This window comes from Salipaludibacillus sp. CUR1 (assembly GCF_021028955.1).
Lineage (GTDB): Bacteria > Bacillota > Bacilli > Bacillales > Salisediminibacteriaceae > Salipaludibacillus.
This window is the reverse complement of record NZ_JAIWPE010000025.1, coordinates 1-57,671: the sequence shown is the minus strand read 5'-3', so window position 1 is coordinate 57,671 and position 57,671 is coordinate 1. Positions and strand designations below refer to the sequence as shown.

Here is a 57,671-nt window from a genome sequence, read left to right as displayed (position 1 = left end):
GTTCGCGGGTGCTTTTATCCAGAATTTTTTTCCGAAGGCGGATCGATTCCGGGGTCACTTCACAATATTCATCTTCATTTAAAAACTCTAACGCTTCTTCAAGTGTTAAAATTCTTGGCTTTTTCATTGTGACGGTCTGTTCTTTTGTGGCCGAGCGGATGTTTGTCTGCTGTTTCATTTTAGTAATATTGACAGTCAGGTCATTATCACGATTGTGTTCGCCGACAATCATGCCTTCATAAATTTCGGTTCCGGGTTCCAAGAAAAGGATGCCCCGGTCTTCAAGCTGAAGCATTCCATAAGGAGTAGCTTTTCCTTTTTCCATAGAGACGAGCACACCTTGTCTGCGTCCGCCGACATAACCTTCTGCGACAGGCTGATAACTGTCAAATGAATGGTTCAGAATCCCGTAACCTTTAGTTTGAGCCATAAATTCTGTCGTGTAGCCGATCAGGCCGCGGGAAGGGACTAAGAAATCCATTCTGACCTGTCCGTCTCCTTTATTAGCCATATTTACAAGTTCACCTTTACGCTCACCCAAGGATTCCATAACCGCTCCGGTGTATTCTTCAGGCACATCTACTTGGGCAGCTTCAAATGGTTCGCATCTTTGGCCGTCGATTTCACGGATAATTACTTCAGGCTTTGAGACTTGAAGTTCATACCCTTCGCGCCTTAAATTCTCAATTAAGATAGACAGGTGGAGTTCACCGCGCCCGGAAACTGTCCAAACATCCGGGGAACTGGTATTTTCCACGCGCAGGCTGACATCTGTTTCTACTTGTGTTAACAGTCGGGCTTCAATTTTCCGGCTGGTGACATGATCGCCTTCACGGCCTGCGAAAGGACTGTTGTTAACTAAAAATGTCATTTGAAGAGTAGGTTCATCAATCCGGACAAGTTCCATTGGTTCAGGATGATCGGCGGGGCAAATGGTTTCCCCGACCATAATGTCTTCAATTCCTGCGATGGCGATCAGATCGCCTGCTTTTGCCTCTTTTATTTCTAAACGTTTTAACCCTAAGAAACCGAACAGCTTGGATATTCTGAACTTCTTAATTGAACCGTCTCGCTGCACAAGGGCAGCCTGGTCGCCTACCCGGATCGTCCCGCGGAATACCCGTCCGACACCGATCCGTCCGAGATAATCGTTGTAATCAAGCATAGTGACCTGGAATTGGAATGGTTCATCCGAATTGTCAACCGGGGCAGGTACACTGTCTATTACTGTATCAAACACTATTTTCATGTCGCCGTCCTGGTTGTCAGGGTCAAGGCTGGCTGTCCCGTTAATAGCAGAGGCGTAGACAACAGGGAAATCAAGCTGGTCTTCATCAGCTCCCAGTTCAATAAACAGGTCCAGTACTTCATCAATTACTTCTTCAGGGCGGGCCATCGGGCGGTCGATTTTATTAACTACGACAACAGGGATCAATTTCTGCTCTAAGGCTTTTTTTAGTACGAAACGTGTCTGCGGCATACAGCCCTCAAACGCATCAACGACTAAAAGCACACCGTCAACCATTTTTAAAATCCGTTCCACTTCGCCGCCAAAATCAGCGTGTCCTGGTGTATCAAGAATATTTACGCGTTTATTCTCATAATCAACTGCTGTATTTTTGGCAAGAATAGTAATTCCACGCTCTTTTTCAATATCGTTATTGTCCATTGCCCGTTCATTAACTTGTTCATTTTCACGGAATGTGCCGGACTGTTTTAACAGTTCATCCACTAAAGTTGTTTTCCCATGATCCACGTGGGCAATAATCGCAATGTTTCTGATGTCCGCTCGTCTTGTCATTATTAAAACGCTCCTGTCCAGTCTTAAAATTGTTCAACTATACTATAGTACCACAAATTAAAAGTCATTTCATTAAATAAGAAATAAGAGGATCGTCCGGCAAATATAATGACCGTTCTTAAAAAATCTTTTATACTGAAATTAGCTGTTCCGGCGGATGATGTAGACACAAGGAGGGAGGAGAGGAGGAAAATGGTGAAGGACTCACTTATATCCATAAATGAATTATATATAGGATTGATGCTGAAAGATGATATTTTTGACCGTTTTGATCGCCTTCTTCTTAAAAAGGGGACAATTATTACGCCGGAACATCTGAAAAATTTAACCTCTTTGAAGCAGTCATATTTTCTTTACAGAAGCACTGGGGAAGAGGGGCTTTTGATGGTTTACCCGGTGATCAGCAACCTGAACGCGTTTTTAAGGACTTTCACTTTCGTTGAAGAGAAAGGGCTTAGCTTAAACGAAATCAAAAGAAATTATTACCCGGTGAAGGCTCATTTCAGTGAAGAGAAGTGGGAATATCTTGTGGGTTTGGATTATATAAAAGAAGTTAATTATAAGTATTTGGAAATATTCAGACGGTCACATACTGATTTATACGGGGAAGTACCTCATCATATATTTGTTCGGGTGTGTGAACAGATCGCTTTCTGGCTTAATAAAACATACTGGAGCGGTTCCATTCAGCCGCTGGCTTTTTATGAGATGTGCCTCTGCTGGGTAAAAAAACATGCGGGCTACCTTCTCCCTTTTTTGGAAAACTTACTCGTTCCATTACCGGAAGGAGCTACAGTTCTTCTGGAGGACGGTGAGGAATACGAAGTCATGCAAACGAATGCTGAAGAGCCATTTAAACCCCTTTTAAGGAAAAAATATTCTGACGGGACTTTTTATTTCGTGGAAGATATATTTACGGAAATACACTCCGTTCCGCCGGTTTCTACATTTAAACATAAATCAATCCGGCATTCAGACCGCTGGGAATCTTAAATGCCGGAAATCCCTATCACACTACTTTATTTGGCCTGTCCCGTATACTTGGTATTTTACAGTCGTCAACGCCTCAAGTCCCATTGGCCCCCGGGCGTGAAGTTTCTGGGTGCTGATTCCGATTTCTGCTCCAAAACCAAATTCAAACCCGTCTGTAAACCGGGTGGAAGCGTTGTGGTAAACAACTGACGCATCGACAAGTGTAAAAAACTTATCGACATTCACGCTGCTCTCTGAAACGATAGCTTCTGAATGTTTAGTGCCAAATAACTCAATGTGTTTTATAGCGTTGTCGAGCGAAGGAACGATTCTTACAGCAACAATTAAATCAAGGAACTCTTCTTCCCAGTCTGTTTGGGAAGCAGCCTGAATACCCGGCTGGATAGCTGCAGCTTGCTCATCCCCCCTGATTACCACGTGTTTTTCTTGCAAAGCCTCAATCAAATTTCCCAGATGTTTCTGCGCCCAATCTTCATGAATAATGATCGTTTCACACGCGTTACATACTGATGGCCGCTGAGTTTTAGAATTAACCACGATTGAAATTGCCATCTCCGGGTCTGCCTCAGCGTCAATATATACGTGGCAGTTGCCGGCGCCGGTTTCAAGCACAGGAACACGTGAATTTTCAACGACAGTATTAATCAGCTCTTTTCCGCCGCGAGGTATTAACACATCAACCAGCCCTTTGGCATTGTATAAACTTTTCAGCAGCTCCCGGTCCGGGTTCTCAATCAGCTGGACAGCTTCAGGCGGAAGCGAGGTCTTGGATAAAGCGTCATGAATAAGAGAAAGGATTGCTTTATTAGAATGGATGGTCGAGCTGCTTCCTCTTAATAAGATGGCATTGCCGGTTTTAAGTGCTAAAGTAGCGGCGTCAATCGTTACATTCGGCCGGGCTTCGTAAATCATCCCAATTACTCCGATTGGAACTGCTGTCTTTTTAATAAGTAGCCCATTTGGCCGTCTTGATTCCGATAACGTTTTTCCAGAAGGATCTTCAAGTTCCTTTAAGAGACGGATGGAGTCAACCATGCCGGTTATCCGGTCTTCCGTTAAAGTCAGCCGGTCAATCAAAGCTTTTGATACGCTCTTGTTCTGCGCAGCCGTCACATCTTTACGGTTGGCATCCAAGATGATGTCGCTGTTTTTTTCCAATTTGGCGGCTATCAGGAGCAATGCCTCGTTTTTTTCTGTTGTCGTAACACCCGCCAGCGTAAGAGAGTGCCTTCTTGCTATTTCTGCTTTTCTTACCACTTCATTCATGTTCATTTCTCCTTTCGTTTATTTCATTCCACTGAGATCCACTGATCACGATGAATGGCTTCACAGCGTTTTCCGTTTAGCCTGTTTCTTCTATTAATTAGTTCTTTTAATTTATCTGCGTCAAAATTTATTTTTCCTCTGCCGATTAAACGGCCCTGTAAATTATAAACGTCCACCACATCCCTGGAATTAAAGGCGCCCTCCACAGACGTAATTCCTACGGGCAGAATACTTTTTCCTTTTGTTAAAACGGCAGCCTCGGCGCCCTGGTCAATATAAATTTTTCCCTTGGCCAGAGAGTGAAAAGCGATCCACTGTTTTGTGTTTTTCATCATTTTACTGCCGGGAGGGGAGAGGTAAGTGCCTGATCCATCACCGGATATAATGTTAACGAGCTGATTTTCTTTCTGCGCTTTTCCTATAAATACAGGGACACCCATGGAGTGGGCAGTACGGGCTGCTTCAAGCTTGGATTTCATTCCTCCGGTCCCGACTTTACTGGAACTGCCTTCAGCTTGTTTAATCACTTCATCCGGCACACCTGAGAGAGAATCATATTTTTCTGCTCCTGGATTCGTGTTCGGGTTTTCCTTATAAATTCCATCGATATCCGTGAGAATAATTAACTGATCAGCGTGGAGGCAGCCGCTCACAAGGGCTGACAGCATATCATTATCGCCAAAAGTGAGCTCTTCCACAGCTGTAGAATCATTTTCATTAATAACAGGAATGACGCCGCGTTTGATGAGCTCATCCATCGTATTGTAAGCATTCTTATAGTGCTCTTCCTGCATAAAATCCTGCCTGGTGAGGAGAAGCTGGGCAGTTACAAGGCCGTGGTGCGAAAACGCTTCAGCATAGGCCTGCATGAGAAGATTCTGTCCGACAGCGGCTGCGGCCTGTTTTCCGGCAGTCGTAACCGGACGCACAGGATAGCCCATCTTCGTAAAACCTGCTGCAACGGCTCCGGACGATATTAAAATCACCTCGTGTCCTTCATTTTTTAACGCGGCTGCCGCTTTTGCATACTGGCTGATACTGTCATAAGACAATTCGCCGTTTTTTTCTGTTAGAGAACTGCTTCCAATCTTAATAACCAGTCTTTTTTTCGGCATGAGTGATCATCCTTTCGAGACGGGATAATGAATAATTTAATACAGTGTTGCTTTTTTACTTTAGTGCACCATAGTTAAAGAAAATGAAAATGCCCCCGCCCTTTAATTATTAAAGGACGGAGACATTGGATCCGCGGTACCACCTTCATTGACACGATGTGTCCACTTAATGACTCGTATCGTGAGCAGACGTGCTTCTGTAATAATGAGCAGGTTCAATAATGGTTGCTATGGAATCTTTCAGCCGGCGAATTCCATTCTCTGAGAGCACTGCATTATTTACTAATCTCATAGAAGCTCCTGTTTCATTCATGTATAAACTCCAATAAGTTTTTACAATTATCTGATAATATACCGGATATGTCAATAGTTTTTTATTTAAACGCTTTATATATATAATGCCTGTATTATAAGTTTTATTCATAAAATGAAAAAAATTCCATAATTATCCGGATTATGAAACTTTTCTAAAATGAGTGCGTAATAAACTGTAGGTAATTTAAAAAAGAAAAGATAGAGGTAGTCATTCTGAATGGGCAAAAGAGTGAACTGATAAAATTCATTTTTAAATATGTAAAATGAAAGAGGGGAGAGCATGAAACTGAGAATTAAAAAGGCTGACCAGGACGACGTTGATAAAATAATAATCGTCAGCAGTGCCATTTTACTTACTTTGTCCTTTTTCGCCCCCGTGGTATTAATTCAATTCGTTCAGGAGATCCTTCATTTTTCATATGATCACTGGTTATTCACTGCACCGAGGCGTGCGTTTCAGACAGTTATGGGAGCGATGATTTTACTGCCTGCTTTAGCAGTAGCTTATTTCATTGTCAGGCATATGCTTTATAAGAAAAACAGCAGCTTCAAGGCAGGGGGGATCTTTCTCGCGGGAGCTTTATTTTCTTTGCCAATGGTGCTCGCGGGTTTAAATCATTACTATTATTTTGATGACACAGGCCTTCATTATAATAGTCTTTCATCTATTAATGAAACGGTGTATTCCTGGGACGATATCTCAGCAATTGAGCCAGTCAGCATAAATAATGGGGGACGGCTGACATTTCAATATATTTTCATTTTCAAAACAGGGGATGAGGTAATAATAGAAGGGACTGATGACTTTCTAAGGTACCGGGAAAAAATTTACGAGCGGGTAAAAGATAATGGAGGCGACATTTTAGAACGGAGAGAAATCAGCGGGTAAAAATAAAGGCTTCCAAATGTCATCTTTGGAAAACCAGTTTTAAAAGCATAAGGGATTGAAGCAGAAGCTGAGGAGACTTCCAGGTAATTCTCAATATAGAGGCTGAGACAAAACTAAAGACAAGTTTGTAAAGCACGAACACCTTATAAGGTGGGGTACTTTTAGGTTTACCAATTTTTAAATAGCCTCTGCTTTTCTGATTGAAGGACAGAAGGCGGCGACGCCACAGGGAATAAGCGCAGTCTGAAGATCCAATTCAACAAAGCTCAGGCTGAGTTGAAGACAAGCCCTCGGGTAAAGAAAACACAGCGAACTTCCACACGGATGTGGTGACTTCGGCGTTTTCACAGGACGTGAAGGGGTTAGCCGAAGATCCTAATGACCTATGTTGCACTTATGCCTGTGGTGTAAGCCTTCGCCGGAAGTGAACCGACAGATTAAAAAGACAAGCCCCTGGACAAGCGTCCGCCTGGCGGACTGAAATCACTTAATTACTATTTATCAGAGTTAGTTTTTATTAAGTACAAAAGCGAAAAACCGAACAAAAATCATAAGGTTTGTCCGGCTTTCTTTATGATTACTATTCTTTTGTCCCAGCCTTTTTTGAAACGGGCCAGCAAGACCCTGCAGGATGTTTTTCCGTAAGGAGACTTGGCGGCTCGCCCAGTGATTCAACTTTACAGGCTTTCTGAAATGGTTAATTAATCAGGGCCTGGAGCGGGGCAGGGACACGCCCGCCTCTTGATATAAACTTGTCTGAACTGTACGGGTTGATTCCCATCACTGGTGCCCGTCCAAGCAGTCCGCCGAATTCCACCATGTCTCCCTCTTTTTTCCCGGGGACAGGAATTACGCGCACGGCTGTGGTTTTTTTGTTAATCATGCCGATGGCCATTTCATCTGCAATCAATCCGGAAAGTGACGAAGGCGAGGCGTCTCCTGAAAGAGCAATCATGTCCAGTCCGACCGAGCAGACACATGTCATAGCTTCTAATTTAGGGAGAGTCAATGCCTTATCTTCAATCCCTTTAATCATTCCGTTATCTTCACTGACCGGAATAAATGCTCCACTGAGTCCCCCCACATAGGAACTGGCCATAGCGCCGCCTTTTTTCACGGCGTCATTCATAAGTGCGAGAGCAGCAATGGTACCATGAGTTCCTACACGTTCAAGACCAATTTCTTCAAGGATCTCAGCCACACTGTCATTCATCGCATTAGTAGGAGCGAGAGATAAATCCATAATGCCGAAAGGGATATTCAATCTGTCGGCTACAACTCTACCGATTAATTCCCCGGCACGGGTGATCTTAAAGGCCGTTTTCTTAATCACGTCCGAGACTTCGCCAAGATCTGCGTCAGGATATTTTTTAAGAGCGTTTAAAACGACTCCCGGGCCGCTTACCCCTACATTAATAACCGCTTCGCCTTCGCCTGTTCCGTGAAAAGCTCCGGCCATAAACGGATTATCTTCTACAGGGTTACAGAAAACAACTAATTTTGCGCAGGCTAATCCATCCTGTTCTTTCGTAAGATTGGAAGCTTCTTTGATAATCTCGCCCATCTGTTTGACGGCATCCATATTAATACCTGTCCGGGTCGTTGCCACAGACACCGAACCGCAAACGCGTTCTGTTTTGCTTAACGCTTCAGGCAGAGCATCAAGGAGCGTTTGTTCCCCTTTAGTAATGCCTTTATGCACAAGTGCTGAATAGCCTCCGATAAAATCCACTCCAAGAGTGCGGGCGGCTTTATCAAGAGTGACAGCAAGCTGAACGGCCTGCTCTTTCGTAGCGTTGCCGAGCAGTTCAGCAGCAGGGGTAATAGAAATTCGTTTGTTAATAATAGGGATGCCGTATTCTTTTTCCACTTGTTCTGCCACACTTGTTAACTGTCCGGCATAGCTGGTGATTTTATTAAATACTTTTTCGTTCATTTGATCAAAATCTGCATCGATACAATCTTTAAGGCTAATTCCCATTGTAACCGTACGTATATCGAGGCTTTCCATCTGAACCATACGGATGGTTTCCTGTATTTCCGCAAATGCTATGTTCATACTCATTCTCTCCTTATAAAAACCTGATTAAATCCGGTGCATAGATTGGAAAATGTCTTCGAGCTGTATATTTATTTTTAATCCCATCTCTTCACTGACCTGATCGAATTCTTTTTGCAGTTTATCGAGATTTTCAGCTTCTGATACATCGACCAGCATCATCATCGTAAAGAAATCCTGAAGAATCGTCTGGCTGATATCGAGCACATTCATCTGATTATCGGCTAAGATGGCAGTGACTTTAGCGATAATTCCTACTTGATCCTTTCCTACAACACTGACTATTGCTCTTTTTTGTTCCATTTTGTTCACCTCGGTTCTAAATATTAAAAAAAAGATTGGATATAAGCTCCAATCTCGTAAAAAGTAAGGGTGTACACATCTTGCCTGTGATGTGTGCTCCTGTCCTTTTGCCTGAGATTGTGAATCCTTCGGCGCCGCAGTAGACGGACTCTCCAGAAGTGGCTCCAGCTATAGTGTGACCCATAACCCTCATTGCCGCTATATGTTTTATGAATAACGAAATCCTAACAGTTTTTAAGCAGAGAGTCAATGTTTTTGTGAAAAATATAACATACCCCTTGAAGTTAAGAACGTGGTGATCGGGGGTATAAGCATGTTATATTAGTGCTGACCGGAAGAAAACAAAAGGATGATCCGTCTTGTTTAATAAAGTCATTACAGGTTTAATTATAATTATAATCCTTCTTATTGGGATGTTCATATATGTATATTTTTCCATAGAATCGGACAAAACGACAACGTGGGAGTATCATGAAGACATAGAAGAAGCAGGATGGAATCCGGAAGCTCTTGAACAGGCGAGAAGGTATTATGAATCGATCAACTCTACAGCCGCCATGGCCATATACCAGGGAAAAGTATTATTTTCCTGGGGGGATACCACCAAAAGCACAAACGCTCATTCTGTAAGGAAAAGTTTTCTGAGCGCTTTGATAGGAATTGAGCGGGAAAACAACGGCACCTTTCACCTTAATCATACGTTAGAGGACTATAATATTGATGATCATCCTCCATTAAATGCCATAGAGAAACAGGCTCAGTTCTCTCATTTAATGACTTCAACTTCAGGTGTTTATCTGCCTGCAGGGGAGGAGTCGTGGGGGATGAGAAGAGCCAGGCCGAACAGGGGAGCTAATTTACCTGGCGAATTTTATTATTACAACAACTGGGATTTTAATGTACTCGGGACAATCTACAACGAAAAGACTGAACGGGATCTTTTTGAAGATTTTAAGGAAAAAATAGCGGAACCAACCGGGATGGAAGACTTTGAGATGAGCCATACTCATTATTCCTACGAAAACCGGCGTTCGCGGCATCCGTCATATTTATTCCGAATGTCGGCAAGGGATTTTGCCAGGTTCGGTCAGTTGTATCTTCAGGAAGGAAAATGGGAAGGCAGACAGGTCGTTCCCGAAAACTGGGTGAAAAACAGCACCACGGCCCATGCAGGCGTCCCTTCAAATAATATATTTGATTATGGCTATTTATGGTGGGTAGCTACTGAACCGCCTTTCAGCGATCTTGGCATGTACTCTGCTGTAGGCCGCTATGGCCAGTCAATTGATGTTATACCTGAGCTTGATTTAGTTTTTGTGCACAGGGTTGATTCAAACCGTTTCACATTCAACTTTACGCGCAGCAGTGTTAATGATTTGCAGAGACTGCAGCTTCTGCAGCTGATTATCGATGCTAAACGGTCAAGTTAAACTTCCACGCCAGCTGTCACTGCCTTACTAAGCATAAAACCAGTGATTTCAGTCCGGCAGGCGGACGCCTGCATTAGGTCTTTTCCATCCGAGTACATTTATGAACTTATTGTTCAAGAACAAAGCGAAAAGCCGGAGAAATATCGTAAGGAGATATTTCTCCGGCTTTCTTTATGGTTACTATTCTTTTGTCCCGTCCTCAGCTCTTTATAATGAGGTGCTTTTATGTTCGTTCCCGCCAGAAGCGGGAGGTACATAAGGAGCGCCTATTTTCCCTATAAGGAGATAACCATGTTTCCATTTATTTAATAAATAGATCGTGCCTATAGAACTTAACAGGCTGAAAATGAACAGCAGAAGAATATAAGTGACGCCTATATTAAGAGGGTACTGCCTGAAAATAAAATCTGCCAGGAAAATATAAAAATAATGCAGCAGATAAATACCGAAAGAGTAACGGCTGATAAATTCAAGTACTTTCGGCGGGTATTTCAAGTGCGACGTCACGTAAAATAAAAACAGACTGAAAACTGCTGTATGAATAATAATATCGGTCCTTTTTGAGCTGTGGACAGTCAGAAAACCTGAGTGATAGAAATATAATAATAAAATACTTGTTAATAGGGGGCCGGCTACGATAATATAACGGTATTTTTTTAATGACTTTATAAAAGATTCATAATATAAACCTGAATAATAACCTAACATAAAGTAAAAAATCCAGCCGAATAACGGAACCCAGTAAAACCGTTCCCAGATATAAGTTGAATAAGGCAGGGTAGCGGGCGGCTCTGTAAAGTTAAAAGTCGTTAAGTAAGCCATATTTATGAGAAAGGCAGCCGGCAGCATAATTTTCGGCGAAGCCTTCTTTAAATAAGAATGAAAAAGAAGGTGGAACAGATAAAACTGAAAAATAATTAATATAAAGTAACCGTGGTAATCTCCTATGAGCAAATTCATAGATACTTTTATAAACCAGCTGTTCACCCCTTCAAGCATGTAGGGAAGGGAGTAGAAAACAGCCATAACAATAAATGGGATCATAATAAATTTAAATCTTTTTCTCAGAAAATTATCAGGGAGCGTCCGGTTCCTGTAGGAGTAGGAGATGAGAAATTCAGATATAAAAATAAACATCGGCGTCCCATAATATAAAATCATCTGCACCGAGTCAAACGTAATCGCCGCGAGTTCTCCCATTTCTCTTATAGGAACGGTGGTAAGGGCTATATGGATACTGTGCAACAGCACAATTCCTAAGCAGCCTATACTCCTTAATATGAAAATTTCTTTAATCATTATATTCCACCTGTTTCTGTAGGATATTTATAATTTAGTGGACGACGGTACTATTTCACATATGGATATGTTTCAGATAAAAATTTTAGCATGATCATCACCTAAAATCGACTATTTAAAGTAACATCATTTTGTAAAAATGTGATAAGATCATCTCATTGATTTGAATTATAGACAATATAACGAGAGAAGGGAAACACGTGAATCGTCTAACTACATATTCTCTGCTGATGATGGTGATGGTGATATGGGGACTGAATGTCGTTGCTGTCAAATATTTAGTCGAACATTTGCCGCCCATTATGATGCAAGGGACAAGAATCGGTTTAGCCGGCATATGCGCGCTGGCCGTTTTATATTTCTTAAAAGATTTGAGGAAATTAACGAAAAAAGAATGGGCTCTAACCTCTTTAGCAGCACTTTTCGGCCAGATTGGCCACCACTCCTTACTCGCTGTAGGCTTAGTTGACACCACAGCCTCAAATGCTTCACTTATCCTTGGTCTTATTCCATTAACTACAGCTGTTTTTGCGATTATTTTTCTTGGGGATCAATTGACGAAACTGAGGTTTATCGGTATTGTGTCCGGTTTTACAGGTGTATCTTTTGTTGTTATTAACCCGGGGCAGGGCATGGGCGGAATATCGCCAGGAGATCTGTTTGTCTTTCTGTCAATGCTGTCACAAGCTGTTTCATTTATCATCATTAAAAAAGCGACAGCGACACTATCTTCAAAACAAATGACCGGAATGATGCTGCTGATCGGATCAGTAAGCCTTATTGTTATAAGTTTTATAATTGAGCCGGGAAGTGCTGACAATATGGTAATTTCTGATCATTTAGTCTGGATTGTCTTCTTATCATCAGCCATTCTTGCAACAGGGCTGGGCCATATTTTATTTAATGCAGCGATTCAGAATATTGGAGCCGGACAGACGGCTATATTTAATAATTTTGTACCGTTCTTTGCCTTAATCGGTTCGTTTTTCCTGCTTGGAGAGGCGGTATATGTCACCCAACTGGCAGGTTTTATTTTTATAGTTGCAGGGGTTCTGTTAGGAACAGGCTATATTGAGCAGGTATGGCTGAACAGAAAAAGAAAGGCTCATCTGAAATCAAAAGTCAACTAGTAAGCAGGCGGCAAAAACCGCCTGTTTTTTTACGTTTTTTGGAAAACGCTTTCATCAATTAGTGCGTTATATTATCTGACAAGTTCGTTGTTTCAGAATTTTCTGTCTGTATACTGAGGTTTATGATCAGTTGGCAAATAAACTGACACTAAATGATTTCAGGGAGAGTGAGTAAAGATGGATGAGATTTTTTTAATGAATAATGTGTGGATTATTGTGTGTTTTGCTTTAGTCTTGCTGATGCAAGGCGGATTCATTCTTCTTGAAGCAGGATCGACAAGAATGAAGAATGCCGGACACATAGCTGGAAAAACGATATTTACAGTAGGGATAGCATCGCTTGTGTTCTGGGCAGTAGGTTACGGATTTATTTATGGGGAAGGAAACGCATTTATAGGATTATCTGATTTCTTCTACGGCGACTTTAATTCTGTAGTAGACGGCCTTGCAGGGTCGGTTGATTTTATGTTTCAGCTTGCCTTTGCCGCTATTGCTTTAACGATCGCATTTGGCGGATTTGCCGAAAGAGCGAAATTATCAGCGTATATTATATTTGCTATTTTATTTTCAGCATTTATTTATCCTGTTGTCGCTCACTGGATTTGGGGAGACGGATGGCTTGCAGGTCTTGGGAAACAGGATTTCGCTGGTTCAACGGTCGTTCATTTGACTGGTGCGATGGCTGCACTTGCTGCGACGATTATCTTAAAACCGCGGATCGGGAAATACAATAAAGACGGTTCTTCCAATGATTTAGCCGGTCATAACCAGGTGTACACTGCTTTAGGAGTATTAATCTTATGGGTCGGCTGGTTTGGTTTTAACGGCGGAAGCACACTTGAGGTTGACGGAGCATTCTTTGGATATGTGGCCTTAACAACCCAGCTTGCCGCTGCCGCAGGGGCCGTTGCAGCTATGTTGATCGTGTCACTGGTGACCGGGAAAGCAGATGTGCCAACGATGTTAAACGGGGCATTAGCCGGACTGGTAGCCATTACAGCATCTACTGCATTTGTAGCACCGTGGGCGGCCGTTATTATAGGACTTATCGCCGGATTTATTGTCCACTTCAGCATGGTGTTCTTTGACAGAGCCAAAATAGATGATCCAATCTTTGCTTTATCTGTTCATGGTGTGGCTGGTATTTGGGGGACGTTATCAACCGGCTTTTTTGCTACAACTGCTTTGGCAGAGATGAATGGAGGATCCGCAGGACTCTTTTACGGCGGAGGTTTCACTCAATTGGGTGTTCAATTTATCGGGGTCACTGTATCAGGTCTTTACGCTTTTGCGGCGGCCTTTATCATCTTAAAAGTAATGGATAAAGTCATGGGCGGCATCCGTGTTACTGAAGAAGAAGAAATCATCGGTCTGGATCTGAGTGAACACGGAAGTTACGGCTACCCTGAGAATATTCGCAGCTTAGATGAGCAGAAAGAAAAACCGAGTGCGTAATGGCTATTTCCATCATCGATGACTCGGTCACGTCCTATAAAGATATTAAGCGTTGGAAAGACGAAAATATTCTTAAATACCGTTTCAGCCATCAGCTGTTAAACGAGTTTCATGATGAGATTATGTGCGCTGTCGTTAAGCTAGCTGTCAAGAGGCAGGAAAGTGAGCGGGGAAAAGCCCCTGCTCACTTTAGTTTCTTTGTCATGGGCAGTGGGGGAAGGAGCGAACAGTTATACTTGAGCGACCAGGACCACGGAATCGTATTTAGCACTTCAGGAAACCATCAGTCTTATTTTCTTGAATTAGGTGAAGAAATTGTCCGTGGATTAGCGCTTTGCGGCTATGAAAAATGTGAAGGGAAAGTCATGTCGGATAATCCGGTGTGGAATCGTTCTGAAGATGATTGGAAAAGGCAGATTTCTGATTGGCTTGACGAGGAAGACTGGGATAGTTTAAGACATGTATCTATCTTCTTTGACGCCCGAGTGGTCTTCGGCGACCCGGAGCTGCTTAAAGCGTTAAAACAGCACTTGTTTAACAGCCTTTCTGCTAACCCCGGTCTAATAACAAGATTAACGGATAATGTACAGTATATAAAAAAAGGAGTGGGGATGCTCGGTAACATTTTACCCTCACAAGCGGGAAAAGAGAAAGGGCTGCTGGATTTTAAAGAAACTGTGCTCTTTCCCTTTGTAAACGGTGCCAGGTTACTCGCCTTTTCAGAACATCGGCTGGAAACGTCAACGATTTCACGCCTGCAATCTCTTCCGGCACACTTACAGCAGTTTAAATCTGTGCAGCCATTAGTCGAAAAAATGCTTAATTACCGTATGAGAAAAGCAGACCTTTCAAAAGGGTACAGCCATATCCATTTAATAGACCAAACTGAACTTTCTAAAGAGGAAAAAAGAGAAATAAAACTCTGGATGAAAGAAGGGACGGCTTTTATGAAAGACGTAACAGCAGCGTTGAAAAGAAGGCATCGCAAATGAATACTATGGGATCATGGATAAAACAGCTGTCAGGCATGATGACACAAAACAGGTATACTGACGGATTGAGCGAGAGAGACCCGGCCAAAATAGCTTATATTAGGAGGCTGCAAAAAGCTCTTAAACAAAAAGACCATCTGTCTATCCCTTTTTCAGAGCTGCCTGTCACTGTCTTCGATATAGAAACTACCGGGTTTTATCCGCAAAAAGGGGATACCGTTTTATCCATAGGGGCGCTTAAGGTGAGAGGTACTCACGTGTTGGAACATGAAACCTTTTATTCGCTCATTAAAACTGACCAGCCTCCGTCAGAGGAGGTGCAAAAGATTACGCGGCTTTCACACAAAGAATTAAGTAAGGCCCCTTCTCCTGAAGAAGTGCTGCATGCCTTCTTCCATTTCGCCGGAAAAGATACGCTGGTCGCACACCACGCCGGTCATGAAGCAAAGTTTATGCAGCATATGATGTGGTCCTTATTTAAAACTCGCTTCGAACACCGCATACTTGATACGTCTTTTTTAACTAAATTGATCAAGCCCATGGAAAAGTTAACTACCTTGGAGGAATGCTGTACTCATTACGGAATCGATTTAGCGAATCGGCACCATGCCTTACATGATGCGGTGATGGCTGCAAATATATGGTCGCGGTGTATCCCGAAAGTTGAAGAGCAAGGTTTTACATGCCTGAAAGATGTATACAGCCACTTGGCCAGTCTGCGATAAAACCCGTGACCTGAGATCACGGGTTTTTTATGATTTCTTTCAGCAACTGATCGGTTTCAAGCAAGTCACAAGCTTTATCGCGGTATTTCTTTTCATGAAGGTAAGTATAACGCTTCGGTTTGATAGACGGAGCCATTTCAATCGCCTTCCTAAATTCCTTCCTGCTGAAAGGAAGTTGTTTAACGTAGTCGAAAAAACCAGTCCGGCTGAAAACTTTAACCATTCTTTCCACCCGGTGGTCATGGACAAGAGCCATTAAATAAGTGCATACGCCGACCTGCAGACCGTGCATCTGCGGGTCTCGCGATGTTTTATCGAGCGCGTGGGAGATCATATGCTCGGCTCCGCTTATTGGCGCACTGTTACCGCTGATGACAGTTGATACGCCGCCCATCGTCAACGAACTGACCAGTTCCTTTAGAAAGACCGGCTGCTTTAAATCGGTCATCGGCGTCCGTATAAAGCTGTTAACCGCTTTTTTGCTCAGCATCGCTGAAAACGCATTGACCTGACTGTACCCGTGTGCTTCTTCAAATCCCCAGTCATAGAGGGCAGTAATGTTGGACATTAAATCCCCGGTTCCTGCCAGAATAAAGGGTTCCGGAGCACTTTCTATAACAGTTAAATCCGCAATAATTCCAAACGGCACCTGGGCCGGAACGGTCGTTTTTTTACCGTTTACTTCGAGCGAGCAGTTGCTGCTCGCAAAGCCGTCATTAGAAGGAGAAAGAGGGATGCTGATAAACGGGCTGCGTCTTGAAAAAGCGATATATTTCCCAAAATCAATGATGGAACCGCCACCCATGGCAAGCACAGCATCGTATCTTTCCATCTCGAAGGCGCGGGTAATCAGATTATGAATATCAGACGACAGATCAAACGTAAACGCGTCGGCATGAATATCCGTCAGGGAACCGATGATTGACCGTTCATAATGTTTTGAGCTGTACTCATCAAATAAAATGGCGACTTTGCGAAAGCCATGTTTTACTAAAATCGTTTCAAGATTAACCAGGACGCCATGATCGATTTCCAAAATATCTGGAATTGGAATGCTCATACCTTGTTTAGCCATCGGTTAACCAGCCCTCTTCCTTCAAATACCGCTCAACATCTTTGAAATCCCTCACAGGAATACAAGGGATATTTTTTTCTCTTAATATGCTTATAAGCACATCTTTTGCAAAAGTGATGTCTGCAAATTCAGCGGGATGGGAATCCGGCTCGCTGTCCCCGTAGTAAAACACAAAATCATAATTTTCCTTAATCCGCCTCAGCACGATTGATTTATCGATACCATAACGCTTAGAATAATGCCACTCTTCAGGATCAATATCCATAAACACATTTTTTTCTTTAAAATAGCCTTTATTCGAAAATACGCGGACGTCAGCCACTCCGTACTTTGAAAGAATCTCATTTATATAAAAGTCCGTCCCGGCGCTTAAAATATAAAAGTCCGCACCGTTTTCCTGGACTTTATTAATAAAAGGCACCGCATGTTCGTCAATAGGAATCTCGTGAATGTCTTTGAGCGTCTGTTCTTCGTCCTGATGAATCGAAGAGAACACTTTTGAAAGAAACTCGATATCTTTCAATTCCCCGTCTTTCCAGCGCCGGAAAAGATCCTTTCCTTCCGGATAATACTTCTCAATAATAACCCAGTAAAAGTCTTTTTTAGAAATTGTGCCGTCAAAGTCTGATATAAAAGCCCATTTTGTCATATGCCAATCCTCCGGATCAATTATTTTATCTGTAACGTCAGCATACCCGAGAAAGAATCACCTGAAAAGCTTAATTGATAATTTTTGATAATTTTCCCCTTTGCAGGCAAGAATACCAGTTAAGTGAGTTGAAAGGAGGCGGCATAATTGGGTCATGACAAAATAACTCGGTTTTATTTAATTTTAATTCTGATTGCGGGAGCGGGTTTAAGAACCCATGTGACCGTTCTTCCTCCTCTTTATGAGACAGCCGGAAGAGATGGATGGATTTCCGTTTTGTTCTCCGTTGGGGTTCATGCCTTCTGGCTTCTGCTAATTTGGCGTGTCATGCATACTATGAACGGAAAATCTTTAAATGACTGGCTGGAAGAACGGGTCGGGAAAACTGTTTCAATCCTATTTGGCATCTCTATTACAGTCGTTCTTGTTTTTCTTTCCGCTGTTACCCTTATTGAAGTTGGTCAATGGACAAGAATTACTTATCTCCCCTTAACTCCGGCATGGGTCATAGTCGGTTCAATCGCTTTACTTTGTCTCCTTACCAGCTTAAGCAGTTTGAGAACGATCGCTTTAATTACCGGCGTTCTTTTACCCGTTATTATTTTTTTAGGGCTGTTTGTAGCGTTGGCAAATATTCCAAATAAGGACTATTCGTTAATGCGCCCAGTGCTTGAGTTCGGTTTTCCCCGCGTAATCCAGGGGATGGTGTTCCCAAGTTCCGGGTTTGGTGAACTGGTCGTTGTTCTGTTTGTTCAGCACCAAATAAAAAACCGCCTGAAATACTGGCATCTGCTGCTTCTCACGATGTTTCTCGGCTTCCTTACAATTGGTCCGTACATAGCTGGAATTGCCGAATTCGGAACAGATGAGGCGGCCCGGCTTCGCTTTCCGGCTTACGAACAGTGGGCGCTTATTACTTTAGGACGATTTATCGAGAATGTGGATTTTCTTGCTATTTACCAGTGGGTTTCCGGAACATTTATAAGAGTCTCTTTTCTCATGTATTTAGTTACTCAGGTTTTGCCTGTTAAAAGGCTGAAATTAAAAGTAATGACGCTTACGGTTCTTTACGGTTTGATTATCGTTCTTTCCGAGCTCCCGGAAAGTGATATGCAATATTTATTAATTGTAAAAAGTATTTTTTTTCCGGGGAGCCTCATTTATTTCGTGCTATTAACGGTACTATTGTTTGTCATTTCATTTCTGCCGGAGCAAAAAAAGGGAGGCGCAGCTCATGAATCTGCTTAACTGGATATTAAAAAAAGACCAGCATAAACTTAGCCAGCAGCCATCCAGTGAAGGGGACAGCGAGACTGAACCTGAGGAGCTCATTACCGGAGAGACAATTAAAGAAACTTTCCGGAACTGCAGTGACATTAATAGCCAGCAAATGAAATTTACTTTAAATAATGGGCGTAGAGAAACTGTTTTATTATTTTTTTCTGAAGGTCTTATAGAGACTCAATTGATTAATGATGAAGTGGTGCCGAGGCTGGATCAATATTTCAGATCCGCTGACGACTGGGATAAAGAGGATTTAATTGAAAATTTAAGACTTTCTTCCATACAGGAAATTACAATGAAAAAAGACTTGGCGCTGAAAGTATTCCGGGGTAATCTGCTCCTTTATTTTACCGGCGCGGGGTTAACAATGTCTATTGATATTTCGAAAATACCGGGGCGGGATCCCGAAGAAACAAATACGGAGGTCTCGGTGTTAGGACCGAGAGACGGGTTTGTAGAAAATATAAAAGTTAATGCGGGGCTTATCCGGAAACGATTTCCGTCAGACTCATTAAAATATGAAGAATATATAGTAGGCGAGAGAACGAACACCAATGTCGCTCTTATGTATGTGGAAGATATTATTAATCCTGGAATTCTTGCAGACGTGAAAGCAAGGCTTCAAAAGCTTAAAGTGGACGGCTTGCTGAACGCCAATCAGCTTGCAGAGATGCTCAGATCAAATAAAATGAATTTATTTCCAAGTCTTGAATATACGGGCAGGCCGGATTTTATTGCCAATGCCCTTTTAAGAGGCCGTTTTACTCTTTTGATAGACGGCAGCCCCGTCGTCCTGGTCGGGCCTGTCAATATTTTCTTGCTGCTCAAAAGTTCTGAAGATGCAGAAATTTTTCCTTTGTTTAACAGTTTTGAACGGTTTCTTCGAGTACTCGGCCTTTCTCTTGCTATTTTCCTTCCCGGATTCTGGGTGGCTGTGACGACTTACCATCAGGATCAAATTCCGGTTCTTTTATTGGCCACGCTGGCCGCCGGGAGACGGGGGGTCCCGCTTCCTACCGCTATCGAAGCGCTGGTAATGCTCGGGTTATTCGAGTTATTCAGAGAAGCAGGGGCCAGGCTGCCACTTGCAATCGGCCAGACGCTGACAGTAGTGGGAGGGCTGATCATCGGGGATGCCGCCATCAGGGCGGGGTTGACCAATCCGGGGATTGTCGTCGTGATCGCCACATCGCTTGTAGCGACCTTTACTTTAGTCAATCAGTCTTTAATCGGTATGTTCAGTTTGCTAAGGATAGGGGTGGTTATTATCTCTTCTCTTCTTGGAATATTCGGTTTCCTGCTCGCAGCGTTTTTTATCCTGTATTATATTGCAAATGTGCGGTCTTACGGTATTCCATATTTATCCCCGTTATCTCCTGTCAGTTCCTTCAGGGATGTACTCGATAATGTATTCAGGTCTTCCTGGAAAGATAAAGACTTCCGGCCGGACTTTTTGAATACGAGAGATAATACAAGGAAATGAGCTGAAAGATATGAAAAAAATCTGTATGAGTTTTTTTCTTTTCATCCTTTTGCTCACAGGCTGCCTGAATGCTAATGAGCTTGAAAGGATGTACTATGTTCACGCGGCGGGATTGGATTACGAGGACGGCGAATTTATTATTTATCTGCAAATCCTGAACTTTTCGACTATCGCTAAAGAAATGGAACAGACAGAAGAAGAAGCAGATACCATTGTCGGTATAGGAAGAGGAAGAACCCCTGTCACAGCCATTCATGATTTATACAAGTCCACTCCTCAAAGACTTTTTTGGGGGCATATGGCTGCGGTCGTTTTTTCAGAAGACGCGCTGGAAAACGGACTTAATGAACTGCTTGATGATTTTCTGAGATTTAGCGAAATCCGGCATACCCCGTGGATATTTTCCACAATAGGTGATGTATCACCGGTTTTGGAAGTTTATCCATTTCTTGATGCTTCGCCTATACTTGGGACGCTAGGTGATCCGATGGACAGTTACGAGCAGAGTTCCTATGTTGAACCGCTTCGTAAACACCGTTTTATAGCAGATTTAAATGAACCGGGTAAATCCGCAAATATTCCCAGTTTAGATATTTCGGAACGATGGACGACAGAGAATGCAAGTAAAAGGTCGTTGCATCTGGCAGGAACGACAGTAATATACGGGGAAGATTACCGGGGCACTCTCGAAAATCTGGATATGGTTGGGCTGCGGTGGGTTCAGCCTAATACACAGCGCACGCCTGTCATTGTCACAAAAGACGATAAACCGGCTGCTGTTATCATGATGAAAGAACCTGATTATAGCATTACCTCTCACGTAGAAAATGAAGATATTTTTTTCGAAATTGAGGTGGATGCAGGCGGCGGGGTAATTGAACTTGACCAGGAGGTTTCAGAAGATTTTATCAATTCTGAAGCGGCTAAAGTCATTGAAAAAGAAATCCGCCTCACCTATGAAAAAGCTTTGGAAATAGAAGGGGATGTTTATCAGCTTAATAATGAACTTTATAAAGAAAATCCCCACGAGTGGCATGAACACACGACAGATGGTGCTCTTGAGCTCACAAAAGAGAGTCTGAGAGAAGTTCAGGTAAATGTTCACATCGAGCATAGCGGGAAAAATAAACTATTTCCGGCCTTAACGGACAGGCATTATTAAACCATTTTGAACCCTATTGAAAATCGTTGTTTTCTCTTCCGTCAGATTATGTTACGATTAGTTTTAATATTCTGAACGTAGAAAGGGTTATGGAGATGGAGAAAACAATGAAACAGACCGTACAGGTAAAAGATATTTTAATTGCTCATCAGGTGTTAAAGGACATTGTGGTGAACACTCCGTTGCAAAAGGATCCGATCCTTTCTGAAAAATATGAAGCGAATGTGTACTTGAAGCGCGAAGATCTTCAGGTGGTGCGCTCATTTAAACTGCGCGGAGCCTACAACTTGATGCAAAGCTTATCGGAAAAAGAGCTTCAAAACGGCGTTGTGTGCGCCAGCGCAGGTAATCATGCACAGGGGGTGGCCTACTCATGCAAAGCACTCGGTGTGAGGGGAAGGATTTTTATGCCGAGCACAACCCCCCGGCAGAAAGTCTCTCGTGTTAAATTTTTCGGAGAGCCATTTGTAGAGGTCGTTCTCACAGGTGACACATTTGATGATTCCTTTAAAGAAGCGATGGCATACTGCGAAATCAATGAGATGACGTTTATTCACCCCTTCGATGATCTGCGGACAATTGCAGGCCAGGGAACAGTCGGCATGGAAATTCTTGAAGCGATTGATGAGCCGATCTCGCATATTTTTATGAGTGTTGGCGGCGGAGGGCTCATTTCCGGTGTCGGCTCTTATATTAAAAATATCAGTTCCAAAACAAAAGTAATCGGGGTAGAGCCTGAGGGAGCCCCTGGGATGAAAGCGTCGTTAGATCAAGGGGAAGTCGTTTCCCTTGATAAAATTGATAAATTTGTTGACGGAGCTGCAGTCAAAAAAGTGGGCGACATTACTTTTGAAGTGGCAAAAGATGTGATTGATGACATAACTGTCATCCCTGAAGGCAAAGTATGTTCAACCATGCTTAACCTGTATAATGAAAACGCGATAGTCTCTGAACCTGCCGGCGCGCTCCCTGTTTCTGCACTGGATAACTACCGGGAAGAGATTAAAGGAAAAACAGTCGTCTGCATTGTGAGCGGTGGAAATAATGATATCGACAGGATGCAGGAAATTAAAGAAAGGTCGTTAATTTATGACGGCTTTAAACACTATTTTATCGTTAACTTTCCGCAGCGGGCCGGGGCCCTGCGCCAGTTTATGGCTGAAGTGCTCGGGGAAACGGATGATATTACCCGGTTTGAATATACAAAGAAAAATAACAGGGATAAAGGGCCTGTCCTTGTGGGGATAGAGCTGAAAAATAAAGAGGACTATTATTCCCTCACTGAGCGGATGGAAAAGAACGGTTTTTCTTATATTGAAATAAATAAGGATCAGAATTTGTTTAATTTGCTGATTTAATCGGCGCAAAAAGAGGAGAGCCGGGCTTTCCTCTTTTTTAATGTCTCCAGATCGTTTAAAATGGGAAAAGTGTTAATGACTATATTAGGAAAGCAGGTAGGATGAATATGAGCCATTTAAAACCTGGAACGATCGTTGAATTACCCGTAAAAAAAGATGAGAAGACAACTTATATTCTGGAAAATGACGTGCGTCTCCCCAAAGAAAGAGGCTCTGATGCGCTGAATTCAGGTGATAAAGTGACTGTTTTTCTTTACGAGGACAAAAAAGGCCAGTTAACTGCCTCCTCCACTCTTCCCGACGTGAGCCTTGATTCTTACGGCTGGGTGGAAGTGGCAGATGTGGTTGACAGGCTTGGGGTATTTATCCATATCGGCCTTCCGAAAGACGTGCTCGTCTCAAAAGATGATTTGCCGCTTCATACGTCAGTATGGCCGAAGCGGGGAGACCATCTTTTTGTGCGTCTTGACCATGACCGGAGGGGAAAGTTGACGGCTAAACCGGTCACAGAAGAAATTATTGATCAGGAAAGAGACCGGGCTCCGAAAGAGCTTATGAATCAGCCGGCAAGCGGGCATGTGTACAAAGCCGCTAAAATCGGTTCCTTCATTATTACAGAAGAAGGATACAGAGGATTTATTCACCACACGGAAAGAAAAGAGGAGCCCCGCCTGGGCCAATGGGTGAAAGGAAGAGTCATTGCGGTAAAGGAGGATGGCACACTTAACATCTCACTCAGACCGCTCATTTTAGAGAGCCGCGATGAGGATGCCGAACTCCTTTTGACCCGCATAAAAGAAAACGGCGGAAAAATTCCTTTGACAGACAAATCTTCACCCGAGGATATCAGGGAAATTTTAAACCTGAGCAAAGCAGCCTTTAAACGGGCGATGGGAAAACTGTTAAAAGAGAAGAAAGTGACCCAGACGGACGGATACACGTATCTGGTGGAAGAGCAGGAAGATTGAAGAGGCTGTTACAAAAAGAATAGCAACCATTTAGATCCGAAGAGTATATTCTTCGGATTTTAATTTTGTATTTAAAAGAGATTAAATTTAATAACTAAAAAGCAGTGATTTCAGTCCGCCAGGCGGACGCTTGCCCAGGGGCTTGTCTTCAGCTAACTGACCCGAAGGCTGAAGATCCTCCAGTAAAGGAATTTAACTTGAATTCTTTGGTCGTGTTTTGTGAAATTTATTTTAATTCTTTGACACCTTTTTTCCTTTCTTTTCCCGGTCTGGCTGTGCTAAAATAAAACGTACGTTCCCCTTCAACCTCTTCTGTTCCCTCCAAAAGTTTACATACCACAAAACAAGAAACAGGTGATAATTCATGAAGTTAATCATCGCTGAGAAGCCTGACCAGGCAGCGAAACTTGCTGCGCCTTTTCCTTCGAGCAGAAAAAAAGAGTATATCGCAATAAAGTCATGCCCGCTTTTTCCGGAAGGGGCAGCCGTTACGTGGGCGGTCGGCCATCTTTGTGAGCTCGTACCCCCGGAGGAATATACTCAGAAATGGAAAAAGTGGCAGCTCGAAACCCTGCCGATCGTACCTCCTGAGTTTAAATACCGTGTCAGTAAAACCAAATGGAAAGCTTTCAAAGTCATAAAAGAATTTGTCCACCGTCCTGAAACTTCTGAGGTGATTATTGCCGGGGATGCAGGACGGGAAGGGGAAGCGATTGTGCGCCTCGTGCTGCAGCAGGCACATAATAAAAAACCTTTAAAAAGGCTCTGGATCTCCTCGCTTACGCCCAAAGCCGTTACGAAGGGGTTCGAACAGTTAAAGAACGAAGAAGACACAAGGCCGCTATTCCACGAAGCGATTAGCAGAGCATACGCTGACTGGCTGGTAGGAATGAACGCATCAAGAGCCTACACTCTTCTTCTTCAGCAAAAAGGAGCACAAGATGTTTTCTCTACAGGAAGAGTACAGACACCAACGCTTGCTTTAATAGTTAAAAGAGAAGAGGAAATTGAGATTTTTAAACCAGAACCTTTCTGGGAAGTGAAAGCTGTTTTTTCAGTAGAAGGGAAATTATATGAAGGGATTTGGCATAAAGAAGGGGAAACGCGGCTCGATACACCTGAAACAGCTGATAAAATTGCTCATTTCTGTAAAGGAAAACACGCCAGAGTGACAGGGGTCCATACAAAAGAAAAAGTGATTCATCCCCCTTATTTATTTAATTTATCTGCCTTACAGGCGGCTGCTAATAAAAGATTTAAATATTCACCAAAGAAAACACTGGATATTGCCCAAAAACTTTATGTAAAAGGGTACGTTTCCTACCCTAGAACGGACTCCAGCTTTGTGACAAAAGAAGAAGCGGCGATGTTTCCTGGTCTTCTGGATAAATTTTCAGAAATGGCGGAATTTAAGCCGTTTTTTCCTTTGCCGGTTTCATCACTCCTATCTTCTAAAAGATACGTTAACGACAAAAAAGTGAAAGACCATTATGCCATCATACCTACTGAACAGGTGGTCTCACCTGACACCTTGCCGGCTGAAGAGAAAAATATTTACCGTATGATTGCAGAACGGCTGATTGCGGCACATCATCACCCTTGCAAAATGAATTACACAACAATCGACACCCTTGTTGACGAAAGAGCAGCCTTTCGTTCAAAAGGCAAGCAGGTAATTGATGAAGGTTGGAGAAAAGTTATTCCTGCCTCCAAAGAAGCAAGCGGTGAAGAGAAAACCCTTCCTGTATTAGCAGAAGGTGAGAGAGGATTCGTAAAAGAGGCTTTTTCTAAAGAAAGCAAAACTCAGCCGCCAAAAAGGTATACAGAGGGTGACTTAATCACTCTTATGAAAACAGCAGGAAAACATATTGATGATGAGAGTTTAATTAAAGTCATGAAAGAGACAGAAGGGCTCGGCACCGAAGCGACACGGGCAGGGATTATTGGTGTATTAAAAGACCGCGGCTACATTCATGTCACTAAAAACCAGGTGTATGCGACGGAAAAAGGAAAAACACTCATCCAGGCCGTTGGTGAATCTATTCTTGCTTCCCCTGAAATGACTGCTAAATGGGAGCAGCGACTCGCTGAAATTGGACAGGGGAAGGCAGATATGAACCGGTTTTTAGAGCAGGCGAAAGCCCTGTCTTCCTCAATCATAGAAGATGCGAAACAGCGGTCGTCCGCGTGGAGTTTCAATCCTGAAATTCTGGGTGATATTATCTCTTCAAGAAAGGGAAAAAGGTATAAGGGAAAAGCCGAAAGCCTAGGTGGCTGTCCACAATGCAACGGTAAAGTAATTGATAAAGGAAATTTTTACGGATGCGCCAACTACAGAAAGTCAAAATGTCCGTTTACCGTATCTAAGAGAATTTTAAGCCGGCCCATTAGCGGTGCCCAAATGAAGAAATTACTTAAGAATGGAAAGACAGACGTCATTAAAGGATTTCAGAACAATGGAAAAACCTTTGATGCGTCACTGGTCTGGGAAGGCGGCCAAAATAAGCTTACGTTTTCTTTTCAGAATAATAATTCTGAGAACCGGTAAAGGTCACGTCAACTTTCATAACTTCTGACCGGCTGCCGATTCTGACCGGCGGCCCCCAGAATCCGAATCCTGATGATACAAAGACATGAAGCTGGTCCATCTGTTTATATCCGTAATCGACGTCGAACAGTCTACTGGTAATCCACTGATAGGGAAAGATCTGTCCCTTGTGTGTGTGACCGCAAAACAGCATATCGGCGTAGTTTTCTTTAATTGGCTGGATGTCAGCAGGCTGGTGGTCCATAATAAGCTTTGGAAGATCGTTTCCGGCAGCATCAAGCAGATCCCCTGCCGGGAGGCGGTTGCGGTCTGTTTTATCTTTACGGCCGATAATATAAGCGTTACTGTCCAATTTAATGATCTCGTCTTTCAGTATTTTTACTCCTGCCTCGTCCATGATCCTCGTCAGCTCATCAATCTTTCCTCCGTAATATTCATGGTTACCGAGTACAGCGTAAATGCCGAGGCGGGCGTTTAACTTTTTAAGGGTTCTGTCCATCTTTTTTTCTTTAAACAAGTCAGGGTCATCGTCAACTAAATCACCGGGAAACAAAATCAGGTCCGCATTCATCCGGTTGATGGTGCTGACAAGCCTTTCAGCATGCTTTTTACCTGACAGGCCGCCGAAATGCATGTCCGACGCCACAGCTATACGCAGAGTGCGGTCAGGTGCCTGGGGATGCTCTACAGTGAGTTTGTATTCTTTAATGGAAGGCATATAAGCATTAAACAGCCCTGTTCCTGTATAAACTAAAAACAGTATTAATGTGGCATAACCCGCAGTTACAATAACCCCTTCACCTGATAGGCCTGCAAAACCGAGGAGCCAGACAACGAGGTTAACAACAGGAAAGATAAAAATAGCGAAGTGGAAAAAGGCCATCCAGCAAGAACCGATGTTTTTAAGCATTGGAAAAGTTTTTAGACGGTAGCCTAACATATAAGCGTATGACAGGAGCCCGATAAGTATGGCAAGTGTCCATGGCCGGTTATAGCCCCAGGCCGCTTCAAGAAATTTGTATATATTCCAGCCGATATAGCCATTTAAGGCTGTGTAAGTTAATATAAAAAAACCTAAGCTTAATAACAGGCGTATATTCAATTCAGATCCACCTCTGTTTAAATTATGTTATCAGTGATTGATGAAGAGTCCTTTCTATTTTATTATTAAGTAGATTGGAATACAAAAAAAACGGGTAATTGGAGGATGAGCCATGGCAGGTGAATTAAGGGCAATTTGGATAAAAAGAATGGCCCGGGGTCCAATGGATCCAGTGGACAAAGGGACATTAATTGAAAACCGGGGCTTACATACAAATAAAGACCAGGGGGGCAAAAGGCAGGTAACCCTCATAGATGAAAACGTCTGGTCGGAACTTATGGATCAGCTCAATGCTGACCTGGACCCTTCTGCCCGGCGTGCAAATCTAATGCTTAAAGGAATTAACCTTGAAAAATCCCGCGGCAGACATCTGCAGATCGGCAGAACAATGATAAAAATTTACGGGGAAACGAAACCGTGTGAACGGATGGATGAAGCCCTTCCCGGGCTCAAAGACGCGATGTATGAAAACTGGAAAGGCGGCGCATACGGAGTAGTCGTTAAAGGCGGGGAAATCAGTACGGGAGATAAAGCCGAGTGGGTCGAAATATAAAATTTCCCGTCCGATCTGGTAGCTTCTTACTGAAACCATGTTAAAATAAAAGCGGAAACAGAATTTTCTGAAAAGGTGATAGATATGAAAAGAATCGATTTTGTTAATGGACAGCTCTATACGGAGACGCGCTTTAAATTTCAAGGTAAAGTGCAAACGATCGAACGAATGATGATTGACACAAGTGCGCCTCAAACAGTGATCTCTGAACAGCTCGCTTTAAAACTCGGTATTGAAAAGCTGGATATAAACCAGCAGGAAGAGATGGATTCACTTAGCGTCGGGCCGTTGAAAGTCAGCCAGTTTCCGGTAATAATTTCGGATGTTCATGAAGAAGGTGTCCTCGGTCTTGATTTTTTAAAAAAAGTAGGAGCGAAAATTAATCTTGACGCCATGACCATTTCCAGTTCAAGAACTTAAAAGTTGGTGAAATCTCTTGACCTTAAGCTGAACAAGGGTTATTATCACTTTCGGTAGCAATTACTTTTAATTTAAATGATATCTAACAGCGAAGGAGGATTATGCATGGCAGAACAAGAAGAGCCGTTATTAAACTCCGGTGACACTGTCGAAGTCGTGGCCGGTGAATATAAAGGAAAGAAGGCAAAAGTTATTTCTGCTTATACGAATTCCATCTCAGTGGAACTCGATATGAAAGAGGAAGACGGTAGTAAACCCCGTACAGTCTTAAAGCATTCAGAGTATAAGACAGCCGGAAATTAATTAACAGCCCTGCAAATTCAGCGTATTTGCAGGGCTTCCTTCATTCTGCCCCCTCATTGCATTGTCATTATTTTCTCACTTTTATCCGTTTCTTTTATTTAAAAAAGAAAGATAATGGAATTAATAAGCCGGTTTTAAGCCGGCTGATTGAAGGGGAGTGGAGTGGATGAAAGGGCTCATTATATTTTCCACCAGTCACGGAACAACAGAAAAAGCCGCAGAATACGTAAGTTCACACGTTAATCTTGAAATGACCCTGGTAAATATTAAGAAAGAAAAAGTACCTTCCTTAGATGGGTTCGATGTCATAGTGATCGGCACGTCTATACACATCGGCCAGATTCCAAGAAAAATGCGCCGTTTTTTAATGTCTAATGAAGATTTGCTCCTTACAAAGACACTGGCTCTTTATTTGTGCTGTATGCATGAAGGGGAGGAGAGGCAAAAACAGTTCGAAGCCAGTTTCCCGAACCGTCTTAGAAGCCATGCTTCTGCTTGTGGATTATTCGGCGGAGAACTGATCTTTTCCAGAATGTCTTACTTTGAAAAACTTATGATTAAAAAAGCAGCGAAGGTGACTGAAGATCAATCGACGTTTGATGAGAAAGCAATAAAGGGGTTTACTGCCAAAATAAATCAGTCCCTTATAAGCGACCCGGCTCCGGTTTAACGCAATTCCGAAAGAAGTCTCCCTCTTCAAGCGTGTGAAGGTGCGACAGCACCAACGGTAAGGGGGAGATGAATTTCGGTTGGGCGAAAGCCCAAAGGCTTTTGTTTTTCACTGTGATTTGATATTATCAGTCTTATAATGTGTGAGGACTGATATAACAATGAAATTAGATAGTAATAACCATTCAGTATTCTTAATGTATTACCACCTTGTTTTAGTTGTGAAATACAGAAGAAATGTCATTGATGAGATGATTTCAGACTATGCGAAAGATAAATTTGTGTCCTTGGGTGAAAAATACAACATCACATTGATGGAATGGAATCACGACAGTGAGCACGTTCATATTTTGTTCAAAGCCCACCCTAATACAGAATTATCTAAATTCATCAACGCATACAAAAGTGCCAGTTCAAGACTTATCAAAAAAGAGTTCCCTCTCGTTCGGAAGAAGCTTTGGAAAGAAATGTTTTGGTCGAGAAGTTTTTGTTTGTTGACCACTGGTGGTTCACCTATTGAAGTGGTGAAAAAATTCATTGAAAACCAAGGGATGAATTGAGGTGATTGAATATGGTGAAACGAAACAAAGCATACAAGTTTCGTTTGTATCCAACAGACGAACAGGCATCGATTATTCGCAAAACCTTCGGTTGCGTTCGCTTTGTGTACAACAACATGTTAGCGGAACGACAGGCGACTTATGAGTTACTGAAGGATGATAAGGAAGCGTTGAAAAAAGTGAAACATCCTACTCCTGCCAAGTATAAAAGTGAGTTTGAGTGGTTGAAAGAATTAGACTCATTATCGTTAGCCAATGCTCAACTAAACTTGGATAAAGCATATAAAGCCTTTTTCAAAGGCAACGCCAAGTTTCCGAAGTTCAAAAGCAAACGACACAAACAAAGCTATACAACGAATGTCGTGAATGGGAACATTCAACTGTTGGATGGTCATATCAAATTACCGAAGCTCAAAATGGTCAAAATCAAACAGCATCGAATGATTCCTTCGGAATATGTCGTTAAATCTTGCACACTATCAATGACAGCATTGGGCAAGTATTATATATCTATTCTGACAGAGTATGAGAAAGAGATTGAAAGCAAAAAAATTGAAAACGTTGTTGGATTGGATTTTGCGATGAATGGACTATTTGTCGATAGTGAAGGTAAGAAAGCCAATTACCCTCGCTTTTATCGTCAAATGCTCAATAAATTGGCTCAGGAACAACGCAAACTGTCACGCAAAGCGAAAGGCTCTGCCAACTGGAATAAACAACGCATTCGAGTTGCCAACATTCAAGAGAAGGTCGCTAATCAACGCAAAAACTTTCTTCACCACAAATCCAAAGAGTTGGCGACTATATATGATGCCGTTATTATTGAAGATTTAGACATGAAAGCCATGTCACAAGTCTTGAAGTTTGGCAAAAGTGTTGCGGATAACGGTTGGGGAATGTTCACTTCTTTTTTAGCCTACAAACTAAAAGAGCAGGGGAAGCAACTCATTAAGATCGACAAATGGTTTCCGTCTACGAAAACCTGTTCGTGTTGTGGCAACACGCAGCCGATGCCGATTACCCTTCGAACCTACGCTTGTTCGTGCGGGCTAACGATCGATAGAGACGTCAATGCCGCACGAAACATCAAAAATGAAGGCATTCGCTTGGTTGCGATTGCCTAATCATAGAATATAAACTCTTGGAACAAGAGGGTTAGCTTGGTTCATTTCGTCAGCTAACAAAAGTGGCGATTACCCAAGAAGCCCCCACTTCAATCAACCAGTAAGGGTGATAAGTGGTGGGTAGTTCACAAGAGCAGCTTGGTGCCTATTCCCGTGGGAGAAACTTTCTTGAGAAAGCGGTGGAAGGATAATTCGTTAAAGGGAGCAAACTATTGGATAATAAGAAAATCGCCCCCGGGATTTTCTGATACTTTAAAAATACCAGGTGAGGCGATTTCTTTTTTCAGGCAGGATATTTCTTTTGATAACTAACAGTTTATAGCCAGCCGGTAAAGTGGAAACTGTAAAGAACTAACGACAATATGACAAAGCAAATACAGACAAAGGGCGCGTTTTGCCTTGCGATTACCGGAGCAGGTGTATTCATTAATTTAGAGGACATAAGCACCTGGCCTGAGAATGGCGATAATTGGGTGGCCATCGTCCACGCAAGAAGCAGCGTGAGTGCGATATACTGGGGGCTTACGCCGAATGTTGACGGCGACAGCGAACTTCCAATTCCGATTACTATTATAATCGGGTGTATCCCTATCTGTGCCAGAAGAATGGCGATTAACATGACAAAAACAGTAAAAAGATAGACAGAACCAAATGAGATTTGGAAAAGGACAGAAGAAATAATCTCTCCAAGCTCTGTATAAGCAAGAGCAAGCCCAAAATAACCGGCACTTATAAAGACGGCTAATTCATTTTTTAACCGGGAGAAAGAACCTTCGGCCTGTTCGTAGACATCCTGTATAAACGCTCTCAGAATCTTTGAGAAAGCAGCCCATATAAATGGGAGCACCACTGCCAGCAAGGAAACAACCGTCAGCATATTAACAGCTAACAGATAATCAAGTAAAAATGACAGGCCTACCAGCACAATTGAAAAAATAAACAATGAATGTAAAGAAGCTCCTGTATAGCTTGCAGAAACAGTGCTTTCCTGAGACACATAAGGGTCATCTGCAAATGAAATATGCGGAAGCATCACTACGCTTACAGCCATATAGATGACTCCAAGAATCATTCCATACCCGCCTATATCAAACCAGGAGACGTCAAACAGGACAAGAACGAGCCCGACATTTACAAAATAAGGGGACCAGAGCATACAAAAAGCAAAAGCTCTCATAATATGCAGAGTCAATTTTTTTTCCTGAAAGGAAGAAAAGCTTTCATCAGCGATCCGTTTAACAATCGCCAGAGAGCCGAAGTTTAATAAAGCCCCGATAGTGGCGATAAGTAAATAACTTAAACGGTAAGGGTGTCTTCCCCCTTGCCTTTCCCGTTCCTTCACTTTCTCCTTTAACGCAGATAAATAGCCGGCGGTCGACATAAACGTTCCTATTAAAGGAATTAATAAAAAAAGCGTTAAGAGGTTCATGTTCTGTCCGAAACCGTGCAGCACTGGCTGTAAACCTGTTTCAGAAGTAAAAAAGACATATGAACCTGCTGCTAAAAGTGTTAACACAACCACACGTGTGAGCCCTGTGATTGCCAGAACAGCAAAGAACAGGAGTACGGCACCAAACACGCTGTATGTATGGACCAGCCATACATTTGGATAAAACTGGCTGATTAAATAAATGATGGACGTTATGTAACAAAGGATTCCCAATAATCCGAAAAGTCTGCTGTAAATGGCCATAACCACCTCCCTGTCTGACGCTGTCTTCCTTAATTCTATCATATACGTGGTTTTTCTAAAGGGAGCCCTGTATTATACTTGTAGTATCCAGGTGTAAATCATGAGAGGAGAGAGGAGTTATGAAAATACGCACGCCATTAACCCGGCTGCAGCCAAGCCAGTTATATATTAACCGCACCAAACTGAGAAAGCTGATTATGGACGGTTTTACAGGGGACGATTTAATTAACGACCCCCTTAAGGTTATTAAACTAAATGGCGAGCTCGTCCTTATTAAAGATCATACGAAAGCTTTTCTTGCTTACCAGCAGGGCATTCAAACGATTGAAGTGGAATATTACCCGGAAGTAAGTGACCTGTACATTTATAAGAAGTGTGTGGAATGGTGCAAGGAAGAAGGGATTACCTCTGTTTCTGATTTAGGAAAACAGATTCTTCCTGACGAGGATTTTGAAAGAGAATGGCAGCTTCGAATCGATACATATAAAAGGCTCCCGGATGACTAAACAGATTGTTTTGATCACCGGGGCGAACAGCGGGTTCGGAAGAGAAATAGCCATGGCTTTAGCCCAGCAGAACTATGTTGTCATCGCAGGTATAAGGAATATGTCCAACAAAGAAAAGATGTTGGAGGAAGCGGACAAGCTTGGAATTTCTGAGGGCAGCTTGACTGTTAAAAAACTCGACGTGACTTTAAACAGCGATATACGGGACTTATACGCATTTATTAGAGAGAGATTCGGGCGGATAGATATTCTTATTAATAATGCAGGTTACAGCCAGGGAGGGGTATTCGAGTCGTTGTCTGGGACTGAATGGGAAAAGCAGTTTCAGACAAATGTACTGGGCGTTGCCTCAGTGACCAGAGCGTTTATTCCTATGATGCGTGAAGCGAGAAACGGAAAAGTGATTAATATTGGGAGTATCAGCGGGAAAGCCGGCTTTCCGGGACTCGGGCCTTATGCCGCTTCAAAGCATGCTTTGGAAGGGTTAAGTGAATCGCTCCGTCTTGAATTAAAGCCTTTTAATGTGTATACGTCGCTTATCGAAGCAGGTTCCTTTAAGACGGGCATTTGGGAAAAAGGTATTGCCGGCGCTCCCAAATCAGATATAGAAGACTACAGGCGGCTGATGGCCTATATGGAATCTTACGCGCGGCAAATGACCGAAAGAGCAGAGTCTCCAGAAAAAGTTATTAAACTTGTGAAGGACATCTGCCGCCATTCTGCCCCGAGGTTCCGCTACCGGACGGGTAAAGGCGTCACAGGCGCGATTCTGTTAAAAACACTTCTCCCCTGGTCTTTATATGAGCGTTTCGTATTAAGGCTTATGAGAAAATCTTAATTGTTAATGAAAGGAAAGAGGAGGCTGATGGAAATGAAAGCAGTAATTTTTGATTTGGACGGCGTCCTTGCTGACACAGTAGAGTTTCATTATCTGTCCATTAAAAAGGTTGCAGAAAGAGAGGGCGTGCCCTTTACAAGGCAAATGAACCAGCAACTCCAGGGTATGAACCGGAAACATATTATGAAGGAAATCTTAAAACCTTCCAGTAAAAGCTACAGCGACAACGAAATTGATCAGCTTGCTGACCTTAAAAATAAGTATTACATAGATTATATTCAAACGCTTGCCCCTGGGGATGCCCTGCCTGGAATGGTTGATTTTCTTAAAGAACTTAAAAGCGAAAAGATCAGAACGGCCATTGCTTCTTCCAGTTCAAATGCCCGGACTGTGCTTGAAAATCTGGGAATTACCGGTTATTTCGACATTATTATAAATGCAAAAGACATTACCCGTATGAAGCCTGACCCGGAGATCTTTTTGAAAGCTGCAGACGAATTAGAAGCCGACTACAGAGAGTGCGCAGCCATCGAAGACAGTGAAGCAGGATTGAAAGCTATTAAAGCGACTCCTATGTTTTCTGTCGGAATTGGTGAGGAGCCTTTTTTAAAACACGCTGACCTGTATTTGAAAAAAACGGAAGAAATAAGTCTCGGCCGTTTATACGCGGCATTTATAAACTCTATGAAAAGGAATTAAAAGGGACTTCTGCGTACAAAATAAGAAGGAGACTTCAAATCCTTACCGACTTCATGTAAACTATATATCAGATATTAGGACCATGTGTTAATTTTTGCGGTTATTGTATAAGAGCCTGCTTGAATGATAACAAGAAGGGGAGAAACGAATTGAATAAACGAGTGGCAGTTACAGGGGTCGGCGCTGTTAGCCCGCTAGCTAACGACGCTTATACATCGTGGGAAAAAATTAAAAAAGGTGAATCCGGTATAGACACCATTACTAAATTTGATATGGAGAAGTACAGTGTGAAAGTGGCCGGCGAAGTAAAAGGCTTTTCGGCTAAAGACTATATGGACTTTAAAGAAGCGAGACGAATGGCTCGTTTTACTCATTTTGCAATAGCTGCGAGCAAAATGGCAGCAGAAGATGCCTCACTTAAAGTCGGCGAAAACGTGGATGCTGAACGAACCGGTGTATGGATCGGATCGGGTATCGGCGGTTTAGATGAATTTGAAGAACAGCATAAGAAGTTTTTAAGTAAAGGGCCAAGACGTGTCAGTCCGTTTATTATTCCTATGTTCATTCCGGACATGGCTTCAGGAAGAGTATCGATTGAATTAGGCGCAAAAGGTATGAATAACTGTTCCGTAACCGCCTGCGCATCAGGGACGAATTCGATTGGTGATGCATTCCGCGTTATACAAAAAGGAGACGCGGATGTGATGATCGCAGGAGGAGCCGAGGCGTCGATTACTGAAATGACTCTGGCCGGCTTCTCAAACATGACTGCTCTCTCAACAAATGACGATCCAAGGAGCGCGAGCCGCCCATTTGATAAAAACCGGGACGGATTTGTCATTGCTGAAGGGTCAGCTATATTAATTTTGGAAGAGCTGGAGCATGCGTTAGCCCGCGGAGCGGAAATTTACGGCGAACTATGCGGTTACGGAGCGACTGGCGATGCCCACCACATTACAACTCCTGCTCTGGACGGGGAAGGCGGCCAGCGAGCGATGAGAATGGCTCTAACCGATGGGGGCTTTTCTCCGGAAGACATAAGCAGCATAAACGCCCATGGAACATCAACGCCATACAACGATCTCTATGAAACGAACGCTATTAAAAAAGTTTTCGGCCCTCACGCTTATAATCTTGGTGTGAGCTCAACGAAATCGATGACAGGCCATTTGCTGGGAGCAGCTGGTGCTATCGAAGCTGTATTTTCAGTACTGTCATTGAAAGACGGGATCTTACCTCCGACGATTAATTATGAAACGCCGGACCCTGAGCTTGATCTGGATTATGTGCCAAATGAATCGAGAAAAGCCGATGTCCAGGCGGTGATGTCTAACTCTCTCGGATTTGGAGGCCACAATGCCTCTCTCGTTTTTAAAAAATATAATTAAGGTTTAAATCTAAGAAGACTCTTATTATGGAAACTTCCATTTGAGGGTCTTTTGTTATTTAAAATATAAAAGAGAGGCCGGGACAAAAGAATAGTAATCATAAAGAAAGCCGAACAAATCTTATGATTTTTGTTCGGTTTTTCGCTTATGTACTTAACTCTGATAAATAGTAATGGCAGTCATTTCAGTCCGCCAGGCGGACACTTGCCCAGGGGCTTGTCTTCAGCTAAATTCAACTCAGCCTGGAGCTTCGTTGAATTGGATCTTCAGACTGCGCATACCCCCTGTGGCGTCGCCGCCTTCTGTCCTTCAATAAAAAAGCTGAGGCTATTTAATATGTGGTAAAACTAAAAGTGACCCACGTTTTAAAATGTCTGATAAAATTATTGTTCGTCTTTGACAAACTTGTTTTTAGTTTTGTCCCGTCCTCTAGCCCCGAAAGAGAATTCCTGCTAAGTTTTCCTTCATTTGCAGGTTCACTTAAGGCGAAGGGCATACTGGGGAATTTCTTCTATTTAACCCATCTTGTTTCTACCTGGTCAGCCTCTATATTTCACTAAACCCTTTTTGTCTAAAAAATATAGAGCGCTTTCCTTATAATTTGATTACTTTCCTTCTCATTTTTCCGAAAATTCGTTATTATAAAAAGATGTAAGGAAGGTGGATATGATGAAAACGACTGGAGAGAAACAGACTGAAAGCCAAAATGAGTTAGTGTTTACCGAAGAGGAACGAAGCCGTTTACAGCGGATTGGTGATAAAAGAGACAGCGGCACATTTGAAATTGCTTTTTGCGGGCATTTTTCCGCGGGGAAATCCACGCTGCTGAACAGATTAGTGAGTGCTGATATACTTCCTGTCAGTCCAATTCCTACAAGCGCAAACGTTATTAAAATCAGACAAGGGGAAACAGGGCTTAATTTACACACAAAAACAGGCGGGGACGATATCAGATTTGACAATGATATTCCCTGGGATAAGGTCCGGAACTGGGGGATGGACGGAGACGAGCTTGCCGGTATGACGATTACAGCGCCGCTTGCCTTTTTAGGTGAGAACGGATGTATTGTGGATACGCCGGGAGTGGATTCGACAGACGAAAGCCACGAATCAGTCACACTTGAGCAGCTTTACACAACAGACGCCATCGTCTATGTGATGGATTATAATCATGTCCAGTCAGAAACAAATTTGTATTTTTTAAAGCAGCTGACAGAGGAAAATAAACCAGTGTACATCGTTATTAACCAGATAGATAAACATAATGAGGAAGAGATTTCTCTTGCGGATTATAAACAGTCTGTGGATGGCGTGTTTAAAAGCTGGGGCATCCGCCACTACGGCATTTATTTTACAACGATGAAAAAAATGGATCATCCGGCTAATGAATTCAGCCGTTTGGAACAGCATATTAAAGGGCTGCTTTATAATAGCAGTAAAATTGCAGGCGATTCATACGCCCAGGTAAAAAAAGGGTTCTATAAATCAGTCATGAGCCGTGTCCAGGAAGAAAAACAGGAGGCTGTGGATGCCGTTTTGCAGGAGATTGACGACAAAGGGTACAAGTCTGAAGATTTGGCAAAACAGGAGACTCTTGAAAAAGAACTGGAATTCCTGCGGCATTACAGAACAGAGATGTTCGAAGCGTACCAGGAAGAGATGGGGAGTTTTTACCGGAACGTGACGTTATTCCCTTACACGACGACTGAACTGGTCCGCAGCTGGCTTGAGAGTCAGCAGAAAGGGTTTAAAACAGGCTTCTTATTCTCAAAGAAAAAGACGCAGGAAGAACAGGAGAGGCGGTTAGCTAAATTAACCGAGGAGCTTCAGGACAAAATCAAAAGCCAGCTGATGTTCCACGTCAAAGCCTATTTTCAGAACACTGACCGGCATCTGCTCTCAAATAAAAATGATTTTGAGAAGGCGCTAGGTGAACTGAATGTCACTATTACGGCCGACAGGCTAAAAAACAATGTCAATAGCGGGCCTGTAAACAGGGATTATGTGTATAACTTTACGAAAGAAATGACCGCACAAATCGTCAGGGACGTGCAGTCGCAAGCGGAACGGCTCATGTCTTTAAAACTTGACGGGCTGCAGGCTCATTACAAAAAAGAAGAAGAAACGGTTCTGGAACGTCTGTTTGCTTTAAGCGAACTGGAACCATATAAAGAACAGATTACGGCAATTGAGGAGAGGTTTAAACAGCAGCTGAAGTGTCTTGAAAATGAACTCCAAACCCTGCCTGCCGATTCAGCTTTTAAAGATAAGGCGGCACAGACAGCTGAATTACCTTATCCAACTTCTCCTGACAACGCATCCTTTATCACTGTTTCTCTTCCTGAAGAATCAGTGATTGATGAGGAGTTCAGCGAGGCGGAAGTGGAAACTGAGAGTTTTTCGGAACAGGACATGGAGACGTCTGTCGCAGCCTGGAAAACCCAGCTGTTAGAGGGCAGCCGTTCCCAGCTGTTTGAAAAAGACCGGAAGCAGCTGTTAGACCGTATTGAACGATTTGAAAACCAGACATTTATCATATCCTTGTTTGGAGCTTTCAGTGCAGGGAAATCCAGTTTCGCTAATGCACTGCTTGGCGCGAAGGTGATGCCTGTTTCCCCTCATCCGACGACGGCGGCGGTAAATACTGTCCAGAAGCCGACAGACCGTTATGAGAATGAAACCGCTGTGGTAACTTTCAAAACAGAGGAAGCGTTGTCTAAAGAAGTCGCTTTTGTGGCTGAGTCCCTCGATCTCAAACTGGATCTGAAGTCTTTGGCCGGATGGAAGCCGTCTTTAAAAGAGTTTGTGACGAGTTATCAGAAAACAAATGCGGACTATTTGATGACGATCAGAAAAAGCCTGGAAAAAATGGAGCACAGTTTAGGGGAAACCCTCACGGTGTCCTTCGAAGAAATGAACAGGTTTGTGGCGGATGAAACACACGCCTGCCTTGTTGAAAAGGTGGATATGTATTATGACTGCCCGCTGACAGAGAAAGGGATTGTGCTGGTCGACACCCCCGGGGTAAATTCCATCAATGGCCGCCATACGAATTTAGCTTTCCAGCAGCTCCGGCAATCTGATGCTATTTTCTATTTAACGTATTACAACCATGCTTTTTCAAAAGCAGACCATTATTTCCTTCAACAAATGGGCCAGGTGAATGAAAGCTTTAACGAGGACAAACTTTATTTTATTATTAATGCTTCTGACCTGGCAGGAAGCAGAGGCGAGCTTAACGGTGTCAGACAGCATGTCAGAGACCAGCTCGTAAGTAACGGGATTACCCGTCCGAGGCTGCACCATGTATCAAGTAAGGAAGGGCTCGCCAACAAATTGTCGAGTAAAGGGGAAGAGTCAAGCTTTTCAGAGTTTGAGGCGCATTTTTATGATAAAACAATCCTGGAACTGAAATCTCTCAGCTTTAAACTGCTTTCGAGCCAGCTGATCCATTACACCGGAAAAATGCTTGATACGATTCAATTTATGAATGAGGAACATGCCGTCCAGGTTGAAAAACAGTCTGAGTTAAAGCAGGCGGCTCAGAAGGAGATGGATCGGGTGGAAGAAGCCCAGTTCAGTCATGCGGTAAGAGATATATTTCATGAACTGGAACAGTTTACGCTTTATTTAAGGCAACGGATGACCTATGTACTGAATGATTATTATCCGACAGCAGTTAATGTGACTGTGTTAACCGGCTCCAGTAAAAAAGAGCTGCAGAGCCAGCTGGCAGGCGCTCTGCAGGAATGGCGCAGTTTAGGCGAACAGTTTTTAAAACAGGAGCTTGAAGCTGTCGCCATTAGACTCGAAAATGCGATGAAACGCATCAGCACGCATTGGTTTAAAATGGAGGAAGAAACGTCAAGAACACGGCTTCCTTATTTATCTGTAGAAGAAAAGGTTCCGTCGTTCCGTTTAGAAACCGGGAGCGGGGAATTGTCGTTTAATTTAGAGGTGGATCCGTTTCTCCCTTATATCAAATCAAAGAAAGATTTTTTTGAAGAGGGAAAAATAAAGGAATTAAAGGAAGCTGTAGTCGAAGCAGGAGCAGAACAGGCCTCCGGAATCATCCGGGCTTATGAGAGCCAGCTGGAAAAACAAGCCGAGGAGGAGCTTGGCAAACTGGAAAAATCTTTAAAGAATCTGCTCATTAAAGGGATTGATGAAGAAAGCAAACGGTTTGATATTCTGCTTGACCCGGGCGAAAAGACCGTTTTACAAAAGGAATATGAAGAAGTGAGCGGGCTTATACAAGATCGGCATTAAATGCGTCGCGAAACGGGACGACGGATGTTAAATGAGTTCCAAAAATAATAAAAGTCAGTCCGGTTGGTTATCTTATCACTTAATGGAGGTGTTTAAAATGGGAAAACAAAGAAAGCATCGAAGCCAGAACCAGGCTTCCCCAAGCCGGACAGTGAGCGTTAATCCATTAGGTGAATCTCCTGATAAAGAGGAAAAAGGGCAAGTATTAACGGATTTACATGAAAAAGCCAAAAAGGAAAACACGAAATAAAAGGTTTAAGGGCTGTCCCAAAAAGATTACTTTTGAGGATAGCCCTTTTTCATTTAACAATACAAATAAGGGAAGGGAAAATCACTTTAGGGTAGTGTGGTTGGTGGGTGGGTGATACTTCACTGTTACTCCGGTAACACCCGCGTAACACCCACCCTTAATGCCCACCTGATTGCTTGCGTTTTCTCTAGATTTCTGCCTGATACGTTAGTGGGTGATACTTCACTGTTACTCCGGTAACACCTACGTAACACCCACCCTTAACGCCCTCCTGATTTCATGCGTTTTCTCTAGATTTCTGCCTGATACGTTAGTGGGTGATACTTCACTGTTACTCCGGTAACACCCGCGTAACACCCACCCTTAACGCCCTCCTGATTTCATGCGTTTTCTCTTGATTTCTGCCTGATACGTTAGTGGGTGATACCTCTCTGCCACTCCGGTAACACCCGCGTAACACCCACCGCTTCCACGTTAATATATCTTTATTTAAAAATTTTTACCGTAACACCTCTCTCTTCTGAGGAATAAATTATGGGAGGAGGGGAGGACAAATGAAAACCTATTCTTATATGGATATGCTGGCAGCATTTAAAATAAATTTTGCTCATCCTGGCGGAGGCACTTTAACTAACAAATTACTGGAAGACTTAACAATTGATTCAAAAAGCAGGGTGCTTGATGCAGGCTGCGGAACAGGTGAGACAGCACGAATCATAGCCAACACGTTTCATTGTGCTGTGGATGCGATAGATGCACATTCGGCGATGGCCGAGGAAGCAGTAAAGCGATCTGAAAATAATAAAAAAGTTAACGTCCAGGAAGCGTCTGTTGAGAATCTCCCTTTTCAGTCTGATACGTTTGATCTCGTACTTTCAGAATCCGTTCTTGCATTTACCGACCGGAAAGCAGCTTTAAAAGAATTGCACCGAGTGCTGAAAAAAGGGGGCTGCCTTCTTATTAACGAGATGTCGGTGATCCACCCTATAGAGGATAAGGAACGGGAAAAAATACAGTCTTTTTACGGGGCTTCTTCATTATTTACGGTTAATGACTGGATTAATGCGATTCGCGGGGCCTCATTTAAACATATTGAATTAATAGAAGCGAAAGAAACAGGAGCGTATAACGAGGAAGAGATGGATATTCCTATTCCCGTAAATGCAGAAGCCGCCTTACTGGATGTCCTGGATGCCCATATGGAGCTTACGGACCGCAACAGGGATAAAATAGGGCATGCCGTCATTCTCTGCCAGAAATAAACAAGATTTATTGGATTTAAAACTATTTAAAAAGGGAAAGTAACGTATAGCACAGAGGCAGAAGTCCGGTGATACCGGGCTTTCTCTTTTGACTTGGCGAGCCTCAAGCACGCAATTTTTTTATGTGTAGACATTTTAAAAATAAACGTGACTTAATTCATTTACAGGAAAGGTGAAGAAATTGCCGTATATCCGTATTATTATGACAGCAATCGCTAAAACACTGAGTAAAGTCTTCAGTATGGCCACACTTACCTTTTTCGGCCGCCTTCCGACACAGGATGATGCGAAAATGAGTTTTATGGGGCTTGTGTCTTTATACTGGATTTATATCGTTTTTTCAGTTATTTTTCCTGACTTAGCTGGAACGTTTATTCCGTTCATTCCGGACGATGAATTTATCATACGACTTGTTTCCATCAGTCTGGCTGTTCTTTTGCCAATGACTGTCGGCTACACGTCTTTGAAGCTTGAAAATCGGGACCCCGACGCCTCCACCATTAAGCAGATCATGATGGGCTTTCCTTATGCAGGCATTCTCGGGTCGTTATCCATGCTTCTCATTATTGTTATCCCTCTGGTTAGATTACCGAGACTGTTAAAAATGCATACTCAGGAACAGTTTGCCATTATGATCCGTAAAGGGAAATACGATGAGGTGCTTGACGAAGTCAAAGATATTTTAAATGACTATGACTTTGAGCCGGAAGTGCATAACCCGAGAAAACCGGTGTGGTATTGTTTTATCTCTTTGTCTTATGTGCTGGAGCATATTTTTAACAGAAAAATAGCCAAAAAGATGAAATATTTAACAGTGGATGTGGAAGGCACACAGGTGGAAGTGACTGTGCATGCGACTGACATTTCTCTCATAGGCCCCAAAAACGAAGTTCTTCAAGTGAAGCATATTTTGGCAGAAGAGATTGAGCCGGATAATCTGTATTTCTCTTGGGACGATTCCACTCAAGAGATAGAAGAACAAATTATAGACCTGAAACACCAGGTGGAGGCTGGTGAAAATATCAATCTGGATCGTTTAACTGACATAACTGTTAAGTTAAGAAAATCTTCTCTTGAAAATGAAGATTGGGATGCGATTAGAAGGCAGATTTACAAACTTGAAATTGATTATTACAAAAAGAGGACCTCTGCTAAATCAAAATCATCCTTAATTAATGTGTCTGAAAAAAAGAGTGAGGCGGAGGTAAAAGAATAGGAATCTTGGAGAACATTCGGATAATCTTTTAAAGGTTGTCCGGATGTTCTTTTTCATAGAAGCAGCCCGAAAAGTCTCCTTCAGGTCTGCCGGTTCACTTCCAGCGAAGGCTTAATACTTGGATTCAGAACAATCCCTACCTTTCCTGTAGGTTTTATAAAAAATATTATTGACACATGCAGGCCACCGGCATATACTTATACTATTATTAATTCCGACTAAATAGGTAAGATAAATAAACTAGTATTTTGAGGGTGATTGGATTGGAAAGGGTTGTTATTGAAGAGGTTGAAAAGACTTTCCCTAATAAAGAGAAGGACGGATCATTTACGGTATTTAAAGATATATCATTAACCGTCGATCCAGGGGAATTTGTATCTTTGCTTGGACCGTCTGGGTGCGGTAAATCCACCTTGCTGAATATTGTGGCTGGGCTTGACCAGTCTACAGCCGGAGAAGTTAAAGTCGGCGATAAAAAAATAAAAGGTCCTGGGTCTGACAGGGGAGTGGTCTTTCAGGAAGCGGCTCTTATGCCGTGGTTAAACGTATTGGAGAATGTAACGTTCGCGCTTCGTAAAAAAATGAAAAAAGAAGAAGCAAAAAAGCATGCCGAAAAGTATCTGAAGCTGGTGCATTTAAGTAAATTTATGCATTCCTATCCTCACGAACTTTCCGGAGGAATGAAGCAGAGAGTGTCTATAGCAAGAGCGTTATCAATGGATCCTGCAGTGCTTCTGATGGATGAACCTTTCGGAGCACTTGACGAACAGACCCGGATGATGCTTCACAGGGAAGTTCAGTTCATCTGGCAGGAGACGCAAAAAACAATCTTATTCGTTACACATAATATCCGGGAGTCTATTTTATTGTCAGACCGGATTGTGTTAATGGGGACACGGCCGGGAGGCATCAGAAAAATATTTACTGTAGACTTGCCGCGGCCCCGAAAGCCCTCTTCTCCTGAATTTATCAAACTGGAAGAAGAAATTATGTCTATTTTAGCCGGTGAGATTGAAAAAGTAATGAAGGAGGAAATGGGTGATGACTTCAATAGCAAGAAGGCTAGCCTTCTTTACGGTACTGATCGCAATATGGGAAATCATATTTAGAATTTATTCACAGGAAACGACCTTATTTCCGTCTCCGCTGGGAGCGGTCGAGCAATTATATATCGGGTTATTTGATACAGGCATTCTTCTTGTGGCGTTAACAGAAAGCCTTCAAAGAATTGTTATCGGTTTTAGCCTTGCCGTTATTATTGGCGGTATCTTAGGTATATTACTTGGCGTCTCTAAAATTGCTGATGAAACATTAGGTTCTTTAGTCATTGCACTCCAGTCTGTCCCAAGTATTGTCTGGCTGCCGATTGCATTAATTGTCTTTCAAGGAGGCGCGGGTGCTATATATTTTGTAGTCATCCTCGGAGGAACATGGGCGATGACCTTAAATATTCGCATGGGTATTAAAAATGTGCAGCCCATTTTAATAAGAGCGGCGAGGACAATGGGGTACAACAATACAGAGTTAATCTGGAGAGTGATGCTCCCCGCATCCATTCCTTCAGCTTTAACAGGAGCCCGGTTAGCCTGGGCCTTCGGCTGGCGGGCGCTTATGGCTGCTGAACTGATTGGCCGGGGAGGACTCGGACGGACACTGATGGATGCACGTGATTTCTTCAATATGGATTTAGTTGTAGCCATTATGATAATCATTTCGATAATTGGCTTAATCGTGGAATACTTCTTCTTCAGTAAGATTGAAAGAAAAGTGCTTTCGCGCTGGGGATTGGCAAAAGCTTCATAGAAGAAACTTGAGGAGGAGAAAAATGAAAAAGTTATTAAGTACAGTCTTTTTATCGGCGGCATTCGCGACAATGACCGCTTGCGGAACAGAAGAAGGCAGTTCAAGCGAAACTGGTTCGAGTAATGAAGGCCAGGACAAAGAAGTTAATATCGGATATTTTCCTAACCTTGACCACGCGGCCGGTATTGTAGGGAAAGAGAAAGGCTACTTTACTGACGAGATGGGAGACGAGGTGTATTTTCAGAATTTCCCTAACGGTAATGATTTTATAGAAGCTTTGGATACCGGGATTATTGATTTAGGATATGTCGGCCCCGGTCCTGCGATTAATTATTACTTATCAGGCGGGGACGTGGTCGTCATCGGCTCTGCGGCAAACGGAGCGACTCTTATTGTGTCGAGGGAAGATTCAGGCATTCACAGTATTGAAGACTTTCCCGGCAAATCATTCTGTACGCCAGGCAACGGCTGCACGCATAATGTCCAGCTTGAAATTATGCTTCAGGAAAAAGGGATGAAAACAAACCGTCTTGGCGGGGAAGTAGAGCATCAGTCACGAGTCAATCCAGCCAGTATGGTTGCGATGTTTGAACAAGGCCAGATCGATGCAGCAGCGGCCCCTGAACCTTGGGGAACACTGCTTGTAGAAGAACATAATGCGAATGTGGTCACAGAATGGAATGAGGTCTTTCTTGGTGAAGAACTGGCAAGTGTCGTCATGGTGACCACGAGGGAATTCCTTGACGAGTATCCGGATAAAGTCGAAGAAGCGTTACGGGCTCATAAGCGTTCTGTTGATTTTGCTCAGAATAATGAAGAAGAGACGCTTGAAACGGTCAATGACTTGATTTACGATTTGACCCAGACGAGACTGCCTGAACATGTGCTTGAAAAAGCGTGGCAGCGTATGGCAGTGACAACAGAGACCCATGCTGATGCGTTGCAGGCCTGGGCAGACGCGTCCTATGAATTAGAATTTATGGATAAAGACCCTGATCTGGATGGATTCGTCGATACAACGATTCTTGACGGGATACTGGAAGAAGAATAAGGCGAGAATGTTTAGCTTGCGGGAGACTCCCCGCAAGCTTTTTTTATGAAGTTTCAGCCCAATCATTCATTTTTAAAGCGAATATAATAAGGAGCACTAATCATTTGAGGAGGGTTACCTGTGAAAGAGAAGAAAAACAAGGAGGAACCAAAACAAACTGCAGAAGTAAAAGAGGAAGAAAAAAGCCAGGACACAACACAAAGACCCGTAGATCCGTGGTATCAGATCCTCTTTGGAAGACGTCCCCAAAGAGAGCAGTCTAAAAAAACGGAAGAGGGCCGGGAACAGTCTGAGAATAAACAGGACGACGTGAAAGAGAAAAAAGACCGTCCGGGAGGGTTTTCCTGGATTTAGCTGCTGATCTGCGCTGCGAAAAAAGGTGATATATTTTCTTCCATATTTCAAGTTTTAAAATAGAAGGCCAGTTAATATATTACTAAGACTACAAATGCACAAAAGGGGGATTACAATGAAGGTACAAAAAGTAATTCAGGTTAAAGACCCATTCAGCGTACCCGCGATTTTATCATTCGTCCATTTGTGCAGCCAGTTTACAAGTGATGTGTATATGCATAAAGACAGCATTGCCTATAATCCCAAATGCGTGCTCGGGGCTGTCCAAGTCATGATTATGTTAAAAGAGAGTGACGAGGTGACTCTGATTGCTGAAGGCTCAGATGCCGAAGAGGCCCTGACTCACCTCGAACAATTTTTCCTGTCATCCTATTCCCAGCCTGTTTTAAAAGGAAGTTAAACTATAAGACTGACCCATTACCGTGCGGCTCTTCAGCTATATGAAGACTGCACGTTTTTTAAATTGTGGATGATAATATTGTCGAAATCATTCAATAATAAAGGCAATTCCTTTAAGATAAAGACAAGCGCGTTCTACATACCAGGTAAAACCTGAAAATGGAGGGATAGGAATGGCTAATTGGGTGTCAGCAGGTTCAGTTAAAAGTTTGCAGGAAGAAAAAGCGAAAGTAATTAAAGGCGGAATCGGTGTTTTTTATCATGAAGGAGATTTTTATGCGGTTGATAACCGCTGTCCCCATATGGGGTTCCCGCTTCACACGGGGAGCTTGTGCGACGGGATTTTAACATGCCATTGGCATCATGCGAGATTTGATGTATGCAGCGGCGGGACTCTTGACCCGTGGGCCGATGACGTTCCGGTCTATGAAACGAAAGAAGAAAATGGCGAGCTTTGGGTCAATCAGGCAATAACAGTGTCAGACAAAAAGGAAAAATATAAACAGCGGCTCATGAAAGGCCTCGAGCAGAACCTCGGGCTGGTCATTGCAAAATCTGTTGTAGGGTTAATCAACGCCAATGTTCCCGCTCAGGAGATAATCAAAATAGGGATACAATTCGGCACCACGCACCGGAACCATGGCTGGGGACCGGGACTCACGATTCTGACAGCTATGAGCAATAGTTTGCCGAAACTGGATACCCAGGGCCGGATTCAGGCTCTTTATCAAGGGTTAAGCCGGTGGCGGGTGACTGCGCCGGGCAGCCGCCTAAGCACCTGATCGGACCGCTTAGCGGTTTTATCGGAAATGCTGATCGTCTGAAAACATGGTACCGTAACTGTACAGAAGTAAGAGACTCCCAAGGAGCGGAAAGAATTGTTCTGACCGCGGTCGAGAGCGGCATGCCTGATGAAGAGCTTTCTTCTATGATAATGACTGCTGCCACGGACCACTTCTACATGGATGCCGGCCATTTGCTTGATTTCCATAATAAAGCTTTCGAAGCGGCTGAACTTGCGGACACCAGTTTAAAAAAATCTATTTTTGCTTCGTTAACTCCGTTGTTTTCCAATGCGGTAAGAAGCGAAGAATTACACAGTTGGCAGGCACCGGTTAATCTTGTCACACCTTTAAAAGACGCCTTTCAGAAGGTGGATGGTCTCTCATTTCCTGAAGATCCTGTTCCGTTCAATGAAAAAGAGTTACTTAAAGTGATTCTGTCGGATCAGCCGATCACTATGATTGACGCTCTGACAGAGACGTTTAAAAACGGGGCGTCCCCTGTTAAAGTAGCCCGAATAGTTTCTTTGGCAGCGGCCGAACGGATTGTCCGTTTTCATATCCAGAACGACTTCAATGACTGGATTACCGTCCTTCATACGTTTACCCATGCTCATGCCGTTCATGAGTCGCTTAGGAGAACAAATGAACCGGCACTCATCCGTGCTGTTTACCATGCCGCAGTTTCTGTCTATCTGGACCGGTTTCTTAATATCCCTTCAACTAAACGCCCAGTCGGCCAAAGAGAGGATGAACCTCTAAAAGCTGATGATTTTTTAAAGATATTAGATATACAGCAGCAGGTAAATGAGGCGGGGCAGTGGGCAGCCAATTATCTGCATCAGAGTAAAGATACAGACGCTTTATTTAATACACTTGGCCACGCTTTATTAAGAGAAGATGCCGATTTTCATTCTTATCAGATGTATGAAGCGGCAAGCAGGGAATTTGACCTCTGGAGCGGGGATGAGGAAGGAAATGCACTAGCCGAATACGCCCAGGAAACGATGATTATCGCAGCAGCCAGGTATCTGGCCGCTCATGCCCCTACAGCAAGGGAGATTCCGCGAGTCGGAAAAATCGCCTGGCGGCTCCATTACGGTGAAAAATTATTTGAAGATAATGAATCATAGTATAGAGAGGGTGAGTATCATGAGTATTTCTAACATAGTTGACTCAAACTGGCTTGCCGGCAGACTTAATCAGGCGAATGTCGCTGTAGTTGACTGCCGTTTTAACTTAAAAGACCCGGATGCAGGAAAGAAAGCGTACGACAAGGAGCATCTCCCCGGTGCGGTGTATATGGATCTCGAAAAAGATTTATCAGGCCCGGTCGGAAAACATGGAGGGAGACATCCGCTGCCGTCGCTGGAGGACTTTTCTTTAATGGTAGGAAATGCAGGAATCTCCAAAGAGATAACGGTGGTGATATACGATGACCAGGCCGGGGCGATGGCCTCCCGGCTCTGGTGGATGCTGACATATGCGGGTCACCCTCAAGTTTACGTCCTTAAAGACAGCTTTTCAGAATGGAAAAGAAAAGGGTATGACACGACCTCTGAGGTGCCGGAACATGATCCAGTCACCTTTATCCCTGAGGTGCAGCCTCCTATGCTTGTCAATGCCGGCGACCTTAAAGAAAAATTAAATCATGTGCTGCTTATTGATTCACGGAGTAAAGAAAGGTACGAGGGCAGGAATGAACCTATTGATCCTGTAGCCGGGCATATTCCAGGGGCTGTCCAGGAAAATTGGGAAGACCGGACGGATGAGCGGGGAGTTTGGAAAGGAGCGGAGCAGCACGCAAAAGACCTGAAAGAGTATATAGAAGCAGGGAAAGAATTAGTAGTTTATTGCGGCTCGGGTGTGACAGCGTGTGTAAACGTCCTGGCACTGACTGAAGCGGGAGCAAAGCCGAAACTTTATGCAGGGAGCTGGAGTGACTGGATATCGTATGAAGGTGCCCCGGTTGCAGGGCCTGAAAAAAATGCAAAAAAATAACATATTCACCATGGCAGTCTGGTATAATATCTACAGGCTTACCGCTTAACCCTTTCTATTTCGGAAAGTTTAATACGAAAAAACAGAGGGTATTGGGCATAAAGGCTTGTAAAGGCCAGTTAATTTTGATTTAAAACGGGGAATGTTGCTATGAGTCTGACACCTGATGAACGAATTCAACTGCATGAATTTAATAATCTGACAAAATCATTAAGTTTTAACATGTATGACGTCTGTTATACGAAAACGAAATCAGAACGGGAAGCCTATATTCAGTATATTGATGAACAATATAATGCTGACAGGCTGACAGCTATTCTTGAAGATGTAGCAAGCGTCATTGGCGCTCACGTTCTGAACATTGCGAAACAGGATTATGAGCCCCAGGGAGCCAGTGTCACGATGCTGATTGCTGAGGGGCCTGTAGAAGAAGCGCCTACTTCTGCATTCGAAGAGTCCCCGGGACCTTTGCCTGAATCTGCTGTCCTGCACCTGGATAAAAGCCACATCACGGTGCACACCTACCCAGAGTATAATCCAGTTGATGGAATCAGTACCTTCAGGGCGGATGTAGATGTGTCCACATGCGGGGAAATATCGCCATTAAAAGCATTAAATTACCTGATTCATTCTTTTGATACAGATATCATGACAATGGATTACAGAGTCCGCGGCTTTACGAGGGATGTTAATGGACATAAACTTTTTATCGACCATGACATTAATTCCATACAGAATTATATTCCGGAAGAAGTGAAAGAACAGTTTGATATGATCGATGTGAATATTTATCAGGAAAACATCTTTCATACGAAATGCAAGCTGAAAAACTTTGATCTGGATAATTACTTATTCGGTTATAATAAGCATGAATTATATGAAGAGGAGCGAAAAGAAATAACAGAAAAGCTCACTCATGAAATGGATGAAATTTATTACGGAAGAAATATTCCAAAGTAAAATAGCAGCTGAGCAGGGACCATTACACGTGATGGTCCCCTTTTTTAAAGCTGAAGTGTAGGCTGGCCTGTGTTTTTTTAGTACAATGATAAGCAGGAGGGTGGTGGCAAATATGAATATGTTACCTTATTTAATTATCGGAGGAATTATTTGTGTTGCGGCTTTAATTGGAACAATTATGGTAGGAGTGAATCCACGGGATGACGAGTATGAAAAAAAATCAGGAAAGCACTTTACTAACCTTTCAATTATTTATGCCGTAACGTTCATTCCTGCGTTAATTTTAACTGTTGTTTATTACGTCTACTTTTAATTTATCAGGAAAGAGTTGAGCAGATGATGGCAAAAGAACCTCAGGAGATTAAGTTAATTGCTTTGGATATGGACGGGACGCTGTTGAATGATAATCACGAAGTGCCTGAGCCTAACAGGCAGGCTATTAAAGAGGCAAAGAAACAAGGCATGGAAGTCGTCCTGTGTACAGGGCGATCGCTGATGGCCTGTGAAGATTATGCGAAAGAGCTGGAACTGGACTCTTATCTTGTCACAGGAAACGGAAGCGAGATATGGAATAAGGATGGCGAATTACTGGACAGGACAATGATGAAAAGCGATCTCATTGAAATGATGATTGAGCTGAAAAATAAACATAGCATTCACCATTGGGCTGCGTCAGTAAACCGTGTCTGGAAAAATGACATGCCTGAAGACATTCCGAATCATGAATGGCTGAAATTCGGGTTTGATATTAAGGATGATGAGGTGAGAGAAACGGTCTTTGACTTGCTTTCTAATCATCAGGAACTGGAAGTAAGCAATTCGAGCCTTACCAATATAGAAATTAATGCTGCCGGAGTCAATAAAGCGGTGGCTTTAACTAAATTGTGCGAAGAACTTAACTGCCACATGGGCAACGTCCTTGCAGTAGGGGACAGTTTAAATGATATCGCGATGATTAAAGAAGCAGGTTACGGGGTAGCCATGGGAAATGCCCAGCCGGATGTAAAAGAGAGTGCTGACTGGGTGACTGCTGAAAACAATGAAGCCGGAGTCGCCAAAGCGATCCAAAAATTCGCTTTAAGGAAAGAGTAAGCGGAGTATTGACGTGACAGACCTTTTCGATTTTCTAATTATTTTCTTCATCGTGGCAATTATTTCCTACTTGCCTGTTGCAGGGCCGTACTTTAAGCTGTTTAACACGATGATCCATGAAAGCGGCCATGCGTTTGCAGCTGTTTTGACGGGCGGCAGGGTCACATCCGTCTCGCTGTTTAGAAATACCGGCGGCCTGACAATAACAAGGCACAGAGGCTGGGGAGGAAAAGTGGTTACCCTTCTTGCAGGCTATCCGGCTGCTTCTGCCATAAGTGCCGTATATATTTTTGCGCTTACCCAACAATGGTATGACTATTTAGCGCTTGGATTAGGAGCTTTGCTCATATATAATCTGTTGTTCTGGGTCAGAAATGTGCTTGGCTGGCTATGGGGATTGTCTGTTTGCGGGGCGCTATATTTCATTTATACAAATCAGTATGAAAACTGGTTCGAATATTCGATTGCTATTATTGGTGCGGTCCTTCTTATCCAGGCGTTTATCAGCTGCTGGATCATATTTATGTTATCTATCAAGGCCAATGGCCAGGCCGGGGATGCTTCAGCCCTTGCAGAAGTGACGAAGGTACCCGCGCCATTTTGGGGCTTTTTCTTTCTTTTTCAAGGAACCTTCTTTTTTGGCTGCGGCGTGTTCATCCTGGCAGGATATGATCCGGGATCCATTATGGAATTTTTATGGCTATTTTAATAAAAAGACAAGTTTTCTCCCTCTGGCGCGTATAGTTAATCAAATACGAGCTGGGGGGATTTAGTTTGAATTTTTTTATAGTGAAAGGGCGTATGATGATAGGCCTCATGTTGGCAGGAGCCATGCTGGCAGGAGTTTCCGCGTTTGTATTATTTATGACTGACTCTGACGGCATTCACGTTTATTCGGATTCGGATGACATTTACAAAATAAATATGGTTACCGGAGAATTCAAATCGAAAACTGAAGATGGAAAAGTTATAGAATCTTACCGATGGGATCCGGGGACGGTTTATCTGCCGGCAGGCGAGCCAGTAACATTGAGTATCTTTGGGGTCAACGGGAAAGAGCACCCTTTTATCATTGAAGGGACGGAAGTATCGGGTAAGGTTAAAAAAGGAGAAGAAACGGTCTTAAACCTTCAGTTCGATTCACCGGGGGTTTACCGGCTCATCTGTACGGCTCATGCTTCAATAGAAGACAACGGACCGATGATTGCCTATCTGGTTGTCAAATAGTGATGGATATTTATTGCCAGAAAAGAGGAACCGCAGTTAAACCGGTTCCTCTTTTTCGTGTCAGGCTCCTTTGCTGTTATTTTATGCTTCGGAAGTTTGGCACCTTCCGTATCAATAAACCCCTGATTTTAAAATTCCATTTGCATTGAATAGAGCCGTACTTTAATAGGACTGAAAAAGTTCTTTCATTTTCTTTTCCCGTTCACGTCTTTCGTCTTCGGAAGCCAGGTCATATTTCTTAAGAAGGTGGAAAGCCATATTTAAGTCAGATTGGGTTAAGTCATTTTCCAGGAAACTGACCCATTGGCTTGATAAATTCTCAGGGAGGTTCTCCCGCTGAGATTCAAACTTTTTGAGTACGTCTTTTTTAGAGTGATCCAGATTGCATTCTCCCATGATTAGCCCTCTTTTCATATAGTGAGATAATAATAGTATGACTGATAGCGGTTTAAATTTAAATACTAAAGGGAAAATTTTTACTATCAGGCATATTTCTTTATACGTTTAAAAACCTTTATTATACTAGGTTAATACTGGAGGTGAAAACAGTGTCAACAACTTATTTTTCGGTTGAGAAAGCAAATAAACTGATTCCTGTATTTAAGAAGGAGTTAAATGAGTTAAAGAAACTTCAGTTCAAGTTTGATGATAAATTTAAAGAGTTGGAGTCTGTTAAGAAACCAGACGGCCAACACGTCCAAACAGATACAGACAAAGTTTTCAAAATAGAAAGTGAACTGGAATTTCTGGAAATTCAGGCTCAGCTCCACGTAAGCAACATCCAGGATACAGGGGCTCAGTTGAAAGGTATAGATCCTGGACTGATTGACTTTCCTTCCATAAAAGAAAATAAAAAAATTCTTCTTTGCTGGAAAGAAGGGGAAGAGGAGATTACTCATTACCACACAGAAGAGGAAGGGTTTGCGGGGCGCAAACCTCTTGATGAGTTATAATTTTTTACCAATAGGAATCTACAGACGTTTTGGTCTGACCGGGGAAAGTTTAAGCAGCCTGCCGAAGATACGGCAGGCTGCTTTTATATCCATATAAGTGAAGGTGAGCTCAATCATAGAAAGCACGCCGTTAGTCGGGTGGCTGGAAATCAGTCCAGCACAGTTATTTCCAGGGTCCGCCGGCCAAATTGGATCGCATCAGTTCTGTCAGGCATAAATAAATCTATTTTATGGCCTTTTATAGCGCCGCCAATATCTCCTGCAACTGCTGTCCCGTATCCTTCAACAAATACTTTTGAGCCTAAAGGAATAACATTCGGGTCAACGGCAATTACTTTTTTATCCGGGTTGTTTCTAAGGTCCAGGCCGGTGTAAGTTATACCTGAACACCCGTTGCAATAAGCGGTATAGGCGGTAGCTTCTACGGTCAAGACTGTTCCCTCTGTAGAACCCGATGATTCACTTTGGCTGTCAGCACTGTCGTTTAATGAGCTATCAGAACTTTCATCTGCTTCAGTTTCCTGACTCTCTTCCTCTGAATTTTCTTCTGCCTCGCCAGATGCTGTTGGGTCTTCACGTGATCCTTCTGATCCTTGGTCTCCATTAATATCAGCGGCTTCCTCAGTGCTTTCTTCGATTGTTGTGTCAGTCGTTTCTTCCTCAGCTGCCTCTTCTGGAGCGGAACTGATTGTCTCTTCAGCTGTGTCCTCTGATTCTGCTGCATCATCCATAGCTGAAGCCGGTTCTTCAGTCTGCTCAGATGATTCATTTACCTGGTCATCTTTTTCACCCTCTTCTTCTATTCCTGCTTCTGTGTTTTCCTCAGTTTTTTCCAGCTCAGTGTTTTCTTCTTTTGAGTTTTCCTCATTTTGTTCCGGCTCCCCAGTTACAGTTTGAGCTTGAGCGGCCAGATGTAAAGCGCCGTATGTTTGCGGACCAGCAAGCCCGTCAGCTAATATATTTTCTGCTGTTTGAAAGTCTTTAACTGCCTGATGAGTGAGAGGACCGAATATGCCATCAAGGGCAGCCCGGTAATAGCCGAGACGGTGAAGGTCTTCCTGAAGGGCGAGAACCACATCGCCTTTATCTCCTTTTTGTAAAATTGACAAAGCTCCTATTGTTTGCGGGCCTGCCAAGCCGTCCACAAAAATGCCGATCTCCTGTTGAAAGGCCGTAACAGCCTCATACGTTGCTTGATCGAATACTCCTTCCTGCACACTGTCTTCTATGTAGCCATGCGCTTCAAGCAGTTCCTGCAGTTCCATTACATGAGAATGATTTTTCCCTTTCCCCAGCATTTTTTCTCCAAATTCCTTATCATTTCCTGCGTCAGCTGCTGCAGGCATGACCATCAAAAAAACGGCTAACCCTGTTAAAGTCAGTAAAACAGACTTTAACGTTGACGTTAATAAACTCATATTTGTTTGCCTCCTTGATTTTCAAACTTAGGTAATCCATATAGACAATGAAAACGAGATAGTACAATCTGAATAATGTTTAAAAAAGTTGAAAACAGATTGTAATAAAAGAATAATGTATAATGGCCTCCTCGTTGTCTGAATTTGGAAGTTTTGGATAGCTGTTATACACGTACAATTCCGGGGTTAGACAAGGAAAGACTTATACAGCACCTGTTGTGTGATAACTATCCCGGGGAGATCGACGGGTAAGTTTAAATAAAAAAGGGTATACGGGTTGCAGATTAAATAATTTTCCAGTTTATATGCAGCAGAAGAGGTGAGAAAGATTAAACGAATAGCAGGAATCGTATTATTTATCATTTTTGGATATGTCCTTTATGCGCTTATCTCCGGATTATTCATTTTTCAGCTGTCGGGATATGACTCAGACAGCAGCCCGGAAGATCACGATCCGGAGCGTTTTTATGGAGATGAAGAATCGGATGACAGAGTGGCTCTTATTGAAGGAAGGCTGGAATCGAAAGAAGCAAGGAATAATATTAAGGAAAATGCAGAAGAAACGCTGGATATTACAAACTTCAAGCTCACTGAAGGCAGTGCAGCGGATATTTTCCATGCCACCATCGTGGAAGCGGCAGACAGGGGAGTGCAAGTCAGAGTGCTTTTAGATGGCATGTTCCATGGGATGAGAGGGGAATATACAGATATTGTTTATGCATTTGCCAGCCATCCTAATATCGAGTTAAAATTTTATGAACCGGTGGACCTGCTAAGACCGTGGACTCTTAATAACAGATTGCACGATAAACTTGTTATTTCAGATAATAATCTGTCGATGATTACCGGTAGAAATATTGGTGACAGATATTTTGCGTCTGAAGGATTTGAAGGGGCGACAAATGACCGTGATGCCGTGATATATAATACAGGTGGCGGGAACGCTTCCGAAAGTGTCATAGGAGATATACAAAATTATTTTGATTATGTCTGGAACCATGATTTTTCCCGGTCCCAGACAGAGGACGTGTCAGAGAGGCAGCTTGAGGCAGGAGAAGACCAGCTTAATGAATTGAGAGAAATACTGGATGAGTTCCATTATTCCTACAGCGAATTATTTCATCAGGAAATTGACTGGGAAGAGCGTTCTTTACCGACCAGAAAAGTGACATTTATTCATAATCCTATTGAACGAATGAATAAAGAACCGTTAGTGTGGAGGGATATTACAAACCTGCTGGAGAGTGCAGAAGAGTATATCTTTATGCAAAGTCCGTTTATTATACCTTCCGACCGGGTGATGAAGCATTTGGATCTCGACAACATTGCCGCGTCAGAAGTCGATATTTTGACTAATTCGCTGGCGGCCAGTCCGAACCTTCCTGCGTTTGGGGGCTACTCCAGGCACAGGGAAGAGCTTGCTGGAACATTGGCGGACGTGCACGAATATCAGGGGCCAGACCAGTCTATTCACGGAAAATCCTATATGATCGACGACAGAATCAGTATGATCGGTTCGTTCAATTTAGATCCGAGAAGCGTGTATTTAAGTACGGAAAGCATGATTGTGGTGGACAGTGAAGAAGTTGCCCTGGAATTAAGAGACCATGTGGACAAGCTAATGACACACGAGAGCCTGCTAGTAAAGGATGATGGATCCTTTGAAGAAAGCGAGTTTTCAGAAGAAGCAGACGTGCCTGATGCTAAGAGGTTCAGAAAAAATGTGTGGGCTTTCTTTACGAGATTTTTTGAACATATGCTTTAGAGGTTCAGAAAGTAAAAGGATACGAAAGTACAAATGATTAAGTGGAGCTTACATGCAATGAAAAGTGCACTTAAAAAAACCAGGGGAGCCCCTGGTTTTTTTGGTGCAACCAGTCCTGTTTAATGACTGTTACACAAGAAAAATTAAGCTTTCGTCCAATTTGCTTCAAGCTCCACTCCGGCGGCTTGAAGTGTCGTGAAAACGGGACAGCGGGAATCTGTTTTTTCCTTCAGTTCTTCAATGCGTTCCTGTGACTCGCTGGTGGACACTTTTGCATTGATGTGGACCTTTTCAAAATAAGGGCGGACATTTTCATCGCCCATGAGACCTCGCGGATCGAGTTCACCATGAATATCAAACTCGATGGATTGAAGGTCAAAATCCATGTCTTTAGCAACCATATTGGCAATCACGTTCTCGCAACCGGCAAGGGAAGCAAGCATATTTGAAAGAGGATCCGGGCCCTGATCAGTTCCGCCCATACCGGCCGGTTCGTCTATAATTACCTTGTGGCCATTAGTTTCCAGATCAGCTTTCATTTGTTCCGTACTTCCAGTAACCTGAAAGGTCATCTTCTTACTGCTCATTTTATATACCTCCTCGTATATTATATTTAAGCCCATAATTGAGCTTATAAATTTCTTTACACCCAAGGCTTTTTGATTGGGCGTCTCAAGATATTTCTAGATAATGATCTTAGGATCATTTGGGACAA

General features: G+C 42.9%; 56 protein-coding genes and 1 riboswitch (1 of these 57 running past the window's edge). Of the genes, 42 read left to right on the top strand and 14 right to left on the bottom strand.

Annotation, left to right across the window (positions count from 1 at the left end; genetic code table 11):
• Positions 1-1,801: the 5' portion of a translational GTPase TypA gene (typA, locus tag K8O68_RS05880; protein WP_235788426.1), read on the bottom strand. The gene continues 41 nt to the left of window position 1, outside the view; 1,801 of the gene's 1,842 nt are visible here — the first part of the coding sequence; it begins with the start codon at positions 1,799-1,801; its stop codon lies beyond the left edge, outside the window.
• Positions 1,802-1,993: 192 nt separating this feature from the next.
• Between typA and K8O68_RS05875 the strand changes: the two genes are divergently transcribed.
• Positions 1,994-2,794: a hypothetical protein gene (locus tag K8O68_RS05875; protein WP_230895994.1), complete on the top strand. Its 801-nt coding sequence runs from the start codon at positions 1,994-1,996 to the stop codon at positions 2,792-2,794.
• A gap of 21 nt (positions 2,795-2,815) precedes the next feature.
• Here K8O68_RS05875 and K8O68_RS05870 read toward each other — a convergent pair whose 3' ends face one another.
• The 3 genes from K8O68_RS05870 to K8O68_RS05860 all read right to left on the bottom strand — a co-directional run bounded on the left by K8O68_RS05870 (position 2,816) and on the right by K8O68_RS05860 (position 5,488).
• Positions 2,816-4,060 (bottom strand): glutamate-5-semialdehyde dehydrogenase, encoded by a 1,245-nt coding sequence (locus K8O68_RS05870; RefSeq protein ID WP_230895993.1) that lies wholly within the window; start codon positions 4,058-4,060, stop codon positions 2,816-2,818.
• A 23-nt stretch (positions 4,061-4,083) separates the two neighbouring features.
• Positions 4,084-5,175 carry a glutamate 5-kinase gene (gene proB / locus K8O68_RS05865; RefSeq protein WP_230895992.1) on the bottom strand — a complete coding sequence of 364 codons (1,092 nt, stop codon included), beginning with the start codon at positions 5,173-5,175 and terminating at the stop codon, positions 4,084-4,086.
• Positions 5,176-5,341: 166 nt separating this feature from the next.
• The gene (locus K8O68_RS05860) at positions 5,342-5,488 is read right to left on the bottom strand and encodes a hypothetical protein (RefSeq protein ID WP_230895991.1); all 147 of its coding nucleotides are present in this window, start codon (positions 5,486-5,488) and stop codon (positions 5,342-5,344) included.
• A gap of 282 nt (positions 5,489-5,770) precedes the next feature.
• Here K8O68_RS05860 and K8O68_RS05855 point away from each other — a divergent pair, with 282 nt between their 5' ends.
• Entirely contained in the window at positions 5,771-6,379 is a 609-nt protein-coding gene (locus K8O68_RS05855; protein WP_230895990.1) for a hypothetical protein, read from the top strand.
• 697 nt (positions 6,380-7,076) lie between these two features.
• On the opposite strand, the gene K8O68_RS05850 is transcribed toward K8O68_RS05855, so the two are convergent.
• Together K8O68_RS05850 and K8O68_RS05845 are read right to left on the bottom strand one after the other, a co-directional pair.
• Entirely contained in the window at positions 7,077-8,438 is a 1,362-nt protein-coding gene (locus K8O68_RS05850) for a PFL family protein (RefSeq protein WP_230895989.1), read from the bottom strand.
• Positions 8,439-8,465: 27 nt separating this feature from the next.
• Positions 8,466-8,741 carry an ACT domain-containing protein gene (locus K8O68_RS05845; protein WP_093053674.1) on the bottom strand — a complete coding sequence of 92 codons (276 nt, stop codon included), beginning with the start codon at positions 8,739-8,741 and terminating at the stop codon, positions 8,466-8,468.
• 89 nt (positions 8,742-8,830) lie between these two features.
• Positions 8,831-8,907, bottom strand: a riboswitch (glycine riboswitch).
• A gap of 193 nt (positions 8,908-9,100) precedes the next feature.
• Between K8O68_RS05845 and K8O68_RS05840 the strand changes: the two genes are divergently transcribed.
• The gene (locus tag K8O68_RS05840; protein ID WP_230895988.1) at positions 9,101-10,171 is read left to right on the top strand and encodes a serine hydrolase domain-containing protein; all 1,071 of its coding nucleotides are present in this window, start codon (positions 9,101-9,103) and stop codon (positions 10,169-10,171) included.
• A 207-nt stretch (positions 10,172-10,378) separates the two neighbouring features.
• Here K8O68_RS05840 and K8O68_RS05835 read toward each other — a convergent pair whose 3' ends face one another.
• Positions 10,379-11,470 (bottom strand): acyltransferase family protein, encoded by a 1,092-nt coding sequence (locus K8O68_RS05835; RefSeq protein WP_230895987.1) that lies wholly within the window; start codon positions 11,468-11,470, stop codon positions 10,379-10,381.
• Positions 11,471-11,670: 200 nt separating this feature from the next.
• On the opposite strand from K8O68_RS05835, the gene K8O68_RS05830 reads away from it, so the two are divergent.
• The 4 genes from K8O68_RS05830 (at position 11,671) to K8O68_RS05815 (ending at position 15,772) form a co-directional block, all read left to right on the top strand.
• The gene (locus K8O68_RS05830) at positions 11,671-12,600 is read left to right on the top strand and encodes a DMT family transporter (protein WP_230895986.1); all 930 of its coding nucleotides are present in this window, start codon (positions 11,671-11,673) and stop codon (positions 12,598-12,600) included.
• A 177-nt stretch (positions 12,601-12,777) separates the two neighbouring features.
• Entirely contained in the window at positions 12,778-14,055 is a 1,278-nt protein-coding gene (locus K8O68_RS05825) for an ammonium transporter (protein WP_230895985.1), read from the top strand.
• A complete protein-coding gene (locus tag K8O68_RS05820; RefSeq protein WP_230895984.1) occupies positions 14,055-15,047 on the top strand; it encodes a DUF294 nucleotidyltransferase-like domain-containing protein in 993 nt (330 codons plus the stop codon). The genes K8O68_RS05825 and K8O68_RS05820 overlap by 1 nt, the downstream gene beginning before the upstream one ends.
• Positions 15,044-15,772, top strand: a complete 729-nt coding sequence (locus tag K8O68_RS05815; protein WP_230895983.1) for an exonuclease domain-containing protein — start codon at positions 15,044-15,046, stop codon at positions 15,770-15,772. Before K8O68_RS05820 ends, K8O68_RS05815 begins: the two co-directional genes overlap by 4 nt.
• Before the next feature lie 16 nt (positions 15,773-15,788).
• Here the strand turns inward: K8O68_RS05815 and K8O68_RS05810 are convergent, their stop codons facing one another.
• Positions 15,789-16,847, bottom strand: a complete 1,059-nt coding sequence (locus tag K8O68_RS05810) for an iron-containing alcohol dehydrogenase family protein (protein WP_230895982.1) — start codon at positions 16,845-16,847, stop codon at positions 15,789-15,791.
• Positions 16,840-17,496 carry an MtnX-like HAD-IB family phosphatase gene (locus K8O68_RS05805; RefSeq protein ID WP_230895981.1) on the bottom strand — a complete coding sequence of 219 codons (657 nt, stop codon included), beginning with the start codon at positions 17,494-17,496 and terminating at the stop codon, positions 16,840-16,842. Before K8O68_RS05805 ends, K8O68_RS05810 begins: the two co-directional genes overlap by 8 nt.
• 147 nt (positions 17,497-17,643) lie before the next feature.
• Between K8O68_RS05805 and K8O68_RS05800 the strand changes: the two genes are divergently transcribed.
• From K8O68_RS05800 to K8O68_RS05775, 6 genes are all read left to right on the top strand, one after another.
• Positions 17,644-18,744, top strand: coding sequence for a GerAB/ArcD/ProY family transporter (locus K8O68_RS05800; RefSeq protein WP_230895980.1), 1,101 nt, complete (start codon positions 17,644-17,646; stop codon positions 18,742-18,744).
• Positions 18,731-20,263: a spore germination protein gene (locus tag K8O68_RS05795; RefSeq protein WP_230895979.1), complete on the top strand. Its 1,533-nt coding sequence runs from the start codon at positions 18,731-18,733 to the stop codon at positions 20,261-20,263. Before K8O68_RS05800 ends, K8O68_RS05795 begins: the two co-directional genes overlap by 14 nt.
• Positions 20,264-20,273: 10 nt before the next feature.
• Positions 20,274-21,425, top strand: a complete 1,152-nt coding sequence (locus K8O68_RS05790) for a Ger(x)C family spore germination protein (RefSeq protein WP_230895978.1) — start codon at positions 20,274-20,276, stop codon at positions 21,423-21,425.
• Between the two features lie 107 nt (positions 21,426-21,532).
• A complete protein-coding gene (ilvA, locus tag K8O68_RS05785) occupies positions 21,533-22,783 on the top strand; it encodes a threonine ammonia-lyase IlvA (protein WP_370640490.1) in 1,251 nt (416 codons plus the stop codon).
• Between the two features lie 107 nt (positions 22,784-22,890).
• Complete coding sequence (locus K8O68_RS05780) at positions 22,891-23,751, top strand: CvfB family protein (RefSeq protein ID WP_230895976.1); 861 nt, start codon at positions 22,891-22,893, stop codon at positions 23,749-23,751.
• A gap of 364 nt (positions 23,752-24,115) precedes the next feature.
• Positions 24,116-26,299: a DNA topoisomerase III gene (locus tag K8O68_RS05775; RefSeq protein WP_230895975.1), complete on the top strand. Its 2,184-nt coding sequence runs from the start codon at positions 24,116-24,118 to the stop codon at positions 26,297-26,299.
• Here the strand turns inward: K8O68_RS05775 and K8O68_RS05770 are convergent.
• Positions 26,259-27,401 carry a metallophosphoesterase gene (locus K8O68_RS05770; protein WP_230895974.1) on the bottom strand — a complete coding sequence of 381 codons (1,143 nt, stop codon included), beginning with the start codon at positions 27,399-27,401 and terminating at the stop codon, positions 26,259-26,261. The two genes, K8O68_RS05775 and K8O68_RS05770, sit on opposite strands and share 41 nt — an antisense overlap.
• A gap of 112 nt (positions 27,402-27,513) precedes the next feature.
• Here K8O68_RS05770 and K8O68_RS05765 point away from each other — a divergent pair, with 112 nt between their 5' ends.
• From K8O68_RS05765 to K8O68_RS05740, 6 genes are all read left to right on the top strand, one after another.
• Positions 27,514-27,954, top strand: a complete 441-nt coding sequence (locus K8O68_RS05765) for an MOSC domain-containing protein (RefSeq protein WP_230895973.1) — start codon at positions 27,514-27,516, stop codon at positions 27,952-27,954.
• An 84-nt stretch (positions 27,955-28,038) separates the two neighbouring features.
• A complete protein-coding gene (locus tag K8O68_RS05760) occupies positions 28,039-28,374 on the top strand; it encodes a retropepsin-like aspartic protease (RefSeq protein ID WP_230895972.1) in 336 nt (111 codons plus the stop codon).
• Between the two features lie 105 nt (positions 28,375-28,479).
• Positions 28,480-28,677 carry a KOW motif domain-containing protein gene (locus K8O68_RS05755; RefSeq protein ID WP_230895971.1) on the top strand — a complete coding sequence of 66 codons (198 nt, stop codon included), beginning with the start codon at positions 28,480-28,482 and terminating at the stop codon, positions 28,675-28,677.
• Positions 28,678-28,843: 166 nt separating this feature from the next.
• A complete protein-coding gene (locus K8O68_RS05750; protein WP_230895970.1) occupies positions 28,844-29,347 on the top strand; it encodes a flavodoxin domain-containing protein in 504 nt (167 codons plus the stop codon).
• A gap of 160 nt (positions 29,348-29,507) precedes the next feature.
• Positions 29,508-29,906, top strand: coding sequence for an IS200/IS605 family transposase (gene tnpA, locus K8O68_RS05745; protein ID WP_230895969.1), 399 nt, complete (start codon positions 29,508-29,510; stop codon positions 29,904-29,906).
• A gap of 11 nt (positions 29,907-29,917) precedes the next feature.
• The gene (locus tag K8O68_RS05740; RefSeq protein ID WP_230895968.1) at positions 29,918-31,030 is read left to right on the top strand and encodes a transposase; all 1,113 of its coding nucleotides are present in this window, start codon (positions 29,918-29,920) and stop codon (positions 31,028-31,030) included.
• Between the two features lie 316 nt (positions 31,031-31,346).
• Here the strand turns inward: K8O68_RS05740 and K8O68_RS05735 are convergent, their stop codons facing one another.
• Positions 31,347-32,723, bottom strand: coding sequence for a hypothetical protein (locus K8O68_RS05735; RefSeq protein ID WP_230895967.1), 1,377 nt, complete (start codon positions 32,721-32,723; stop codon positions 31,347-31,349).
• Positions 32,724-32,842: 119 nt separating this feature from the next.
• On the opposite strand from K8O68_RS05735, the gene K8O68_RS05730 reads away from it, so the two are divergent.
• The 21 genes from K8O68_RS05730 to K8O68_RS05635 all read left to right on the top strand — a co-directional run bounded on the left by K8O68_RS05730 (position 32,843) and on the right by K8O68_RS05635 (position 52,820).
• Positions 32,843-33,229, top strand: a complete 387-nt coding sequence (locus K8O68_RS05730; protein WP_230895966.1) for a hypothetical protein — start codon at positions 32,843-32,845, stop codon at positions 33,227-33,229.
• Positions 33,222-34,067, top strand: coding sequence for an SDR family NAD(P)-dependent oxidoreductase (locus K8O68_RS05725; protein WP_230895965.1), 846 nt, complete (start codon positions 33,222-33,224; stop codon positions 34,065-34,067). Before K8O68_RS05730 ends, K8O68_RS05725 begins: the two co-directional genes overlap by 8 nt.
• A gap of 33 nt (positions 34,068-34,100) precedes the next feature.
• Positions 34,101-34,766: a beta-phosphoglucomutase gene (gene pgmB, locus K8O68_RS05720; protein ID WP_230895964.1), complete on the top strand. Its 666-nt coding sequence runs from the start codon at positions 34,101-34,103 to the stop codon at positions 34,764-34,766.
• Positions 34,767-34,915: 149 nt separating this feature from the next.
• The gene (fabF, locus tag K8O68_RS05715; RefSeq protein ID WP_230895963.1) at positions 34,916-36,154 is read left to right on the top strand and encodes a beta-ketoacyl-ACP synthase II; all 1,239 of its coding nucleotides are present in this window, start codon (positions 34,916-34,918) and stop codon (positions 36,152-36,154) included.
• Positions 36,155-36,820: 666 nt separating this feature from the next.
• The gene (locus K8O68_RS05710) at positions 36,821-40,423 is read left to right on the top strand and encodes a dynamin family protein (protein ID WP_230895962.1); all 3,603 of its coding nucleotides are present in this window, start codon (positions 36,821-36,823) and stop codon (positions 40,421-40,423) included.
• A 97-nt stretch (positions 40,424-40,520) separates the two neighbouring features.
• Complete coding sequence (locus K8O68_RS05705; RefSeq protein ID WP_177174356.1) at positions 40,521-40,673, top strand: hypothetical protein; 153 nt, start codon at positions 40,521-40,523, stop codon at positions 40,671-40,673.
• Between the two features lie 554 nt (positions 40,674-41,227).
• Entirely contained in the window at positions 41,228-41,935 is a 708-nt protein-coding gene (locus tag K8O68_RS05700; RefSeq protein ID WP_230895961.1) for a class I SAM-dependent methyltransferase, read from the top strand.
• 181 nt (positions 41,936-42,116) lie between these two features.
• The gene (locus tag K8O68_RS05695; protein ID WP_230895960.1) at positions 42,117-43,151 is read left to right on the top strand and encodes a hypothetical protein; all 1,035 of its coding nucleotides are present in this window, start codon (positions 42,117-42,119) and stop codon (positions 43,149-43,151) included.
• 263 nt (positions 43,152-43,414) lie between these two features.
• On the top strand, positions 43,415-44,260 hold the full coding sequence (locus tag K8O68_RS05690) for an ABC transporter ATP-binding protein (RefSeq protein WP_230895959.1): 846 nt from the start codon (positions 43,415-43,417) through the stop codon (positions 44,258-44,260).
• The gene (locus K8O68_RS05685; protein WP_230895958.1) at positions 44,193-44,954 is read left to right on the top strand and encodes an ABC transporter permease; all 762 of its coding nucleotides are present in this window, start codon (positions 44,193-44,195) and stop codon (positions 44,952-44,954) included. Before K8O68_RS05690 ends, K8O68_RS05685 begins: the two co-directional genes overlap by 68 nt.
• A 22-nt stretch (positions 44,955-44,976) precedes the next feature.
• Complete coding sequence (locus K8O68_RS05680; RefSeq protein ID WP_230895957.1) at positions 44,977-46,005, top strand: aliphatic sulfonate ABC transporter substrate-binding protein; 1,029 nt, start codon at positions 44,977-44,979, stop codon at positions 46,003-46,005.
• A gap of 120 nt (positions 46,006-46,125) precedes the next feature.
• Positions 46,126-46,359 (top strand): hypothetical protein, encoded by a 234-nt coding sequence (locus tag K8O68_RS05675; RefSeq protein WP_230895956.1) that lies wholly within the window; start codon positions 46,126-46,128, stop codon positions 46,357-46,359.
• A gap of 115 nt (positions 46,360-46,474) precedes the next feature.
• On the top strand, positions 46,475-46,759 hold the full coding sequence (locus K8O68_RS05670) for an HPr family phosphocarrier protein (protein ID WP_230895955.1): 285 nt from the start codon (positions 46,475-46,477) through the stop codon (positions 46,757-46,759).
• Positions 46,760-46,931: 172 nt separating this feature from the next.
• Positions 46,932-47,540 carry a Rieske (2Fe-2S) protein gene (locus K8O68_RS21555; protein WP_370640489.1) on the top strand — a complete coding sequence of 203 codons (609 nt, stop codon included), beginning with the start codon at positions 46,932-46,934 and terminating at the stop codon, positions 47,538-47,540.
• Positions 47,501-48,673, top strand: coding sequence for a Rieske (2Fe-2S) protein (locus tag K8O68_RS05665; RefSeq protein WP_370640488.1), 1,173 nt, complete (start codon positions 47,501-47,503; stop codon positions 48,671-48,673). The genes K8O68_RS21555 and K8O68_RS05665 overlap by 40 nt, the downstream gene beginning before the upstream one ends.
• A gap of 19 nt (positions 48,674-48,692) precedes the next feature.
• Positions 48,693-49,541 (top strand): sulfurtransferase, encoded by an 849-nt coding sequence (locus tag K8O68_RS05660; protein WP_230895954.1) that lies wholly within the window; start codon positions 48,693-48,695, stop codon positions 49,539-49,541.
• Between the two features lie 150 nt (positions 49,542-49,691).
• Entirely contained in the window at positions 49,692-50,501 is an 810-nt protein-coding gene (gene speD, locus K8O68_RS05655) for an adenosylmethionine decarboxylase (protein WP_230895953.1), read from the top strand.
• Between the two features lie 112 nt (positions 50,502-50,613).
• On the top strand, positions 50,614-50,814 hold the full coding sequence (locus K8O68_RS05650; RefSeq protein WP_230895952.1) for a hypothetical protein: 201 nt from the start codon (positions 50,614-50,616) through the stop codon (positions 50,812-50,814).
• Positions 50,815-50,840: 26 nt separating this feature from the next.
• Positions 50,841-51,593, top strand: coding sequence for a Cof-type HAD-IIB family hydrolase (locus tag K8O68_RS05645; protein WP_230896074.1), 753 nt, complete (start codon positions 50,841-50,843; stop codon positions 51,591-51,593).
• Positions 51,594-51,606: 13 nt separating this feature from the next.
• Positions 51,607-52,302, top strand: a complete 696-nt coding sequence (locus K8O68_RS05640) for a M50 family metallopeptidase (protein WP_230895951.1) — start codon at positions 51,607-51,609, stop codon at positions 52,300-52,302.
• A gap of 65 nt (positions 52,303-52,367) precedes the next feature.
• A complete protein-coding gene (locus K8O68_RS05635) occupies positions 52,368-52,820 on the top strand; it encodes a cupredoxin domain-containing protein (protein ID WP_230895950.1) in 453 nt (150 codons plus the stop codon).
• Positions 52,821-52,982: 162 nt separating this feature from the next.
• Here the strand turns inward: K8O68_RS05635 and K8O68_RS05630 are convergent, their stop codons facing one another.
• Positions 52,983-53,216 carry a group-specific protein gene (locus K8O68_RS05630; protein WP_230895949.1) on the bottom strand — a complete coding sequence of 78 codons (234 nt, stop codon included), beginning with the start codon at positions 53,214-53,216 and terminating at the stop codon, positions 52,983-52,985.
• Between the two features lie 152 nt (positions 53,217-53,368).
• Here K8O68_RS05630 and K8O68_RS05625 point away from each other — a divergent pair, with 152 nt between their 5' ends.
• Positions 53,369-53,773: a DUF2203 domain-containing protein gene (locus tag K8O68_RS05625; RefSeq protein ID WP_230895948.1), complete on the top strand. Its 405-nt coding sequence runs from the start codon at positions 53,369-53,371 to the stop codon at positions 53,771-53,773.
• A 149-nt stretch (positions 53,774-53,922) separates the two neighbouring features.
• Here K8O68_RS05625 and K8O68_RS05620 read toward each other — a convergent pair whose 3' ends face one another.
• Positions 53,923-55,191, bottom strand: coding sequence for a peptidoglycan-binding protein (locus K8O68_RS05620; RefSeq protein ID WP_230895947.1), 1,269 nt, complete (start codon positions 55,189-55,191; stop codon positions 53,923-53,925).
• A 319-nt stretch (positions 55,192-55,510) separates the two neighbouring features.
• Between K8O68_RS05620 and K8O68_RS05615 the strand changes: the two genes are divergently transcribed.
• Positions 55,511-56,956, top strand: coding sequence for a phospholipase D-like domain-containing protein (locus tag K8O68_RS05615; RefSeq protein WP_230895946.1), 1,446 nt, complete (start codon positions 55,511-55,513; stop codon positions 56,954-56,956).
• Between the two features lie 143 nt (positions 56,957-57,099).
• On the opposite strand, the gene K8O68_RS05610 is transcribed toward K8O68_RS05615, so the two are convergent.
• Entirely contained in the window at positions 57,100-57,543 is a 444-nt protein-coding gene (locus K8O68_RS05610; protein WP_230895945.1) for an OsmC family protein, read from the bottom strand.
• Positions 57,544-57,671: the final 128 nt, after the last annotated feature.

Coding starts and splice junctions, on each gene's coding strand:
- K8O68_RS05875 (WP_230895994.1), top strand. CDS start 1,994: ATGGTGAAGGACTCACTTATATCCATAAATGAATTATATATAGGATTG.
- K8O68_RS05870 (WP_230895993.1), bottom strand. CDS start 4,060: ATGAATGAAGTGGTAAGAAAAGCAGAAATAGCAAGAAGGCACTCTCTT.
- proB (WP_230895992.1), bottom strand. CDS start 5,175: ATGCCGAAAAAAAGACTGGTTATTAAGATTGGAAGCAGTTCTCTAACA.
- K8O68_RS05860 (WP_230895991.1), bottom strand. CDS start 5,488: ATGAATGAAACAGGAGCTTCTATGAGATTAGTAAATAATGCAGTGCTC.
- K8O68_RS05855 (WP_230895990.1), top strand. CDS start 5,771: ATGAAACTGAGAATTAAAAAGGCTGACCAGGACGACGTTGATAAAATA.
- K8O68_RS05850 (WP_230895989.1), bottom strand. CDS start 8,438: ATGAACATAGCATTTGCGGAAATACAGGAAACCATCCGTATGGTTCAG.
- K8O68_RS05845 (WP_093053674.1), bottom strand. CDS start 8,741: ATGGAACAAAAAAGAGCAATAGTCAGTGTTGTAGGAAAGGATCAAGTA.
- K8O68_RS05835 (WP_230895987.1), bottom strand. CDS start 11,470: ATGATTAAAGAAATTTTCATATTAAGGAGTATAGGCTGCTTAGGAATT.
- K8O68_RS05825 (WP_230895985.1), top strand. CDS start 12,778: ATGGATGAGATTTTTTTAATGAATAATGTGTGGATTATTGTGTGTTTT.
- K8O68_RS05820 (WP_230895984.1), top strand. CDS start 14,055: ATGGCTATTTCCATCATCGATGACTCGGTCACGTCCTATAAAGATATT.
- K8O68_RS05815 (WP_230895983.1), top strand. CDS start 15,044: ATGAATACTATGGGATCATGGATAAAACAGCTGTCAGGCATGATGACA.
- K8O68_RS05810 (WP_230895982.1), bottom strand. CDS start 16,847: ATGGCTAAACAAGGTATGAGCATTCCAATTCCAGATATTTTGGAAATC.
- K8O68_RS05805 (WP_230895981.1), bottom strand. CDS start 17,496: ATGACAAAATGGGCTTTTATATCAGACTTTGACGGCACAATTTCTAAA.
- K8O68_RS05795 (WP_230895979.1), top strand. CDS start 18,731: ATGAATCTGCTTAACTGGATATTAAAAAAAGACCAGCATAAACTTAGC.
- K8O68_RS05790 (WP_230895978.1), top strand. CDS start 20,274: ATGAAAAAAATCTGTATGAGTTTTTTTCTTTTCATCCTTTTGCTCACA.
- ilvA (WP_370640490.1), top strand. CDS start 21,533: ATGAAACAGACCGTACAGGTAAAAGATATTTTAATTGCTCATCAGGTG.
- K8O68_RS05780 (WP_230895976.1), top strand. CDS start 22,891: ATGAGCCATTTAAAACCTGGAACGATCGTTGAATTACCCGTAAAAAAA.
- K8O68_RS05775 (WP_230895975.1), top strand. CDS start 24,116: ATGAAGTTAATCATCGCTGAGAAGCCTGACCAGGCAGCGAAACTTGCT.
- K8O68_RS05765 (WP_230895973.1), top strand. CDS start 27,514: ATGGCAGGTGAATTAAGGGCAATTTGGATAAAAAGAATGGCCCGGGGT.
- K8O68_RS05760 (WP_230895972.1), top strand. CDS start 28,039: ATGAAAAGAATCGATTTTGTTAATGGACAGCTCTATACGGAGACGCGC.
- K8O68_RS05755 (WP_230895971.1), top strand. CDS start 28,480: ATGGCAGAACAAGAAGAGCCGTTATTAAACTCCGGTGACACTGTCGAA.
- K8O68_RS05750 (WP_230895970.1), top strand. CDS start 28,844: ATGAAAGGGCTCATTATATTTTCCACCAGTCACGGAACAACAGAAAAA.
- tnpA (WP_230895969.1), top strand. CDS start 29,508: ATGAAATTAGATAGTAATAACCATTCAGTATTCTTAATGTATTACCAC.
- K8O68_RS05740 (WP_230895968.1), top strand. CDS start 29,918: ATGGTGAAACGAAACAAAGCATACAAGTTTCGTTTGTATCCAACAGAC.
- K8O68_RS05735 (WP_230895967.1), bottom strand. CDS start 32,723: ATGGCCATTTACAGCAGACTTTTCGGATTATTGGGAATCCTTTGTTAC.
- K8O68_RS05730 (WP_230895966.1), top strand. CDS start 32,843: ATGAAAATACGCACGCCATTAACCCGGCTGCAGCCAAGCCAGTTATAT.
- K8O68_RS05725 (WP_230895965.1), top strand. CDS start 33,222: ATGACTAAACAGATTGTTTTGATCACCGGGGCGAACAGCGGGTTCGGA.
- pgmB (WP_230895964.1), top strand. CDS start 34,101: ATGAAAGCAGTAATTTTTGATTTGGACGGCGTCCTTGCTGACACAGTA.
- K8O68_RS05710 (WP_230895962.1), top strand. CDS start 36,821: ATGATGAAAACGACTGGAGAGAAACAGACTGAAAGCCAAAATGAGTTA.
- K8O68_RS05705 (WP_177174356.1), top strand. CDS start 40,521: ATGGGAAAACAAAGAAAGCATCGAAGCCAGAACCAGGCTTCCCCAAGC.
- K8O68_RS05700 (WP_230895961.1), top strand. CDS start 41,228: ATGAAAACCTATTCTTATATGGATATGCTGGCAGCATTTAAAATAAAT.
- K8O68_RS05685 (WP_230895958.1), top strand. CDS start 44,193: ATGACTTCAATAGCAAGAAGGCTAGCCTTCTTTACGGTACTGATCGCA.
- K8O68_RS05680 (WP_230895957.1), top strand. CDS start 44,977: ATGAAAAAGTTATTAAGTACAGTCTTTTTATCGGCGGCATTCGCGACA.
- K8O68_RS05670 (WP_230895955.1), top strand. CDS start 46,475: ATGAAGGTACAAAAAGTAATTCAGGTTAAAGACCCATTCAGCGTACCC.
- K8O68_RS21555 (WP_370640489.1), top strand. CDS start 46,932: ATGGCTAATTGGGTGTCAGCAGGTTCAGTTAAAAGTTTGCAGGAAGAA.
- K8O68_RS05660 (WP_230895954.1), top strand. CDS start 48,693: ATGAGTATTTCTAACATAGTTGACTCAAACTGGCTTGCCGGCAGACTT.
- speD (WP_230895953.1), top strand. CDS start 49,692: ATGAGTCTGACACCTGATGAACGAATTCAACTGCATGAATTTAATAAT.
- K8O68_RS05650 (WP_230895952.1), top strand. CDS start 50,614: ATGAATATGTTACCTTATTTAATTATCGGAGGAATTATTTGTGTTGCG.
- K8O68_RS05645 (WP_230896074.1), top strand. CDS start 50,841: ATGGCAAAAGAACCTCAGGAGATTAAGTTAATTGCTTTGGATATGGAC.
- K8O68_RS05630 (WP_230895949.1), bottom strand. CDS start 53,216: ATGGGAGAATGCAATCTGGATCACTCTAAAAAAGACGTACTCAAAAAG.
- K8O68_RS05620 (WP_230895947.1), bottom strand. CDS start 55,191: ATGAGTTTATTAACGTCAACGTTAAAGTCTGTTTTACTGACTTTAACA.
- K8O68_RS05610 (WP_230895945.1), bottom strand. CDS start 57,543: ATGAGCAGTAAGAAGATGACCTTTCAGGTTACTGGAAGTACGGAACAA.